Source organism: Streptomyces sp. NPDC056452 (assembly GCF_042796085.1).
GTDB lineage: Bacteria > Actinomycetota > Actinomycetes > Streptomycetales > Streptomycetaceae > Streptomyces.
The window spans coordinates 112,108-157,848 of the sequence record NZ_JBHTRI010000018.1; the positions used below are offsets into that span (position 1 = coordinate 112,108).

A 45,741-nucleotide genomic window follows, 5' to 3' on the forward strand; every position below is an offset into this window, starting at 1 on the left:
GTCGAGGATACGACGGGTCTCCTGGGCGTCGACCATGCGCTGGTTCAGCTCGCGCGGGTTGGCGACGGCTGCCCGGATCGCGTCCTTGGTGATCTCGTGGAAGACCATCCGGTGGACCGGGACCTTGGGCTTGAGCACTTCCTGCAGGTGCCACGCGATGGCTTCGCCCTCGCGGTCCTCATCGGTGGCGAGGAAGAGTTCGTCGGATTCGGCGAGGAGCTGCTTGAGCTTCCTGACCTGGGCTTTCTTGTCAGCATTGACGACGTAGATCGGCTGGAAGTCGTTGTCGACGTCCACGCCGAGGCGGCGGACCTCACCGGTGTACTCGTCAGGCACCTCGGCGGCGCCGTTCGGCAGGTCGCGGATGTGCCCGACGCTCGCCTCGACGACGTATCCGGGGCCGAGGTAGCCCTTGATCGTCTTCGCCTTGGCAGGCGACTCGACAATGACGAGTCGGCGGCCTGCGGTCTCGCTGGTCGGGGACAACTTCGCTCTTCTCTCCGGTCGGCACTCGTGGGGCATCCGGGCAGCGCAATGACGCTGCCCGCGGTGCTGTCGCTGCGGAGTGTGACGGTACAACCCGCCCCCGTGTCAAACGGCAAAAGCCCGCAACGGCCACTCGAACGGTAACCCGACTTCCGCCATTCCTGCCGCCCGGACTGCCCGGTCCGCGCTTCGCAGCACTGTCGCCTGCGGGTTTCGGGGTGCCGTCGGGGTGCCTGCGGGGCGGTGGCAGGACCGGTGAGTCGGCCCTGCCGGCGGTCTGGATCAGATGCGGGTGAAGCACCACACGCCGAGGACGAGGAAGAGTACGCCGAAGAGCGTGGCGAGAGCGGTGGAGGCGACGGGGCTCACACCGTGTGCCACCGGCGCACGGTGGATGGTGCGCGCCCCTGTCCAGACCAGGAGAGCGGCGCCGAACAGTGCGAATGCCGATCCGGCGAAGACCGCGGTGACGCTCTCCATGTCCATACCCCTCAAACTCGTCGCATCGACTTTCGCGCGGGTATTGAGTGCCGGGATCCGCGCTGAGGGGACGGTGCCACGCCGGGGCGTCTCCGATGCGAACCCCGGGTGAACAGCACGCTCCGAAGGCGATTCACATCACGTCGAGAGTCGCGCGGCGCCGGCTCCCGCGCTCGAATGCGGCGAGCAGAGCGACCGCGAGCAGCGCATACCCCGCCCCGACCGCGGCCTCCGCCCCGAGGAGCCCGCGGTCCAGCCCGCCGCCTGCGGACAACTGTCGGGCGGCATCCGCGGCATGGGTGAGCGGAAGCACCTCCCCGGCCGCCCGCATCCACCCCGGCAGGGTGTCGCGCGGCACGTTCGCACCGGTCAGCAGGAGCAGTACGGATCCGGCCACATTCGACACGAGGAAGACATCCCGGAACCGGAGCCCGAGCGCCCCCAGCGCCAGTCCGAACGCGGAGCAGCCCGCGGACGCGGCGAGCAGGACGGCGGCCAGGCCGGGCGCCGCCCCGAGCGGAATCCGCAGACCGAGCAGGATCGAGGCGGCCGTGAGCGTGAAGACGCTGATCAGAAGGCCGTTGAGTACATACGGCAGGGCGCGGCCGAACCAGAGCGGAGCGCGGTGGCGGGGGCTGAGGAGGACCGCGCCGAGGGTGCCGTACCGGCGCTCGTTGGCAATGGCCATGGTGCCGCCGTAGACGCATGCGGTGGAGGAGGCGATCACGGCGTTGCCGAGCAGATAGAACCGGTCGTCGGCGACCCCGAGCTGCCGCCCGAGGAAGACGAAGAACAGCAGTTGCAACAGCGGCCCGACGAGCAGTGTGCCGATGAACATGGGGGGCGTCGTCCAGTTGAAGAGCGCACGGTACGAGATGCCGCCGCCCACGAAGACAAGTCGGGCCGTGCGGACGGCTCCTGAAGCGGCGCGGGACGTGAGGGAGGGCATGCGAGGGCTCCTGAAGAGGTCCGGGGGCCCGCCTGGTCGTCAGGCGAGCGAGAGAGTGGCGGCGGCCCGGGCGCGGTGTTCGACCCGGCCGAGGACCAGCACCGCGAGCAGTGCGTAGAGCGCGCCGAGGGCGAGAGCCGCACCCATCGGGATCAGCACGCCGGAGACGGCGGGACCGCCCGAGACCGCCGCGTGCACGGCCCGCGAACCCCAGGTGGTGGGCAGGACCCAGGAGACCGGCAGCGTCCAGTCCGGCAGCACGGTGATCGGCACGAGCATTCCGGACAGCAGCCACACGGGCGCGTCCAGCGGGTTGGCGAGCGCGTTGGCGTTGCGCAGCAGAACAAAGGTCGCCGCGAGCAGCAGCCCCATCATCCCGAGCGCCAGGACGCAGACGGGCACGGCAACCAGGAAGAGCACCGGGTGGGCGAAGTCGAGCGGCACGTCGAACAGCACGGCTCCCCAGAGCACGGTCGCGCCCATCGCGTACGTACCGATGACGGCGGTGGCGAGCGTGATCGGCAGCAGCACGAGCGACAGCGGGGTCGGCGAGCTGACGAGTGTTTCCAGGGTGCCGAGCCAGCGCTGGTTCTGGACGGCGCCGCCGGAGCCGAACAGCACCGAGGACCAGATGCCCATCAGCCCCGCTCCGACGGCTGCGGTGAGGAGCCGGTCGGGGTCGTCCGCGGCACGGAAGAGGTAGACGGCGAGAGTCGCGTGGACCAGTGGAACGAGGACGGCGAAGGTGATTTCGAGCGGGGAACGGCTCATGTACGAGACATGGGTGCGCACGCCCACGACGATCAGCCGCAGGACCCGGACCGGCGTCGTTCCCGTCGTGCCGGTCGGCCCCGCCCTCCCGGTCTGCCCCGTCATGGCGCGACCCGTGCCGGTCGGCCCCGTCGTTCCGGTCTGCCCCGTCGTTCCGGTCGGCCCCGTCGTTCCGGTCTGCCCCGTCGTTCCGGTCTGCCCCGTCGTTCCGGTCTGCCCCGTCACAGCGCGGCCTTCTCCCGGCCGGCGGTCTCCGCATCCTCGACGATCGCGATGTACGCGTCCTCCAGGGTGGGTTCCCGGGTGACGACCCGCCCGATCCGGATCCCTTCCAGCGCCGCAAGCACCTGCGCGTGCGGCTCCGTCCCCCGGTCGGTCTGCACCGTGACCGTCTGCCCGCTGCCCCGCTCCTCGGCGGCCACGCCCCGGACACCGGGCAGGGCCCGGATGCGGTCGAGGTGTTCGACGCCTGCCCCGTACGCCTCGATCTCCAGGATGTCGCGTTCCTGGACGCGCGACTTGAGGCGGCCGGGGGTGTCGAGTGCCCTGATCGTGCCGCCCGCGATCACGGCTATCCGGTCGCACAACTCGTCGGCCTCGGCCATGTAGTGGGTCGTCAGCAGCACGGTGGTGCCACCGGTGCGCAGGTCCGCGACGGTACGCCGCAGGTCGCGTGCCGCGACCGGGTCGACGCCGATGGACGGCTCGTCGAGGAACAGGACCTCGGGCTTGTGCAGCAGACCGCGGGCGATGTGGAGCCGTTGGCGCATGCCCCGTGAGTAGCTCTCGACGCGCTCCCTCTCCCGGCCCGCGAGGCCGACGAGGTCGAGCAGTTCGGCGATGCGGCGTTTCCGGTCGCGGGGCTCGACGCCGTACAACTCGGCGAAGTAGCGCAGGTTGTCGAGCGCGGAGAGGCGGTCGTAGAGACCTCGGTCGCCGCCGAAGACGTATCCGATGCGGCGGCGCACGGCGACCGGCTCGGACGCCACGTCGTAGCCGAGCACCCGGGCCGTACCCGAGGTCGGCAGGAGAAGGGTGTTGAGCATCTTGATCGTGGTGGTCTTGCCCGCGCCGTTGGGACCGAGCAGCCCGAAGAGTTCGCCCCGTGCCACCTGGAAGCTGACGCCGCGGACGGCCTCGGTCCGGGTGCGGCGGGGGCGCAGAAAGCCCGTGCGGGCGGTGTAGGTGCGGCGGAGATCTCTCGCCTCGATGGCTGGCATGGCGGTGAGGCTAGGGCCGGCACAGCCGCCGCGGACATCGATTCGGGGGCGGCCGAATCGTGGGCGGGGCGAGGCGGTGCCGGGTGGTCCCGGGCCGTACGGTCCGAGGCCTCAGGACACCGCGCGCAGGACGTCCTCCCCCGACAGCAGTGCGAGCAGGGCTCGTCCGGTGTCGGTGAGTTGGTAGTACACACTGCGCCCGACGCGGTGCCTGGTCACCACGTCCGCGTCGGCGAGGACCGACAGATGCTCGGAGACCGTGCTCTGCGCAAGCCCCAGCCGGTCGGCTATCCCCGCTGTCGTGAGGGGCCCGCCGAGCTGGCGCAGGACCGATGCCCGGCCGCGGCCGAGCAGCAGCCCCAGCCGGTCGGCGGACTCGGCCCCCGGCTGCTCCGCGGGGCGTTCGCGCAACGCGGCGGCGCCCCGGGCCTGGAAGGACACGGCCATGACGTCGGGGTGGTCCGTGGAGTAGAGCCGGCAGCCTTCCGCAAAGACCAGCGGGACCAACAGCAGCCGCCGCTCGCCCGCCCGGTACTCGGCGTCGATGTGCTTCGTCAGTTCGAGGACGGGCGGCGTCCACCTCGCCCGCGCCTCCAGGCCGGCGAAGAGTGCGTCGATGCCTTCGGTCGCGAAGGTCCGGGCCCGGATGAGCACCTCGTCCTCGACGAGGCGGCGCATGGTCGGCCAGTGCTGTGCCAGCGCCCCGTCCCAGTAGGCCGCGTAGGCATCCGCGAGCGAACCGCAGGCAGCCTCCGGATCGTCCAGATACGGCCGAACGTACGGATGGTCTTCGAGCCCCGCGTAGTGCTCCGCGATCCCCGCCCGCACCACAGCGGCCGGCGTGGCCCGGATGAGGTCCAGCTCCGCGTCGACCGACGAGGCACCGATCGGTTTCGGCAACAGGAAGTCTGGGAAGCCGGTCGGGCCCTCACTCAACAGCCGCAACGGGCGTGTCCCGGTCGTCCTCCTTCAGGACCTCACGGGCCCGCACCACCCATGCCTCGTACGGCCAGGAGGGAACCCGGTGCGCCCGTGCGAGGTGCAGGCTGCAGAAGGCGTCCCACAACGGGCTGATGGCGATCCGGGTCGCACCGAGTGCGGCCTCGTCCAGCTCGATACGGATCACGGGGCCTCCACCCCGTCCAGCTCGACGTGGATCACGGGGCCTCCGTCACCGCGCTCACGCGCCGCCCCTCACCGGCTCCAGGAAGCCCTCCTCCACCAGCAGCCGGATCGCCTGCGGGGTGCGGTCGCGCAGCAGCACCGGGTCCTCGGCCATGAGCTGGGCGATGGCGTCCAGAATCCTGCCCGCGGGCAGCGAGCCGTCGCACACGCCCGCGAACCCGGCCCCGACCGCATCGACCTTGGTGGCCCGTCGCATCCCGCGGTTCTGACGCAGCACCACATGCTCGGGGTCCTCGGCGCCGGGCAGGCCGACCTGCTCCTGGACCACCTCGTCGGAGAGGGTGAAATGCGCTGCCAGCAACGCGGCGTCGTCATGCTCACGCAGATAGTCCTGGCGGACGAAATGAGCCTCGACGGCCGGTCCGAGGGGCTGCTCCACGGAATGCGGCCACTCCTCGATCACGACCGACGGGTCGCCCGCACCTGCGGCAGCGGACTTCCTGAGGGTGATCCATCCGAAGCCGACGGCCTTGGTGCTGCGGGCCTCGAACTCGTCCAGCCAGGCCTCGTACCGCTCGGCGTAGGCGGCAGGGTCCGTGCGGTGGTCGCCGCTGTCGCGCAGCCAGAGCTCGGCGTACTGCGTGATGTCCTGCACCTCGCGCTGCACGATCCAGGCGTCACAGCCCTGCGGCACCCAGGAGCGCAGCCGGTCCTGCCACTCCTCGCCCTCCACGTGCTGCCAGTTGGCGAGAAACTGGGCGTAGCCCCCCTCGTTCAACCGGTCGCCGGCCTGCTGCACCAGCGTCCGGCACAGGTCGTCGCCGCCCATGCCGCCGTCGCGGTACGTCAGCCGGGCGCCGGGCGAGATGACGAAGGGCGGGTTCGAGACGATCAGGTCGTACGTGCTCGTGCCGACCGGCTCGTACAGGGAGCCCACACGCAGATCGGCAGGAGCGGCGCCGGACAGGGCGAGCGTGAGGCGCGTGAATTCCAGGGCGCGCGGATTGAGGTCCGTGGCCGTGACCTGGGTGGCGTGCTGGGCGGCGTGGAGCGCCTGGATGCCGGAACCCGCACCGAGATCGAGGGCGGAGGCGACGGGCCTGCGCACGGTGATCCCGGCGAGCGTGGTGGACGCCCCGCCGACTCCGAGGACGACGGCCTCCTCGTGCGAGCCGATCCCGCCCGCACCGCCGACAGCACATCCCAGGTCGGAGACGATGAACCAGTCCTCGCCCTCGGGCCCGCCGTACGGCCGGACGTCGACGGTAGCCCTGACGAGGTCTCCCTCGCTGACCACCCAGCCGTCCTCCACGCACTCCTCCAGCGGGAGCGCCGCGGCGGCCCGGGCGGCCGGGACGGGGCTCTGCAGAAGGAACAGCCGCACCAGCGTGTCGAGCGGCGAATCCCCGCGGGTGGCCCGGAGCGCCGGGACGGTCTCGCTGCGGGCGAGCGCGGCGTAGGCGGGCGCGCCGAGCCGCTCCAGGAGGCCGTCGGCGGTGAAGGCCGCGCCGATCAGGGCTTCGCGGAGTCGGGGGGTGCGGGCGGATGCGGGAAGGCTGGTCGTACTCACCCGCCCATTGTGTCCGCTCCCACCGACAACGGCAGCGGTCCGGCACCCACGAGGGGCGACCGGACCGCTTCGAACGGGGTCCCGCGGCGGCTTCTCATCCGCCGCAGGCCCTCGCTCGTAGCCGGCTTCTGGCTCGGCTACGAGTTCTTCCGTGCTTCTCGCTCTGCTTCCCGCTCCGCTAAGCCTTCTTGCTCGGCGAGGCTGAAGGGGAGGCCGGCTTCGATGCCGGGGCGGACGGAGCGGCCGCGGGCGGTGCCGAGGCCGTCGGCTTCTGGCAGCCCTTCTGCTTCGCCATCGCGGAACCGACCTCGCCGGACTGGAGCTTCTTCAGAGCCTGGTCACCGTTGGTGCTGATCTTGTTCAGCTCGTCGGCGATGCCCTTGAGCCCGTCGGCGAACTTCGACTGGTCCTCCGTGTCGAGCGCGTCGACCTTAGTCTTCAGGCTCGCGTAGGCCACGGAGGAGGCGTTGAGCTCCTTCACGGCCTCCTGCTGCGTGGTCTCGCCGTCGTCCACGGGCGGCGGGCCCGCGGACTCCACGGCTGTGCCCAGCGCCTTGTACGCCTGCGAGATCTGCTGGAAGGCGGCCGAGTCGGTCTTCTGGACGTCGGCGGGCTTGCTGTTGTCGGCCGTCTGCTGCTGGATCGCGGCATTGGCGTTCGCGATCTTCTGCAGCTGCGGCTGGACCTGGTCGCAGACCTTCTTCGCCCAGTCGTTCACCTTGTCGTCGCCGTCATCGCTGCAGCCCGACAGCGTCAGTACGAGTACCGCACCGCCGGACAGTGCGGCTGCAAGCTTCTTGTTCACCGGATTGGGTCCCTTCCAAGGCTCTCGGCCCCGGAACTTACACGCCAAGTGGGCGACATTCTGGCGCCGGGCATCCGATGTGCGTGCTTTTGCAGCCATTTGCACCAAGGAGAATGAGGGAGATACAACTCACCTGAACGCTCGGGCACTCGTGCGGACACTCCCTCGCACGAGTGGAGTCTCCGGGCCCGCAAAGAGGCGGACGGCGCATCAGAATGCGCCGTCCGCCCATGCGCTGACCAGGTGCTGCCTACGCGGTCACCCGCCCCGACCCGGCGCCGCTCACGAAACAGCGGCAGGATCAGTGGACTTGGCGGGACGGCCACCGTCTCCGCCGTCGCCGTCCGATCCGTCGTCGCCCATGGCGATCCCGCGCCGCTTGGAGATGTAGACCGCTCCGATGATGACAACGATGGCGAACACGGCCACCACCGTTCGTACTCCCGCACTCGCGTCATCGCCGTAGCTGAACTGCACCACCGCAGGGGCGATGAGCAGCGCCACCAGGTTCATCACCTTGAGGAGCGGGTTGATCGCCGGGCCGGCCGTGTCCTTGAACGGGTCACCGACCGTGTCGCCGATGACCGTCGCGGCATGGGCCTCACTGCCCTTTCCGCCGTGGTTGCCGTCCTCGACGAGCTTCTTGGCGTTGTCCCACGCCCCGCCGGAGTTGGCCAGGAAGACGGCCATCAGGGTTCCCGTGGCGATCGCTCCCGCGAGATACGAGCCGAGCGCGCCGACCCCCAGGGTGAACCCGACCGCGATCGGTGCCAGGACCGCGAGCAGCCCGGGGGTGGCCAGCTCGCGCAGCGCGTCCTTGGTGCAGATGTCGACGACGCGCCCGTACTCCGGCTTCTCCGTGTAGTCCATGATCCCGGGATGCTCACGGAACTGGCGCCGCACCTCGTAGACCACGGCCCCCGCGGAACGGGAGACCGCGTTGATGGCCAGCCCCGAGAACAGGAACACGACGGCGGCACCGAGGATCAGACCGACCAGGTTGTTGGGCTGCGAGATGTCCAGACTCAGCCCCAACTCCCCCGCCTGGGCCCCGACGTCGTCGACCGCCGTCGCGATCGCGTCCCGGTACGAGCCGAAGAGCGCCGAAGCCGCCAGCACCGCGGTGGCGATCGCGATGCCCTTGGTGATGGCCTTGGTGGTGTTGCCGACGGCGTCCAGGTCGGTGAGGACCTGGGCCCCGGCGCCGGTGACGTCGCCCGACATCTCGGCGATGCCCTGAGCGTTGTCGGAGACCGGGCCGAAGGTGTCCATCGCCACGATGACACCCACGGTGGTGAGGAGGCCGGTTCCGGCGAGAGCCACGGCGAAGAGCGCCAGCATGATCGATGTCCCACCGAGCAGGAACGCCCCGTAGACACCGAGACCGATCAACAGCGCGGTGTAGACGGCCGACTCCAGGCCGATGGAGATGCCGGCGAGGATCACGGTCGCCGGGCCGGTCAGGGAGGACTTCCCGATGTCCCGGACGGGCCGGCGGTTGGTCTCCGTGAAGTAGCCCGTGAGCTGCTGGATCAGTGCGGCGAGCACGATGCCGATGGCGACCGCGACCAGAGCGAAGACCCGCGGGTCGCCGCCGTGCGAGGTGATCGCACTGTCGGTGACCCCGTCCAGGTCCGCGTACGAGGACGGCAGGTAGACGAAGACCGCCACCGCGACCAGGACCAGTGAGATCACCGCGGAGATGAAGAATCCGCGATTGATGGCCGTCATCCCGCTGCGGTCGGCCCGCCGCGGGGCGACCGCGAAGATCCCGATCATCGCGGTGACCACGCCGATCGCCGGAACGATCAGCGGAAAGGCCAGCCCTGCATCGCCGAAGGCCGCCTTGCCGAGGATGAGTGCGGCGACGAGCGTCACCGCGTACGACTCGAAGAGGTCCGCTGCCATCCCTGCGCAGTCACCGACGTTGTCGCCCACGTTGTCGGCGATGGTGGCGGCGTTGCGCGGATCGTCCTCGGGAATGCCCTGCTCCACCTTGCCCACGAGGTCGGCACCCACGTCGGCGGCCTTGGTGAAGATCCCACCGCCGACCCTCATGAACATGGCGATCAACGCCGCGCCGAGGCCGAATCCCTCCAGCACCTTGGGCGCGTCCGCGGCGTAGACGAGGACGACACAGGAGGCACCGAGCAGACCGAGGCCCACCGTGATCATGCCGACCACACCGCCCGTACGGAAAGCGATCTTCATCGCTTTGTGCGAGACAACGGTGAGATCCTTTTCCGGTTCGCCCTCCGCCGGAGTCGCCTCACGCGCTGCAGCGGCGACGCGCACATTGCTGCGCACAGCGAGCCGCATGCCGATGTATCCGGTGGCCGCCGAGAAAAGCGCCCCCACCAGGAAGAACAACGAGCGGCCCGCACGCTGTGACCAGTTGTCGGCCGGCAGCAGCAGAAGCAGGAAGAACACGACGACGGCAAAGATGCCGACGGTACGCAGTTGCCGGGCCAGATAGGCGTTCGCGCCCTCCTGGACGGCCGCCGCGATCTCCTTCATCCGGTCGGTGCCCTCACCGGCCGCCAGGACCTGGCGGACCAGCAGCTGGGCCACGACCAGCGCGGCGAGGGCGACGGCCGCGATGACGACGACGATCAGCCGGTTGTCATCGGTGAGTACCGCGGCTGCGAGTGAGGTGGGCCGGCCGGAAGGTACGGAAACGTGCGTCAGTTCTGCGAGTGGGGTGTTGAAGAACTCCGCCATACGTCCTCCTTGACGCTCAGCGCTCAAGACGTGGACGGATTGTAGGGAGCAGAAGCGGATCAAAACAGTGGGTGGTCAATGAAATCGGCTACCGCCCACCCAATGACAAATGATCTCTTCCGGGATTCCACCCGAATGCAGTAATGGGACAGTCGCATGGCACCCGTCGGAAATTCATAGATCATCGATCAAGCGCCCATGAAAAAGGCCCTGCTCAGCAGGGCCAGGAAATCCTGATCACACGTCTCACCCAAGGACGCGGCACACCTCAGGGCAGCACTACCGCCGACGCCGTCGGCCAGGTCATACGGATCACTCCGCCGTCCGTGCCCGAACGGACTTCCACGTCGTCGACCAACCCGCTGATGACGGCGAGACCCATCTCGTCCTCGACATCGGCATCCGGCTCGTCGAGCCCTCCGGCTCCGCCGCCGTTCGCTCCCGCCAGTGAGGTGTCACTGCCGGGGCCGGGCACTCCGTCGCCAACCTCGATGGAGAACGCCTTCTCCTCCTCGGTCAGCACGACCGTGACCGGAGCGGTGATGTCATGACTGCGGTGCAGCCCGACAGCGCGACTGCACGCCTCGCCGACGGCGAGTCTGACCTCGTCGAGCACCGCCTCGTCGACGCCGGCCCTGCGTGCCACGGCGGCTGCCACGAGGCGAGCCGTCCTGACGTGTTCGGGCTGAGCGCTGAAGCGGAGTTCAACGGTTGGCATGCCATCCCCCTCAAACGTACGGGCGTGCGTCTCAGGGGCCCGGGCGTGGCGCCCGGTACCCCTGCTCTCGATTCTCCACCGGAACCGACGAAGCCGGCAGTCGACCAAAAGGGTCGACCGCCTGCTCCTGGCGGCCTGTCTGCTGCCGCCTGTCGGCCTGTCACAACCTGCCGGCCGGCCGATGAACGGCCGGCCTGCGCCGACGTCAGTCGGTGGCCGCTACAGCCTCGTCGACCGTGGTGTGAATGGGAAACACCTTGGTCAGGCCCGTGATCCGGAAGATCTTGAGAATGCGCTCCTGGTTGCACACCAGTCGCAGCGAGCCCTCATGGGCCCGGACACGCTTCAAGCCGCCAACGAGCACGCCGAGACCGGTGGAGTCGAGGAAATCGACACCTTCCATGTCGACAACCAGGTGGTAGCTGCCGTCATTCACCAACTCGACCAACTGCTCGCGCAGCTTGGGCGCGGTATACACATCAATCTCGCCACCGACCTCGACGACCGTACGGTCGCCACCAGGGCCGGACACATTGCGAGTCGACAGGGACAGGTCCACGGATCCTCCAGCACCTTGCTATCGAGCGGTCGCCCCTCAGTCTCCCCGACGGAGGCCAGGGGACGGATCGCCAGCCGCGATGGCATTCAATCACTTACCAGCAGCCATGCACGACGCCTTGGGACCATTGTCCGTCACGCCAGTGACACACTCGATGCCGATGGCCAAGAATCACCGCCCCAGTCGACCGCCCGAGAGCGGGGGTTCCCGCCCCTCTCCGGACATGGTCCTCGACCGGCTCGCCGCAGGGGCGGGCCGGGCTGCGCGCATCACTCATACGGAGCACTTGCCCCCGCGCACGGGAACCCATGCCATCTGGCCGGATCGCATCCGGCCAGAAGTGATCGCGGCAATTGCCCGGGCCGGAATCGACCATCCGTGGACGCACCAGGCCGCCGCCGCCGAGTACGCCCTCGACGGCGAATCCGTCGTGATCGCCACCGGAACCGCGTCCGGCAAGTCCCTCGCCTACCTCGCCCCCGTCCTGAGCACCCTCCTCGACGGCTCACAGGCCCCGAACGGCCGAGGCACCACCGCCCTGTACCTCGCGCCCACCAAGGCCCTCGCCGCCGACCAGCGGCGCTCGGTGAAGGCGCTCGCAGCACCGCTCGGCACCGCGGTCCGCCCGGCCGTCTACGACGGAGACACGCCGGTCGAAGAACGCGAATGGGTGCGCCAGTACGCCAACTACGTCCTGACGAACCCCGACATGCTGCACCGGGGAATACTGCCCTCCCACCCCCGTTGGGCCTCCTTCCTGCGCGCCCTGCGCTTCGTCGTCATCGACGAATGCCACACCTACCGGGGCGTGTTCGGGTCCCACGTCGCCCAGGTACTACGCCGTCTGCGCCGCCTGTGCGCCCGCTACGGCTCCGATCCGGTCTTCCTCCTCGCCTCCGCCACCGCGGCCCAGCCCTCGGTCGCAGCGGGCCGCCTCACGGGCCTGCCCGTCAAGGAGGTCGCCGACGACGCCTCGCCCCGTGGCGAGACGGTCTTCGCCCTCTGGGAGCCGCCCCTGACGGAGCTGCACGGCGAGAAGGGGGCCCCGGTGCGCCGTACCGCCACGGCCGAGACCGCCGAGATCCTGACCGATCTGACTCTCCAGGGAGTTCGCTCGGTTGCCTTCGTACGGTCCCGGCGCGGCGCCGAGCTCATCTCCGTCATCGCCAAGGAACGCCTGGCCGAGGTGGACCGCTCCCTGCCGAAGCGGATCGCCGCCTACCGCGGCGGCTACCTGCCCGAGGAGCGCCGCGCCCTGGAGCGCGCCCTGCACTCCGGGGAACTGCTCGGACTGGCCGCCACCACGGCCCTGGAGCTCGGCATCGACGTCTCGGGCCTGGATGCCGTCGTCATCGCCGGATACCCGGGCACCAGGGCGTCCCTGTGGCAACAGGCCGGCCGTGCCGGACGCTCCGGCCAGGGCGCTCTGGCCATCCTCGTCGCCCGGGACGACCCGCTGGACACCTTCCTCGTCCATCACCCCGAGGCACTGTTCCAGCAGCCTGTGGAGTCGACGGTCCTCGACCCGGACAACCCGTACGTCCTTGCCCCGCACCTGTGCGCCGCGGCCTCGGAGCTCCCGCTCACCGAAGCCGACATCGCCCTCTTCGGCCCCGCGGTGCCCGAGCTGCTGCCGCAACTGGAGGCGGCGAAGCTGCTGCGCAGACGGGCGGCGGGCTGGCACTGGACCCGCCGCGAACGGGCCGCCGACCTCACGGACATCCGCGGCGGGGGCGGCCGCCCTGTCCAGATCGTCGAGGAAGGAACCGGCCGGCTGCTGGGCACCGTCGACGAATCGGCCGCGCACACTGCCGTGCACGAAGGTGCCGTCCACCTCCACCAGGGCCGCACGTACCTGGTCCGGAAACTGGATCTGGAGGACTCGGTGGCCCTGGTCGAGGAAGCCGTCCCGCCGTACTCGACCACCGCCCGCGACACCACCGCCATCGCCGTGCTGGAGACCGACACCGAGATCCCGTGGGGCGACGGGCGGCTCTGCTTCGGCTCGGTGGAGGTCACCAACCAGGTCGTCTCCTTCCTGCGTCGCCGAGTGATCACAGGGGAGGTTCTCGGCGAGACGAAGCTCGATCTGCCGCCCCGCACCCTGCGCACCCGTGCCGTGTGGTGGACGGTCACCGAGGATCAGCTCGATGCTGCCCGGATCAATCCCGAGATCCTCGGTGGCGCCCTGCACGCCGCCGAACACGCTTCGATCGGGATGCTGCCGCTCTTCGCCACCTGTGACCGCTGGGACATCGGCGGTGTCTCCGTGCCGCTCCACCCGGACACGCTGCTCCCGACCGTCTTCGTGTACGACGGCCACCCGGGCGGCGCCGGATTCGCCGAGCGGGCCTTCCACACCGCCCGCACATGGCTGACGGCGACCCGTCAGGCCATCGCTTCCTGCGAGTGCGAGGCGGGCTGCCCCTCCTGCATCCAGTCCCCCAAGTGCGGCAACGGCAACGAACCGCTGCACAAACGGGGAGCCGTTCGCCTGCTCACCGAACTCCTCAGAACCGCGCCCCCGGACCCTGGAGAGGACCGTCCCGCAACGAAACCGGCAGAAGGCTAGACACCCGTACGGCTGTCCGGGCCGGTGGCGCGGGGCTGAGCCGCTGGCACCCTGCAGAACAGGTCCGCAGGGCTGGGCCGGGGTCAGTGTCCTGGGCCGGTGGCGGTGTCCCGCGGTGCGGCGGGAGCCTGGCCGGTGCGGCGGGAGCCTGGCCGGTGCGGCTGTCCCCGACCGGTGCGGCGGGCCGAGCCGCGCCGCAGAACTCGGCCGGTGACGCAGTCCCAGCCGGTTTCATTACCCCGGCCTCGTCGGCGTGGCGCAGCGGCGGGGCTGAGCGCCTGCCCGGCCGGCCTATGGCGGTGATAGCGATGGCGTGGCGGACTGCGGCGGCGGGCTGGACGGCCCGGTCGCCGGTGGCCCGGCTCGGGACCTGACCTGGGGCGCATAGGGACCGAAGCGCGCGCGGGCCGTCACATCGGCGATCTCGCCCTGGATCGCGCACCGCACCACCTCCGCCCCCTGGGCGCCCGCCACACGCCTCGCCGCCCCGCACGCCTCCGATGCGCCACGCAGCGCGCTGTCCGCCGCAGCGAGGGCTGCCAGGTCCGCCGCACCGGCCGCCTTGTGGCGGGCACCCACGGCCTGCCCCAGGGCAAGCACCACCGCGAACACGGCGCACAGCGTCGCTGTCGTCATGGCCACCCACACCGTCGCCAGCCCCTGGTCCCCCGTCGTGGCCCGCTTCCCCGGCCCGATCACTTCCCGACCCCCCTCACTCCGCCGCCCCTTTCACGACCCGGCCTCATTCACGACTTGGCCCCTTTCACGACTCCGCTCCCACCCGCTCGGCTCCCACCGGCTCGGCTCCCACCGTGTCCTCGGCCGACGCAACCGCCTCTGCGCTCAACGTCAGGGCAAGCGGCCCCGGTCCTGGGGTCGGGGCCTCCACCCGGACCCGCCACAGCTCCCCGGCCCTCCGCACAGCGACGCGTGCCCTGCCCGGCGCCGCCTCCCGCGCCGCGGAGAGCACCTCCGCCTCCGGCTCCGAACGTGCAGCCGCACGCGCCCCGGCCCGTGCGGCGTCCACACAGCGGATCTGGTCCGCCGCCGCAACCAGCGCCCACACCAGGGCCAGGGCGAACGCCACCAGCACGGGGATGGCCATGGCGGCCTCCGCCGTCACCGCGCCCCGATCCCGATTCCGACTCCGGTCCTGGTTCCGGCCCCGGTCCTGGTTCCGGCCCCGGTCCTGGTTCCGGCCCCGGCTTAGATTCCGGCCCCGGCCTTGATTCCGGCCTCGGTCCAGGTCCCGGTCCCTGGGTCGGTCCTGCCGCCCGGACCGGACGAACCTCTCGACCCACACGCGGCGCACCGCGCTCAGTACTCGTCCCATGACCTTCTTGCCCATCTCGACCCCCGTTGATCTTCGAATGTGGTTCGGGGCAGGCGCCCGAAGCGGGCACCTGCAACATCTGTCAGTTGCCGTGCAACAGGCCCGTCGCAAGCCCGATCACCACCGGCGCCACCCCCACCGCCAGAAAGGCGGGCAGGAAGCAGAGCCCGACGGGCGCGGTGATCAGCACGCCCGCACGCTGGGCACGTGCCACGGCGGCACTCGCGCGCTCGGCGCGCATCTCGTCGGCCAGCCGTGAGACCGATTCCGCTGCCGGAGCCCCCGTTGCCCCGGCCCGTTCCAGACAGCGGGCCAGTGCACCGGCGCCCGGTATTTCTCCGAACCGCCCCCACGCATCGGCTGTTTCGCCACCCAGCCGGATCTCAGCCGCCGTACGGGCCAGCCGGTCGCCGACCGGACCGCCCATGGATTGCCCAACAGCCTCGGCCGCCTCCTGAGGCCCGGCACCCGCCGAGATGCAGGCCGCCAACAAATCTGCGGCCAGGGGCAATTGCCGGGTCACCACCGTGGCCTCTGCGGCCTCCCGCGCACCGGCCTCCCGACTCTGCCCGGATCGCTGCCACCGCCACATCCCGTACGCCGCAGCCAGACCAGTCCCCCAGCCGGCCGGCCCACCCACGAGGATCCAGCCGGTCGCCCATACGCCCAGGAGCACCGCCCACCGCTGGGCACGGCCCCTGTCCTTCACCCCCCGGAACCGCCACACCCGCCGCGGACTTCCGGAACGGACGGCCAGCAACAGCGCGCCCCGTCCGCGTATTGCCCGCTCCTGCCGCCGTCCGGCTAGAGCCAGCGCCACGTACACAGCCGCACCCAGAACTGCTCCGGCCACACCGAGCGGTTGCACCTCTTCGGGCAGCCCGTTCACGGGGCCTCCCCGGCCCGGACGATCCGCCCCGCCCAGAACAGCCCCGCCGCTTCCAGCAGGCCGCCCGTCACCAGACAGACCAGGCCCCCAGGGCTGTGCAGCAGCACCCTCAGCGGGTCCGCACCGAGCGCCGCCCCCAGGCCCAGACCCACCACCGGCAGCAAGGCCAGCACCACGACCGTGGACCACGCGCCCGCCAACTGCGCCCGTAACTCCTCCCGTCGACGCCGCTCGGCCCTCAGTGCCCCTTCCAGGCGGTCCAGACCGGAGGCGAGGCCGGCCCCGCCGTCGACCGCCACCTGCCAGCAGGCCGCCACCCCCGCGAGCCCGTCCAGCCCCGGTCCGGCCGACGCCTGCCGCAATGCGCCAGGCACATCGCCGCCGAACCGCGCGGCCGCCAGCACCGCGGCCTCGGCCGTGCCCAGAGCCCCCGCGTTCCGCCCGGCGGCAAGCAACGCCTGCCCTGGCTCGCGCCCTGCCCGCAGCTCACCCACCACAGCCCCGCAGAGCGCCGCCACCGCTTCGGCCGCCCGCTCCCGCTCGCCCCGCAACGCCCGCCGCCGCAGCCATCGCCGCACCAGAGGCACCGCCACGACCCCCGCGAGCAGGGGCAGCACCGACTCGCCAAGCACCGCGAGAAACACCGCGACAGGGGCACACAGCCATTCCCGTCGCGTGTCGAGGTGCGTCCGGACCATGGTCCACACGGCCCCCGGCCCTTGCCGCCGCGCCCCTCCCGCTCCGAAGAACGCCCGCGCCCGCCGCACGCCCGGGTCCCGCAACACCGTCAACCCGCCTGCCAGGCCGGCGCAGACCGCCATCACCAGTGCCAGCACCTGCATCAGGGAACCCGGGCCGGCGACTGTCACGGCGCACCCCCGACCAGCGACCCCAGCTGCTCCCACCCGCGGTCCCGGACGAATCCGTCAGCGCCCCAGCGCAGAGCGGGCACCGTGACCACCAGCCCCGCCGGATCCCGCTCCAACACGTGCACTTCGGCGAGCTTCCGCTGCCCCGCACGGTCCCGGGCAAGATGGAGCACCACGGACAGCGCGGCGGCCAACTGGCTGTGCAGCGCTGCCCGGTCGAGCCCCGCAGCAGTTCCCAGGGCCTCCAATCGGGCCGGAACGTGCTCCGCGGCGTTGGCGTGCACCGTGCCGCATCCGCCTTCGTGTCCGGTGTTCAGCGCGGCCAGCAACTCCGTCACCTCGGCGCCTCGCACCTCTCCCACCACCAGCCGGTCGGGGCGCATGCGCAACGCCTGGCGAACCAGGTCCCGAAGCGTCACCCGCCCCGCCCCTTCCTGATTGGCGGGGCGCGACTCAAGGCGCACCACGTGTGGGTGATCCGGACGCAGTTCCGCCGAGTCCTCGGCGAGCACGATGCGTTCCCGCTCCCCGACCGCGCCCAGCAGGCTCGACAGCAAGGTCGTCTTGCCCGCACCGGTTCCTCCGCTGATCAAGTACGAGACCCTCGCCTCGACCAGCGCTCTCAGGAACCGGTCACCGCCGGGCGGGACCGTGCCGGCCCCGACAAGTTCCGCCAGAGCGAAGGCCCGGGGCCGAACCACCCGCAGTGACAGGCATGTCGAGCCGACGGAAACCGGCGGCAGCACCGCATGCATCCGGGTCCCGTCGGGCAGCCTCGCGTCCACCCACGGCCGGGCGTCATCCAGTCGGCGCCCGGCCACTGCGGCGAGCCTCTGCGCCAGTCTCCGGACGGCTGCCGCATCCGGGAACGTGACTCCGGTCAGCTCGAGTCCGCCTCCCCGATCCACCCACACCCGGTCCGGCGCGGACACCAGTACGTCGGTCACCGCCGGATCTGCCAGCAGCCTTTCCAGCACGCCCGTACCGACCAGCTCGCCACGCAACTCCTCTGCTGCACCCAGCACTTCCGCATCGCCGAGCAGGCGGCCCTGTGCCCTGAGGGCGGCCGCCACCCCTGCCGGGGTCGGCGCCTCGCCGCTGCGGGCGAGGCGTTGGCGAACCGCGTCGAGCAGAGCTTCCGTCATGACACGCCTCCCCCGGAATGCCCTGCGACAAGGCCGCCCCCGCTGCCCGGGGCGTCCGCCAGATCCCAGAACGCCGTACAGAACCGGGCCAGTGGACCGCGGGGATCGGACCCCGGTGGCCTGCCACCGTCCTGGGACGCCGACAGCCCGGTTTCCCGGGGCAGATCTCCGACGAGTGGGAGGCCCAGCGCGTGCGCCACCCACTGCTCGTCGAGCCCTGCCGCATAGGGGCCCCGCGCGACGACCCGCAGATCCTCAAGCACCATTCCGGCCGCAGACGCGACGCGTTTGGCTGCCGCAACCGCCCTGAGCTCTCCAGGCACCACCAGAAGCCCGAGGTCCAACTGCGCAAGCGCCTCGGCGACACTTTCGTCGACTCTGCGCGGCAGGTCCACGACGACCACCCCGCCGAGCCGGCGTGCGGCCGCGAGCACCGCATGCATGGCCTGCGGCGGGATGACCACCTCGTCGTCCCGCCCCCAACTGAGCACGCGCAGGCCGTGCAGCGCGGGCAAGGACTCCTCAAGTGCGCCGCTGCCGAGCCTGCCTTTGGAACGGGCGAAATCCGGCCACCGCATTCCGTCGTTTCCTTCTCCCCCGAGCAGTACGTCGATGCCTCCGCCCATGGGATCCCCGTCGATCAGCATCGTTCGCCTGCCCGACCTGGCTGCGGTCACCGCGAGCGCACAGGCCAGCGTGGATGCGCCGGAGCCTCCCCGTCCCCCCATCACTCCGACAGTGAGCGCGGGACGGCCCACGCCTTCGGCCGCATTGGCGATCTGATCGACGAGCCAGCCCTCGGAATCAGGAAGCCGCAGCACATATTCGGCCCCGATCTCCACCGCCCGGCGCCACACACCCGGGTCGTCCTGGTCCCGCCCGACGAGCATCACCCCTCGCCTGCGGGAGGCCCCGCGACACCGAAGGACCGCGTCATCACCCACCAGAACCATCGGGGCCTGTTCCCAGCCGCCCCTCCGTCCGAGGGGGCCCTGATGAACTTCCGGCACCGCCCCGGCAGCCGCGCACAGTCTCAGCAGATCGTCCAGCAACTCCACGTCCTCAGTCACGATCAACGGTCCGCCCCGCCGCTCTTCGTCGATCGGCAGACCTACTTGTGCGAGGGATCCAGCCACGATCTCCGCCCCCTTCTCACTGCCCCTTCAGTACGGTTCGCGGCGATCTCGGACCGATCCGAGAAGCGCGATTCCGGAACCCACGGACTTCGCGGGTGGAATCAACATGCAGCGCCTCGGAAAAACATGTGGATCTTGCTCGAAAACTGTGGACAACTTCGGCATTGTGAATATCTCGGTAGCTCATACCGGGGACTTTCGGAGCGCAGCCCTTCCGCTACACAGCGTGACGAGGCATGCTCGAGTGAGCCCGCGACAGAGTCCGGGCCACACAGGCACGAAGGGAGGGGAAGGCTCGATTCCGGGCGGTGAAAACGCGTCCGGACATGCGACGACCCCCGCCGGGGGGGAGAGCGGGGGTCGTCCCCACGGCCGACTCGGGGGGGGGAGGAGCCGGACCGGGTTAGCACGGTCGCGAACGATCCGTGACTTCCATGGTGTACCCGAGAGCCTTCTCAGGCAAACCCACCCGCCGGATTTTACGCCGAATGGTGGGCCCCTATGCTCACCTTTGTGGAAAACTGCTTCTCGCCGCGCACAGCAGCCTTCTTTGACCTGGACAAGACGGTCATTGCGAAGTCATCGACGCTGACCTTCAGCAAGTCCTTCTACCAAGGCGGACTGATCAACCGCCGTGCCGTACTGCGCACCGCGTACGCACAGTTCGTGTTCCTCGCCGGGGGCGCCGATCACGACCAGATGGAGCGGATGCGCGAATATCTCTCAGCGCTCTGCAAGGGATGGAACGTCCAGCAGGTCAAGGAGATCGTTGCCGAGACCCTTCACGATCTGATCGACCCGATCATCTACGACGAGGCGGCAACCCTCATCGAGGAACACCACACCGCCGGACGGGACGTGGTCATCGTGTCGACCTCGGGCGCCGAAGTCGTCGAGCCGATCGGCGAGCTGCTCGGCGCCGACCGCGTCGTCGCGACCCGGATGGTCGTCGGCGACGACGGCTGCTTCACCGGCGAGGTCGAGTACTACGCCTATGGACCGACGAAGGCCGAGGCCATCAAGGAACTCGCCGCATCGGAGGGATACGACCTTTCGCGCTGCTACGCCTACAGCGACTCCGCCACCGACGTACCGATGCTGGAGTCCGTCGGCCACCCGCACGCGGTCAACCCAGACCGGGCACTGAGGCGCGAGGCCGCCCTCCGGGAATGGCCGATTCTCGTCTTCGACCGACCGGTCCGCCTCAAGCAACGGCTGCCCGCTTTCTCGATGCCGCCGCGCCCTGCGCTCGTTGCCGCCGCAGCGGTCGGAGCAGCCGCCCTCACAGCGGGACTGGTCTGGTACACCAACCGCCGCCGCGCCGCCTCACTCAGCACCTGACGGCGGCCGCCCCGACCCGGGCCCCTGCCGGGGCCGCACGATGGCTCAGTAGTCACCACCGAACAGTGTCCGACTCACCCTTATTTGAACCTAAAAGTAAAGAAGTGCAGCCAGGGCTTCCGCTACTCCCGGTCCTGGAGTACAAAGGACTCAACGGCCCGCGAGACCAAGGACATCCGAGAGGATGACCTTCGAACGCAGAGTTGGCCCCACGGACCGCGCATGAAAGCCGAGCACCCACGCGACGTCGACCCGTCGATTACGGGCCAGCCGCACCAGGTGACGGGCAAAGTACCCGACCTGATGGGCATACATCGAGGACGCTTGGTAACTGGGCGGACATGCCAGCGGCGGTACCGGAACCGGTACCGCCGCAACCCTTTCCGGTCACCGCACCGAGTGCGTCCGCCGGTCCACCGGCGCCCTACGCGGCACCTCGCTGCAGTGCTTCGCACACCGCCGTCGACTCCCTGGTGCCGAGCTCCACCGAGCGTCCACAGTGCGCGATCCAGGCAGCCATTCCCTCCGGCTTCCCGGAGAGATACCCCTCGAAGCCCGCGACGTACGCCGCTCGCCCCTGCTCCGCATGGCCGACTTCGGCAGGGCAGATCGACTTCGGGTCGAGTCCGCTCCCGATCAGCACGATCCGTTCAGCGGTCCGGGCCACCAAGCCGTTGTGCGAGCCGAAGGGACGCAGCGCCAGCAGTTCACCGTGCACGATCGAGGCCGTCACCAGCGCAGGCGCCTCACTTCCGGCGATGATCAGCTGGGACAGCCCCTCCAGACGCCCGGCGACTTCATCGGCGTCCGGGACAGGCGCCTCGATGAGCGGCTCGTCCACCGGCTCACCCGACAACCGCGGGCGCCCGACAGCGTCGTCAGGAGTTGCCCCGCCGGCCGCCACCAGATGCAGCCGCGCCAGGACCCGCAGGGGTGACTGCCGCCAGATGGAGAGCAACTGCCCCGCTTCTGCGGTCAGCCTCAGAGCCGCCCCGATCGTGCGCGCCTCGTCCTCGCCACTGAAGTCGGTACGCCGGCGCACCTCCTCCAGATTCCAGTCGGCGCCCGAGAGCGCCGCCGAACCACGCGCACCACGCAAGGCCGCCTCGGCGGTGACCTCATTGCTGCGGCGCCGCATGACACGGTGGCCGTACACCCTGTCCACGGCCTTGCGTACGGAGTCCACCGCATCGGCGACGCCCGGCAGGGCGCCCAGGGCAGCGAGCGGGTCTGAGGCAGTCGTACTCATAAGTAGGGAGGCTACGCGCCCCCCCGCACGGATCCCTCCCCGGAGTGGCCTTCTTCACGAACTTTGACAGCAGGGAGCGACAACACCGCTACCCTAGGTGAACATGAAGATCGCTTTCGTGGGGAAGGGCGGCAGCGGAAAGACCACGCTGTCCTCGCTCTTCATCCGCCACCTCGCTGCCAATGAAGCTCACATCGTCGCGGTGGACGCCGACATCAACCAGCATCTCGGGGCCGCTCTCGGCCTGGACGAGGCGGAAGCCGCCGCGCTGCCCGCCATGGGGGCACAGCTGCCCCTCATCAAGGACTACCTGCGCGGCAGCAACCCCCGCATCGCGTCAGCGGAGACGATGATCAAGACGACGCCCCCGGGCGAGGGCTCACGGCTGCTGCGGGTACGCGAGGACAACCCTGTCTACGAAGCCTGCGCACGGACGGTCAGGCTCGACGACGGGGACATCCGGCTGATGGCCACCGGCCCGTTCACCGAGTCCGACCTCGGCGTGGCTTGCTACCACTCCAAGGTCGGAGCGGTCGAGCTGTGCCTCAACCATCTGGTCGACGGTCCGGACGAATACGTAGTGGTCGATATGACGGCGGGATCGGACTCGTTCGCGTCCGGGATGTTCACGCGCTTCGACATGACGTTCCTGGTGGCCGAGCCGACCCGGAAGGGGGTCTCGGTCTACCGCCAGTACAAGGAGTACGCACGGGACTTCGGCGTCGCCCTGAAGGTCGTCGGCAACAAGGTGCAGGGCGAGGACGATCTCGAATTCCTGCGCGCGGAGGTCGGCGACGACCTGTTGGTCGGCATCGGCCAGTCCAACTGGGTGCGGACCATGGAGAAAGGCAGGCCGGCCCCGTTCGATCTGCTGGAGGCCGACAACCGGATGGCTCTGCAGGCGCTGCAGAACGCCGCGGAGGACTCGTACGAACAGCGCGACTGGGAGCGGTACACGCGCCAGATGGTGCACTTCCACCTGAAGAACGCGGAGAGCTGGGGCAACGAGAAGACGGGTGCCGACCTGGCTGCCCAGGTCGACCCCGCCTTTGTACTGAAGGAACGCTTCACGGACGTGGGCGCCGCCCAGCCGGCCTGACCCTCACCCAGCCGGCCTGACCCTCACCCAGCCAGACTGCCCACCGGCGGACCGCTGACCGGCGAACCACTGACCGGCCGACGAACCCCTGACCGTCGGCGGGCCCGAGACCGGTCGGCGGCCAACGGCCCGCCGACGGCTCGGTCGACCGGCCGGGCATGCTCCGGACGAGAGGCCCTACTCCGCGCTCCTGTCGGCGCCCGGGCCTGCCGACCGGCCGTCAGGCCCGGCCGGTACGGGGCTGCCGGCGGGCTTCCTCGGAGCGGTCCCTCCGAGGAAGGACGTCCAGCCCTGCTTGGGCTCCTGACCGACCTGCAACGTTCCGAGCTTGGACAGCGTCGCCGGGTCCTGTGCATCCAGCCAGTCGGCAAGCTGACGGAAGGAGACACACCGCACGTCCTGCTGGGTGCAGACGGTCTTGATCGTCTCCTCGATGGCACGCATGTAGGTGCCGCCGTTCCAGGACTCGAAGTGGTTGCCGATGATCAGTGGTGCCCGGTTGCCGTTGTACGAGCGAGCGAAGGCCTGAAGCAGACCGTCCCGCATCTGGTTGCCCCAGTACGCGTGCTGGTTCGGGTCCCCCTGCGTCGTGCCGGACTGGTTGAACATGAAGTTGTAGTCCATCGAGAGGGTCTCGAAGGCGCGGCCGGGAACCGGGACGAGCTGGAGGGGGAGGTCCCAGACGCCGTCCTTCTTCGCGGGCCAGACCTGGTTGCCGATGCCGCTCGAGTCATAGCGGAATCCCATCGTCCGAGCCGCTGCGACCATGTTCTTCTGCCCTTCGAGGCAGGGCGTGCGCGCGCCGACAAGTTCCTTGTCGTAGTCGAAGGGCAACGGCGCTTCGGTCTTGAGCAGCGGGGCGTTGGTCTTCCAGTTCTTCACGAAGGACTTCGCCTGGCTGATCTCGCTCTTCCACTCCTCGACGGACCAGGTGCCCACACCACCGTCCGGACCGCAGAAGTGTCCGTTGAAGTGGGTGCCGATCTCGTTGCCGTCGAGCCAGGCGGCACGGAGTTCGTCCAGCGTGTCGCGGATGCCCTCCGTGTCGTTGAAGCCGATGTCGGAGCGGCCGGCCGAGTGCTGCGGCGGGTTGTAGAGGGCCTTCTTCTCCTCCGGCAGCAGATACACACCGCTGAGGAAGTACGTCATCGTCGCGTCGTACTTCTTCGCGACACTGCGGAAGTGCGAGAAGAGCTTCTGGCTGTCCTCCCCCGCACCGTCCCAGGAGAACACCACGAACTGCGGTGGCTTCTGGCCTGCCTTCAGGCGCTTCGCCACGGGGAGTTTCGGCTGAGCTCCGGTGTAGGCCGTCGAGCCGTCACCGATGACTTTGACCGCGCCCTTGGGCGCTGCCGCCGGGGAGTGCTCCCCCGCGTCGGCGGCTGACTTCTTCCCGGTGCCGGAACCGGCACCACCTGCTCCCGTACCCGAGCAGCCCGCCAGGCCGGCAATCAGTGCAGTGGTTACGGCGCCCAGGGCGATCCTCTTCGTGGCGGCCATCATTCCGTCCACCCTCTTCCTTGCAGAAGTCGTGCGTTGAAGTGCCACACGGCGCCGTCAACGTCGCACGCAGTTCCGGGTGAATCAGTACGACAAGCCGGATGAAAAGCTGCTTATTCACTTGAATGAGTGACTCAATGGGCTATGTGATCGAAAACGTGGACACAGTTCTTTACTCTCCATTACGATCCGTTTACTGAGAGTTGAGAAATCCCGCCGCTGCACGCCGTGACCCACGGCCGCGTCATCACTTTCCGCGACCGCGCTGCCCCGGAGGAGACGGGAACATGTCTGCCTGCGTCCCTACCCGCAACGACCACACGTCCCGCAGTTCGCGCCCGCCCCGAGCCTCGGGGATCAAGCGACCGCACAGCCCCCCACCGCCCCGAGGCCGTCGTTTCCGCATCTCGGGCGCCAATCTGTCCGCATCGATCACTGTCTTTCTCATCGCCGTCCCCATGTCGCTCGGCCTCGCCGTCGCCATGGATGCCCCGCTCGAGGCCGGACTGGTCTCAGCGGCCATCGGCGGCATCGTCGCCGGACTGCTCGGCGGCGCTCCCCTCCAGGTCAGCGGCCCGTCCGCCGGACTGACCGTGGTCACAGCCGAGCTGATCCAGATCTACGGCTGGCGAACCACCTGCGCGATCACCATCGGCGCGGGGCTCCTGCAGATCCTGCTCGGCTCGTTGAGAGCCGCCCGCAGTGCACTGGCTGTCAGTCCTGCCATCGTCCACGGCACTCTCGCCGGCATCGGCGTGGCCATCGCGCTCGCCCAGCTGCACATCGTGCTCGGCAGCACACCGCAGAGTTCCGTCCTCGACAACGCCCTTTCACTTCCTGCCCAGTTGACACAGCTCAGCCCGGCCGCACCTTTCATCGGCGGACTGACCATCGCCCTGCTCGTCCTGTGGCCACGACTGCCTGGACGCCTCGGGCTCATGGTGGGCAGGATTCCGGCAGCACTCGCCGCCGTGGCGATCGCGACGGCCGTGGCCGCCGTGGCCACACCCGGAATCGCCCGGGTCGATCTGCCGTCCTGGCGCTCGCACGCACTGCCCGAACTGCCGCAAGGGCCTGCTGCCGCCCTGGCCACCGCAGTACTCACGGTCATGCTGGTTGCCAGCCTGGAATCTCTGCTCTCCGCGGTTGCGGTGGACAAACTGGCAGCCGACCGGGCAGCCGCCCCGCCCAAGGACGGCACGACACCGGCCACACCCGTAAAACGCTCCGATCTCGACCGCGAGCTGCGCGCCCAGGGCATCGCCAACGCGCTGGCGGGAATGTTCGGAGGTCTCCCCGTGTCCGGGGGCGCGGTGCGCAGTTCGGCGAATGTACGCGCGGGGGCGACAGGCCGATCCGCCACGGTGCTGCACGGCTTCTGGGTCCTGCTCGCCGCCCTGCTGCTGGTCGCAGCTCTCGAGTGGATCCCGCTGGCTGCGCTCGCCGCCCTGGTGATGGTGGTCGGCATCCAGATGGTCAGCTTCGCTCACATCCGCAACGTCCATAAGCACCGCGAATTCCCGGTGTACGGAGCCACGATCACCGGGGTGATCCTGGCCGGCGTCCTCAAGGGTGTGGCGATCGGAATCGCGGTGGCCGTGGTCATCGCGCTGCACCGGCTGGCCCGCACCAGGATCACGGTGGCGGAGCAGGAGGGCAGATATGTGGTCACCGTCCGGGGGCAGCTGACCTTCCTGGCTGTTCCCAGGCTCAGCCGGACGCTCGGGCGGCTCCCCCAAGGGGCTGACGCGATCGTCGAGTTGGACGGCTTCTTCATAGACCATGCGGCGTACGAGACGATCCAGGAGTGGCGTACCAGCCAGATCGCCCTGGGCGGCCGGATCGTCTTCACAGGGCGTTCCGGGGGCCGGATCGGGGAGCCTGCGTCGGCGGCCCATTCCTGCTGCCGACCATGGACCCCGTGGCGCAACCACCACTGCCACGACCGGTCCGAGCACGCCATCGAGAGCGCGGCCTCCACGGCGTCGGCCTCCCCGACGACGGCCTCCGCGGCGACCCCCGCCTCGACTGCCGCCGCAGGCGACCGGCGCGGTGCGCACTGGCTGCTCAGGGGCCTGAGCTCCTTTCAGCGCACCACGGCCCCGTTGGTTCGCGAAGAGCTGGCCCGGCTGGCCGCCGAGGGCCAGCGGCCCTCCCAGCTGTTCCTCACCTGCGCCGATTCCCGCCTGGTGACAAGCATGATCACCTCAAGCGGCCCGGGGGACCTCTTCACCGTGAGGAACGTCGGCAATCTTGTTCCGCTGCCGGACACCGAGGGCGAGGAGAGCAGCGACGACTCCGTGGCTGCCGCGATCGAGTACGCGGTCGATGTGCTGAAGGTCGAGTCGATCACGATCTGCGGTCACTCCGGATGCGGCGCCATGCAGGCCCTGCTGGGGGGCGCACCGGATGCTCCCAGAACCCCCCTGTGGCGTTGGCTGCGGCACGGTCTGCCGAGCCTGGAGCGCATGAAGTCCCGCCACCACACCTGGGCACGTATCTCCGGCCGGATGCCCACCGATGCGGTGGAGCAGCTCTGTCTGACCAACGTGGTCCAGCAGTTGGATCATCTGCGGGCCCATGAGTCGGTCGCACGGCGGCTCGCCGCGGGCACCTTGCAGCTCCACGGCATGTACTTCCACGTCGGCGAGGCGCAGGCGTACCTGCTGACCGAGGGAGAGAGCTCCGGTACCGGCCCGGACGAGGTCTTCGCCCGGGTCGCACCCGGCCCTGAGCCCGGCACGGAGCCCAGTTGGGACCCCAGCCGGGGCCCCGGCCCCGAGCTCACGGCTGAACTCGCCCCTGAGGCCAGCCCTCAACCCTGCGGTCCCCCTGTTCGAGCTGCCCACGCAGTACCCGGCACAGCGGTCGACGCCTGAACCGCATGTGTCCCAGGTCCGTGAGACCTTGTGGTCCCGCTTCCACAGTGCGCAAAAGCCACTTGTGGAAGCGGGGTGCGTGCCCCCATACACGAGACACAGGTCTAAACCAATTCGCGGCAGACACTTGTCACCTGGCCTGCGGCCTGATGAGCTGTCCTCCGGGACACAACGGACACCCTGGGAATGGGAGATGTCGTGAGCAACGAAAGCCTGGCCAATCTGCTCAAGGAGGAGCGGCGGTTCGAACCGCCTGCCGATCTGGCCGCGAACGCCAACGTGACAGTGGAGGCGTACGAGCAGGCCGATGCGGACCGGCTGGGCTTCTGGGCCGAGCAGGCCCGCCGCCTGACCTGGGCCACTGAGCCGACCGAGACGCTCGACTGGAGCAACCCGCCCTTCGCGAAGTGGTTCGCGGACGGCAAGCTCAACGTCGCGTACAACTGCGTGGACCGCCACGTCGAAGCAGGAAACGGCGACCGGGTCGCCATCCACTTCGAGGGCGAGCCCGGAGACAGCCGTGCGATCACCTACGCGGAACTGAAGGACGAGGTCTCCCGCGCCGCCAACGCGCTCACCGAGCTCGGTGTCGGCAAGGGCGACCGGGTCGCCGTCTATCTGCCGATGATCCCCGAGGCAGCCGTCGCGATGCTGGCCTGCGCCCGCATCGGCGCCGCCCACTCGGTCGTCTTCGGAGGCTTCTCCGCCGACGCCATCGCCGCCCGCATCCAGGACGCGGACGCCAAGGTCGTCATCACCGCCGACGGCGGCTACCGCCGCGGGAAGCCGACCGCGCTCAAGCCCGCCGTGGACGACGCCGTCTCCCGCTTCGACAGCGTCGAGCACGTCCTCGTGGTCCGCCGCACCGGGCAGGACACCGCCTGGACCGAGGGCCGGGACGTCTGGTGGCACGAGATCACCGGCCGGCAGTCCACCGAGCACACCCCCGAGGCCTTCGAGGCGGAGCACCCGCTCTTCATCCTCTACACCTCGGGCACGACCGGTAAGCCCAAGGGCATCCTGCACACCTCGGGCGGATACCTCACGCAGGCCGCGTACACGCACCACGCGGTCTTCGACCTCAAGCCCGAGACGGACGTGTACTGGTGCACCGCCGACATCGGCTGGGTCACCGGACACTCGTACATCGTCTACGGCCCGCTCGCCAACGGCGCGACCCAGGTCATGTACGAGGGCACGCCCGACACCCCCCACCAGGGGCGCTTCTGGGAGATCGTCCAGAAGTACGGCGTCACGATCCTCTACACCGCGCCGACCGCGATCCGTACCTTCATGAAGTGGGGAGACGACATCCCCGCCAAGTTCGACCTGTCGTCGCTGCGTGTCCTGGGTTCGGTCGGTGAGCCGATCAACCCCGAGGCATGGATGTGGTACCGCAAGCACATCGGCGCCGACGCCTGTCCGATCGTGGACACCTGGTGGCAGACGGAGACCGGCGCGATGATGATCTCGCCGCTCCCCGGAGTCACGGCGACCAAGCCCGGCTCCGCCCAGCGCGCGCTGCCCGGCATCTCGGCCACCGTCGTCGACGACGAGGCCCGCGAGGTACCGGACGGCGGGGGCGGCTACCTCGTCCTCACCGAGCCCTGGCCGTCGATGCTCCGCACCATCTGGGGCGACGACCAGCGCTTCATCGACACCTACTGGTCACGCTTCGAGGGCAAGTACTTCGCCGGCGACGGTGCCAAGAAGGACGACGACGGAGACATCTGGCTGCTCGGCCGGGTCGACGACGTGATGCTCGTGTCCGGGCACAACATCTCGACCACCGAGGTCGAGTCGGCTCTCGTGTCGCACCCCTCGGTCGCCGAGGCGGCCGTGGTCGGCGCCAACGACGAGACGACCGGTCAGGCCATCGTCGCGTTCGTCATCCTGCGCGGCACGGCCACCGCTTCCGAAGAACTCGTCGCCGAGCTGCGCAACCACGTCGGCACCACCCTCGGCCCGATCGCCAAGCCCAAGCGGGTCCTGCCGGTCGCCGAACTGCCCAAGACCCGCTCCGGCAAGATCATGCGACGCCTGCTCCGCGACGTCGCCGAGAACCGCGAACTGGGCGACGTCACCACACTCACCGACTCCTCGGTGATGGACCTCATCCAGACGCAGCTGCCGTCGGCGTCCGCGGAGGACTGAGCCGAACCAGTTCCTTCCGTACGGCTCCGAGGGGCATCCGGCAACGCGCCGGGTGCCCCTTCGCGCGTCCGGGGGCGAAGATGAGCTTCGATGGACGTCGATGGGCGACGAGCACTGGATACGTCCATCGGCGCCCCGGGTACAGTGACGACGGCGACCTCTTCGCCAAGGGAACAGGTCGACAACCTCATATCAAATCTTCACAGGGGCGCCGGGAAGTCTGGTCGGCACGTGCATCTGCCATGCCATCGCTGCCGTACCCGACCCGGAGGTCTTCCCTCGTGGCCGCGCCTGTACCCCCGTCCCCCCGCCGTGCGCTGCTCGGCCGCCTCTCCCTGCCCGAGCGGAACTACGTCGCCGAGGCGCTGCGTGCCGAGACGGTCGGCGGCGTCATCCTGCTGGTCGCCGCCGTCACCGCGCTGATCTGGGCGAACACCCTCGGGTCCAGCTACGCAGCCGTCAGCGACTTCCACTTCGGCCCCGAATCGCTGGGGCTCGATCTCTCCGTGTCCCACTGGGCGGCCGACGGACTCCTCGCGATCTTCTTCTTCGTCGCAGGCGTCGAACTCAAGCGCGAACTGGTCGCGGGCGAACTGCGCGACCCCCGGGCCGCGGCCCTGCCCGTGGCCGCCGCGCTGTGCGGCATGGCCGTTCCCGCCGTCATCTACACCCTGGCCGCCGTGTTCGGGAGAGGCTCTACAGCCGGCTGGGCGGTACCCACGGCCACCGACATCGCGTTCGCGCTGGCGGTTCTCGCGGTCATCGGCACCTCACTCCCGGCGGCGCTGCGCGCGTTCCTGCTGACGCTCGCCGTGGTCGACGACCTGTTCGCGATCCTGATCATCGCGATCTTCTTCACCGAGAGCATCAACTTCCTCGCCCTCGCAGGGGCCTTCGCCGGTCTGGCCGTCTTCTACGTCCTCCTGCGCATGGAAGTCCGGGGCTGGTACGTCTACCTGCCGCTCGCCCTGGTGATCTGGGGGCTGATGTACAACAGCGGCGTCCACGCCACGATCGCCGGTGTCGCGATGGGCCTCATGCTCCGTTGCACCAAGCGCGAAGGCGAGTCGCAATCCCCCGGCGAACACATCGAGCACCTGGTGCGCCCCCTTTCCGCCGGGTTCGCGGTGCCGGTGTTCGCACTCTTCTCGGCCGGCGTCATCCTCAAGGGCGATGCCCTCGCAGGCGTTTTCACCCGGCCCGAAACGCTCGGCGTGGTCCTCGGCCTGGTCGTCGGCAAGACGATCGGCATCTTCGGCGGCACCTGGCTCGTCGCCCGCTTCACCAAGGCGGAGCTGAACAAGGACCTGGCCTGGGCGGATGTGCTGGCCCTCGCGGCGCTCGCCGGTATCGGCTTCACCGTTTCGCTGCTCATCGGGGAGCTCGCCTTCGCGGGCGACGAGGACATGATCAACGAGGTCAAGGCCGCGGTCCTGCTCGGTTCCCTCATTGCCGCCGTACTCTCCGGTGTACTGCTGAAAGTCCGGGTACGCAGATACAGGGCCCTGTACGAGGCGGAGGAGCGCGACGAGGACGAATCGGGAGTGCCCGACATCTACGAGCAGGACGATCCGGAGTACCACCTGCGGATGGCCGCGATCCACGAGAGGAAGGCTGCCGAGCACCGCCGCCTTGCCGAACAGGCGGGGGCAGCGAGCAGCAAGCCGGACAGTCCGGCATGATCTGACATCGGATGTACTGAAGAGGAGAGGGAGTCAGGGATGAGCGACCCCGGCAACTACGCGGGCAGCGCCGACCGTAGTCTCGGACAGCTGTTCGCTTCTGCGACGGCTGAGATGTCCGCGCTGGTGCACGACGAGATCGCCCTGGCCAAGGCCGAGGTACGCCAGGACGTCAAGCGCGGCGTGATCGGCAGCGTGGCTTTCATCGTCACGGGCGTGCTGATCCTGTTCGCGATCCCCGTGCTCAGCTTCGCGGCGGCCTACGGGATCCACAATCTGGGGCTGGGGCTGGCCTGGTCGTTCCTGATCGTGGGTGGCGCGTTCATCCTGCTGGGGATCCTTCTCGCCCTCTTCGGCCTGGCCAAGTTCAAGAAGGTCAAGCCGCCGGAGAAGTCCATCGCTTCGGCCAAGCAGACCGCGGCGGTCCTGCAGGGCGTCAAGCCGCACCCCCGTCCCGCCGAACCCGTAGGTGCGCTCGGCCGGGCGCAGGGCAGCACGCTCGCGGACAGGGCCATCGAGAGCCGCCCGGTCCAGGACAAGGCGGCCGCTGTGGCACGCTCGTCGACATGACCGACCCAGATTTCAGCGCATCCGGCCCGTACGGCCCAGTGGGACCGTTGGGACCGGCTGCCGGTTCCGGCGGTCCCGTACGTCTCGACGGTCCCTGGACCCACCGCGATGTGGCGGCCAACGGTGCGCGCTTCCACATCGCCGAGCTCGGCGACGGACCGCTCGTACTCCTGCTGCACGGCTTCCCGCAGTTCTGGTGGACCTGGCGCCATCAGCTGACCGCGCTCGCCGATGCCGGTTTCCGAGCGGTCGCGATGGACCTGCGCGGGGTGGGCGGCAGCGACCGAACGCCCCGGGGCTACGACCCGGCCAATCTGGCGCTCGACGTCACCGGTGTGATCCGCTCGCTCGGCGAGCCGGACGCGGCGCTGGTCGGACATGACATGGGCGGCTATCTCGCCTGGACGGCCGCGGTGATGCGTCCCAAGCTCGTACGACGTCTCGTGGTGTCGTCGATGCCGCACCCGCGACGGTGGCGGTCCTCGATGCTCTCCGACCTCGCACAGTCCAGGGCCGGTTCGCACGTCTGGGGGTTCCAGCGCCCGTGGGTGCCGGAGCGTCAGCTCGTCGCGGACGAGGCGGCGTTGGTGGCACGGCTGATCCGGGACTGGTCCGGTCCGCGTACCTCGGACTTCCCCGACGACAAGACGGTGGACGTCTACCGCCGCGCCATGTGCATCCCTTCGACGGCTCACTGCTCGATCGAGCCGTACCGCTGGATGGTGCGTTCGCTGGCCCGTCCGGACGGTGTCCAGTTCAACCGGCGGATGAAGCGACCGGTGCGCGTACCGACGCTGCACCTGCACGGTTCACTCGATCCGGCGATCCGTACACGTAGTTCGGCGGGATCCGGGGAGTACGTCGAAGCGCCGTACCGTTGGCGACTTTTCGACGGTCTGGGGCACTTCCCCCACGAGGAGGATCCGGTCGCGTTCTCGACCGAACTCATCAACTGGCTCAAGGATCCCGAGCCCGACCGGTAGCCGACAGGCACAGGTGTCCGACGAACAGCCAATTGCCTGCCGCATAAGCCAATTGGCTGACTCCCACGCGATTACCGACCTTGGGTCACGGGCAGACGTCGGGGTATGGGCTGGACGCGCGACTTCAGTGACGCAGCACGCAACCGCCGCTCGACCGCTCCTGCTGGTCCGAGCACTCATGAGGGGGGCGGCTCTCGGAGCCGGGTGCATGATGTGAGTGATTTCCATGATCTCCGGCTGGGCATTCCGCGCATTCTGCATCGCCGTGCCCGCTGGGTCTCGGCGCGGCTGCGGCATCCCCGTGGATGACACAGCGGTCGTCCGGGACACCAGGGCGTAGACGCAGGGCGGACTGTGGCTGACGACGTACCCGGCGCACCTGCCTCGCGGACGCGCCGGGTGTCGCGTCACTTCCCGGTCAGAGCGCGCAGCCCTGACTGTCGACCTGCTGGTTGGCCGCCTTGCCGAGCTCGATGTCCTCGCGGATCTCGTCGGCCGTCAGGGCGTAGCCCGTGTCCGGGTCGTCGAGCGACTTGGCGAACACCACTCCGTAGACCTTGCCGTCCGGAGTGAGCAGCGGGCCGCCGGAGTTGCCCTGACGAACGGTCGCGAACAGGGAGTACACATCGCGCCGCACGGTGCCCCGGTGGTAGATGTCCGGGCCGTCGGCGTCGATGCGGCCCCGGATACGGGCGGAGCGTACGTCGTAGGCGCCGTTCTCCGGGAAACCGGCGACGATGGCGCCGTCGCCGCTCTCCGCGTCGCTCCGGGTGTCGGTGAACCGCAGCGGCTGCGCGTCGAGGTCCGGGACGTCCAGTACGGCGATGTCGCGCTGCCAGTCGTAGAGAACGACCTTCGCGTCGTACAGCCGGCCTTCGCCGCCGATCTGCACGGTCGGCTCGTCCACGCCTCCGACCACATGGGCGTTGGTCATCACGCGGCGGTTCGAGAAGACGAAGCCGGTGCCCTCCAGGACCTTGCCGCAGCCCGGCGCCGTGCCGACGACCTTGACGATGGACTTCTTGGCGCGGGCGGCGACGGGGCTGCCCGCAAGCGCCGGGTCCGGAGGCTTGACCTCGGTGATCGGCTCATTGGCGAAGGGACTGAAGACCTGCGGGAAGCCGTTCTGGGCCAGGACCGAGGAGAAGTCCGTGAACCAGGTGGAGGCCTCGTCGGGCATCACCCGGGAGACTCCGAGCAGGACCGAGGAACTACGGACCTCCTTGCCCAGGGTCGGCAGCGACGTGCCCGCGAGCGCGGAGCCGATCAGCCAGGCGACCAGCAGCATGGCCACCACGTTGACCAAAGAGCCGCCCGTGGCATCCAGGGCGCGCGCGGGCGACCACGTGATGTACCGGCGGAGTTTGTTGCCGAGGTGGGTGGTGAACGCCTGCCCGACGGAGGCGCACACGATCACGATCACGACCGCGACGATGGCAGCTGTGGAAGAGACTTCCGACCCGTCGGTCACCTGGTCCCAGATGACCGGCAGCAGGTAGACGGCGACGAGACCGCCGCCCAGAAAGCCGATCACGGACAGAATGCCGACGACGAAACCCTGGCGGTATCCGATGACCGCGAACCACACGGCGCCGACCAGCAGCAGGATGTCCAGCACATTCACCGTCTATAGCCTCGCAGATTCGTCACCTGGCCCGTCCGGTTCGACGGGGTCCGGGCCAGGCCCGGAACAGCGCAGCACGGGAGTCAGCCTGTCATGCGCGCCAGTCGAGCGGCACCTGCTTGGCCCTGTCCCAGCGGCGTTCCCACCCTGCGTAGTGCAGAATCCGGTCGATCACACCGGCGGTGAATCCCCAGACCAGGGCGGATTCGACCAGAAATGCCGGACCTCGGTGGCCGCTCGGGTGGACGGCCGTGGCCCTGTTGGCCGGATCCGTGAGATCCGCCACGGGGACGGTGAAGACGCGGGCGGTCTCTGCCGGGTCGACCACGCCGACGGGGCTCGGCGTCCGCCACCAGCCGAGGACGGGCGTGACCACGAAGCTGCTCACCGGGATGTAGAGGCGGGGCAGGACACCGAAGATCTGGACACCGCTCGGATCGAGGCCTGTCTCCTCCTCGGCCTCCCGCAGCGCCGCCCTGAGCGGGCCTGTGGTCGCCTGGTCGCCGTCCTCCGGGTCGAGGGAGCCCCCGGGGAAGGACGGCTGGCCGGCATGGGAGCGCAGGGATCCGGAGCGCTCCATCAGGAGCAGCTCGGGGCCGCGCTCTCCCTCCCCGAAGAGGATCAGGACGGCCGACTGGCGGCCGGCTCCGCTCTCGGGCGGCAGGAACCGGCTGAGCTGCTGTGCCTGGACGCTCCGCGCCGCGCTCGCGACGGGGTCGAGCCAGCCGGGCAGCCCTTCGATGGTGACGGTGACCGCGCTGTCGTGGGGCGCACCTGTCTGCGACGCGTCCGTCCGCGTCGTGGCCGCCTGTGTCGTGGCCGCGTTCCGTGCGGCCCGTGTGCTCTGTGCGTGCGTCATGGGCACCCCCGTCGTTGCAACGCCTGTCGTCGGCCATTTCGTTCCGCGTGCGGGCGGGGCACCCCTGTGGGGACGGTGGCCGTCACCCGGCTCCCAGGGGTGGTGCGGGCATGCCCGGGTAGTCCGGGGGCGGGCTGAGGCGCTGGCCGGGATATCCGCCCATCTCGTACTTGAGGAGCTTCCTGGCCTTCTCCGGGTCGGTCTCGCCCTCGCCGTACGAGGGACAGAGCGGGGCGATCGGACAGGCGCCGCAGGCGGGCTTGCGGGAGTGGCAGATGCGGCGGCCGTGGAAGACGACGCGGTGCGAGAGCATCGTCCACTCGCTCTTCGGGAAGATCGCCGCGATCTCCGCCTCGACCTTCTCCGGGTCCTCCTGCTCCGTCCATTTCCAGCGGCGGACCAGCCGGCCGAAGTGGGTGTCGACCGTGATGCCAGGGACGCCGAAGGCATTGCCGAGGACGACGTTGGCCGTCTTGCGGCCGACGCCGGGCAGCTTCACGAGATCGGCGAGGCGGCCGGGGACCTCACCGCCGAAGTCGTCCCGGAGGGCCGCCGACAGGCCGATCAGGGACCGCGACTTGGCCCGGAAGAAACCGGTCGGCCGGATGATCTCCTCGAGCTTCTCGGGTACGGCGGCAGCCATGTCCTCGGGGGTCGGATAGGCGGCGAAGAGCGCGGGCGTCGTCTGGTTGACCCTCAGGTCGGTGGTCTGGGCGGAGAGCACCGTGGCGACCAGGAGCTCGAACGGGTTGCGGAAGTCCAGCTCGGGATGGGCGTACGGATAGAGCTCGGCCAGCTCGCGGTTGATCCTGCGGGCACGGCGGACCATCGCGAGGTGCGATTCCGGTTTCGCTGTCCTCTTCGCCGCCGACGCCTCCCCGGTCGGGCGTTTTGCGGCTTTTCCACTACCCCGTACGAGCTGTTCGCCCACAGCGGAATTCTTGTCCTGCGACACCCCATCAGCCCCCTTGGCCTGCGCTCTCACCGGCTTTCCGGACACTCGGCCAGCCTAGAGCCAGGCACCGACATCCGCCCCGGTCACTGCCCATCCACGCCCAATCGGCCCCCTGCCGTAGGGTCCGGCACGCCCGTGCGTCAAACTGGTTTGTGATTGATCGCACTGTTTTACCGTCCGGCATCATGGGGACCACGGTTCCCTGAACAGGCCGACAAGGAGAGAACTCGTGGACGACGTTCTGCGGCGCGCCCCGCTTTTCGCGGCGCTCGATGATGAGCAGGCCGCGGAGCTCCGCGCCTCGATGAGTGAGGTGACCCTCGCGCGCGGTGACGCGCTGTTCCACGAGGGCGACCCGGGCGACCGCCTGTATGTGGTCACCGAGGGCAAGGTGAAGCTCCACCGCACCTCCCCCGACGGCCGCGAGAACATGCTGGCCGTCCTCGGTCCCGGCGAGCTGATCGGAGAGCTGTCGCTCTTCGACCCGGGCCCGCGCACCGCCACGGCGAGCGCGCTCACCGAGGTCAAGCTGCTCGGCCTCGGCCACGGCGACCTCCAGCCCTGGCTGAACGCGCGCCCCGAGGTGGCCACCGCGCTGCTGCGCGCCGTCGCCCGCAGGCTGCGCAAGACCAACGACCAGATGTCCGACCTGGTCTTCTCCGATGTGCCGGGCCGTGTCGCCCGTGCGCTCCTCGACCTGTCGCGCCGCTTCGGCGTCCAGTCGGAGGAGGGCATTCACGTCGTGCACGACCTGACCCAGGAAGAGCTGGCCCAGCTGGTCGGCGCCTCCCGCGAGACGGTCAACAAGGCACTCGCGGACTTCGCGGGCCGCGGTTGGCTGCGCCTCGAGGCACGTGCCGTGATCCTCCTGGACGTGGAGCGGCTGGCGAAGCGTTCGCGCTGATCGCCGACGCTTACCGGGTACGAAACCGCCGAGAGGCCCCACCGGTCGGTGGGGCCTCTCGCGTTTCCGAACACGGCCTGATCACTCGATCAGCCCGTGTTCGGCCAGGTACTCCAGCTGGGCCCGCACCGACAGCTCCGCGGCAGGCCACAGGGAACGGTCCACGTCCGCGTACACAGCCGCCACCACCGCCGCCGGTGTGCGGTGACCGGCTTCCACGGCCGTCTCCACCTGGGCCAGCCGGTGTGCCCGGTGGGCGAGGTAGAACTCGACCGCCCCCTGGGCGTCCTCCAGCACCGGACCGTGCCCCGGGAGCACCGTGTGCACCCCGTCGTCGACCGTGAGCGAGCGCAGTCTCCGCAGCGTGTCGAGGTAGTCGCCGAGCCGGCCGTCCGGGTGTGCGACGACCGTCGTGCCGCGCCCGAGAATCGTGTCGCCCGTCAGCACCGCACGGTCGGCGGGCAGGTGGAAGGAGAGCGAGTCCGCGGTGTGCCCCGGGGTGGGCACGACCCGGAGTTCGAGCCCACCGGTGGTGATCACGTCGCCCGCCGTCAGCCCCTCGTCGCCCAGGCGCAGCGCCACGTCCAGGGCGCGCACCTTCGTACGGGTGAGTTCGGCGAAGCGTGCCGCGCCCTCGGCGTGGTCGGGATGGCCGTGCGTGAGCAGCGTGAGGCCGACGCGCCGCCCGGACTTCTCCGCGGTGTCGACGACGGCCCGCAGGTGTTCCTCGTCGTGCGGCCCCGGGTCGATGACGACCGCGAGATCCGAATCCGGCTCCGCGACGATCCAGGTGTTGGTGCCGTCCAGGGTCATCGCCGACGCGTTGGGCGCGAGGACGTTGACCGTGCGGGTGGTGGCGGGGCCGGAGAGGACGCCGCCGCGGGGCTGCCCGGGCAGCGCTGCCGCGTCGCTCATGCGGAATCGCCTCCGGCGTCGCCGGCCGGGATGTGCTTGGTGAACTCCTCGTGCCCCGGCCAGCTCAGCACCAGCGCGTCGCCCTCCATACGGGCCTGTGCGAGCACAGGAGTCAGGTCCTGGGAATCCGCGGCCTTCAGCGCCTCGGCGGCCGTCCCGTACGGCCTCAGCGCCCGCAGCGTGGCCACGGTCGGCGGCATCATCAGCAGTTCGCCCTTGTCGTAGCCGTCGGCGGCCTCGCCCGGGCGGATCCACACCGTCCGGTCGGCCTCGGTGGACGCGTTCCGGGTCCGCTGGCCCTCCGGGAGCGCGGCCACGAAGAACCAGGTGTCGTACCGGCGCGGTTCGAACTCCGGAGTGATCCAGCGCGCCCATGCGCCCAGCAGGTCGGAGCGAAGGACCAGGCCCCGCCGGTCGAGGAAGGCGGCGAAGGACAGCTCACGGGCCACCAGTGCCTCGCGGTCGGCCTCCCAGTCGGCACCCGTGGTGTCGCTCACGACCGTGTCAGCGGTGGGTCCGGCCAGCAGGACGCCCGCCTCCTCGTACGTCTCACGGACCGCCGCACAGACGACGGCCTGCGCCTCGGTGACCGTCTCCACGCCCAGCCGTTCGGCCCAGCGCTCCAGGGACGGTCCCGCCCACCCCACGAGGTGGTCGTCGTCGCGCGGGTCGACCCCGCCACCCGGATAGGCGTACGCGCCCCCGGCAAAGGCCATGGAGGTGCGCCGGCGCAGCATGTGGACGGCCGGCCCGGTGGTGCCCGTCCCGGACGCGCCGTCCCGCAGCAGCATCACGGTGGCCGCACGCCTGGGGTCCACGGCCGTCAGGTCGCCGCTGGCGAGGGCCCTGATCCGTGCGGGCCATTCCGGTGGGTACCACTGACCATTGGGCATGGCCGGAGGCTATCCGGAACCGCGCCGATGTTCGAGGGCTCCCCGGCTCCGTGACTGCCCCTTACACGCAACATCCCGCCCGGTCACAGGGACCGGGCGGGATGACAAGGACGGTGAGGGTACGGCTCAGGCCTCGACGAGCTCGACCTGGACCTCGATCTCCACCGGGGCGTCCAGGGGCAGTACGGCGACGCCCACGGCGCTCCGCGCATGCACGCCCTTGTCGCCCAGGACCGCGCCCAGCAGCTCGCTCGCGCCGTTGACCACGCCCGGCTGCCCGGTGAAGTCGCTGGCCGAGGCGACGAAGCCCACGACCTTCACGACCCGGGCGATCCGGTCCAGGTCCCCGGCGACGGACTTCACGGCCGCCAGGGCGTTGAGCGCGCAGGTCTTCGCCAGCTCCTTGGCCTCGTCCGGCGTCACCTCGGCGCCGACCTTGCCGGTCACCGCGAGCTTGCCGTCCACCATCGGCAGCTGGCCGGAGGTGTACACGTACACCCCGGACTGCACGGCCGGCTGGTACGAGGCCAGCGGCGGGACGACGCCCGGGAGCGTCAGGCCGAGCTCGGCGAGCTTCGCCTCGACGGCGCCCGCCACTACGGCTTCTCCCGCTTCAGGTAGGCCACGAGCTGCTCGGGGTTGTTCGGGCCGGGAACGACCTGGACCAGCTCCCAGCCGTCCTCGCCCCAGGTGTCCAGAATCTGCTTGGTCGCGTGCACGAGAAGGGGCACGGTCGCGTATTCCCACTTGGTCATGAGCCGACTGTAATGCCTGGCACAGGCGGCCTCGTGCGTAGGCTGCCTGCCGACTGGTTAGGCTCGAAGACGTGAGCAGGTTCCAGGTCGTCAGCGGCAAGGGCGGGACCGGTAAGACCACGGTCGCCGCCGCACTCGCGCTCGCCCTCGCGACCGAGGGCAGGCGCACCCTCCTCGTCGAGGTCGAGGGCAGACAGGGCATCGCCCAGCTCTTCGAGTCCGAAGCCCTTCCGTACGAGGAACGCAAGATCGCCGTGGCGCCCGGTGGCGGGGAGGTCCATGCGCTGGCGATCGACGCCGAACGCGCGCTGCTCGACTACCTCCAGATGTTCTACAAGCTGGGCGGTGCCGGCCGGGCGCTGAAGAAGCTCGGCGCTATCGACTTCGCCACCACCATCGCGCCCGGTGTCCGGGATGTCCTGCTGACCGGCAAGGCCTGTGAGGCCGTGCGCCGCAAGGACAAGCAGGGCCGGTACATCTACGACTACGTGATCATGGACGCGCCGCCCACCGGCCGCATCACCCGCTTCCTCAACGTGAACGACGAAGTGGCCGGGCTGGCGCGGATCGGCCCGATACACAATCAGGCGCAGGCCGTGATGCGGGTCCTGAAGTCTCCTGAGACGGCGGTCCACCTGGTGACGCTCCTCGAGGAGATGCCGGTCCAGGAGACCGCGGACGGCATCGCGGAGCTCCGGGCCGCCGAGCTGCCCGTGGGGCGGGTCGTGGTGAACATGGTGCGGCCCCACCTGCTGGACGAGGAGGCGCTGCGTACGGCGTCGGGGGGCCGCCGCAAGGAGATCGCCAAGACGCTGACCAGGGCGGGCGTGACAGGCTCCGCCGGGCTCGTACGGCCACTGGTCGCACAGGCCGCCGAACACGCCCAGCGCGTGGGCCTGGAGCGCGAACAGCGCGCGGTGCTCGCCGGGCTGGGGCTCCCCACCGCAGAGTTGCCACTGATGGGCGAAGGGGTGAGCCTCTCCGCGCTGTACGAGCTGGCGGCGGAGTTCCGTAAGCAGGGCGTGGGCGACGAGACCGTGGACGCGGCGGGGCAGGGGCCCGCAAGGGGCGCGCGGCGCCCCGGACAAGGGGTGGGTTCATGACGCTTGGCACGGACATCGCACCGGGGCTGGACACCGACGCGCTTCTCGACGACCCGGGCATCCGGATCGTCGTGTGCTGCGGCTCGGGCGGCGTCGGCAAGACGACGACCGCCGCGGCGCTCGGTGTACGGGCGGCCGAACGCGGACGCAAGGTCGTCGTCCTCACCATCGACCCGGCCCGCCGGCTCGCCCAGTCCATGGGCATCGACCAGCTCGACAACATCCCGCGCCGCGTCGAGGACATCGGCGGTGACGGCGAACTGCACGCCATGATGCTCGACATGAAGCGCACCTTCGACGAGACCGTCGAGGCGCACACGGACCCCGAGCGGGCCCGCGCGATCCTGGAGAACCCCTTCTACCAGTCCCTGTCTGCCGGTTTCGCGGGCACGCAGGAGTACATGGCGATGGAGAAGCTCGGGCAGCTGAGGGCACGCGACGAGTGGGACCTGATCGTCGTCGACACCCCTCCGTCCCGCTCCGCACTGGACTTCCTGGACGCGCCGAAACGTCTCGGCTCGTTCCTGGACGGAAAGTTCATCCGGCTCCTGATCGCCCCCGCGAAGATCGGCGGGCGGGCCGGGATGAAGTTCCTCAATGTCGGCATGTCGATGATGACGGGGACGCTCGGCAAGCTGCTCGGCGGACAGTTCCTCCGGGACGTACAGACCTTCGTCGCGGCGATGGACTCCATGTTCGGCGGATTCCGTACCCGCGCCGATGCCACGTACAAGCTCCTCCAGGCCCCCGGCACGGCGTTCCTCGTGGTGGCGACGCCGGAGCGGGACGCGTTGCGCGAGGCCGCGTACTTCGTGGAACGGCTGGCCGCGGAGGAGATGCCGCTGGCCGGTCTGGTGCTCAACCGGGTGCACGGCAGCGAGGCCGCGCGGCTCTCCGCGGAGCGGGCGCTGGCAGCCGCAGAAAATCTTGATGGCGTCGGCATTGTGGATCAGACGGCCGGGAAGGCTGGCCTTTGTGACCCGGCGGACCCGGCGGCTGTCACCTCTCCCGAAGCCTCCGAGTCACCGCTCTCCCCCGAGCAGAACGAGTCGATGTCGCACGACCAAGAGCCGCTCAGCCAAAAGCCGCAGGAGCCGCACGACCGGAAGCCGCACGCCCAGTCCAGGAAGCCCGAGCACACGGAGGAGGACGACGCCTCCCTCGCCGACGCCGTTTCCGTCGAGCAGCTGACCGCGGGTCTGCTGCGGCTGCATGCTGAGCGGATGCAGGTCGTCGCGCGCGAGCAGCACACACGCGACCGCTTCACCGCGCTGCACCCCGAGGTCCCGATGGCCGAGGTGGCCGCGCTGCCCGGTGATGTGCACGACCTCTCAGGCCTTCGGACCATCGGGGAACGGCTCGCGGCCGGTTCCGTTCCCGCTCCGGCCGGAGCTGCGTAGGACCGCCGCCGGGCTCCCCTCACGGGGCCGCCCCGCGTGCGGATCTACCCGACGGCTGCGTACGTCTCGTGCAGTTCGTCGTCCTCCAGGCCGACCGCTGCGGGCAGCAAGCCCGTGGACCGCTCGTATTCGCTGCGTGCGGTCTCCAGCAGACGACGCCAGGACGTGACGGTGGGCCGTCTGCGCAGCAGTGCGCGGCGCTCCCGCTCCGTCATTCCGCCCCATACGCCGAATTCGACGCGATTATCCAGCGCATCAGCCAGGCACTCGGTCCGCACCGGGCAACCGGTGCACACCGCCTTGGCCCTGTTCTGCGCTGCCCCTTGTACGAACAGTTCATCCGGATCGGTAGTGCGGCAGGCTGCCTGCGCACTCCAGTCGGTTACCCAGCCCATGCCGGCGCCGTCCTCTCCCGAATCGAGGCTCCCCCACGGCGGTAGCGGCATATTCACCGCTGCCAGTTGAGGACGTTACGGAAGCAGGCGACAGCACAACACCCCCTTCGGGCCCAATCTTGAATGGCCCGAACGGACTATGCGTACGCGGCAGATCACCCAGGGGAGTGAGGTGAGGACATGCGGGACTATCCCGGCCGAACTGGGACAGTAGGCCCAAGTCGCAACGGACATTCGGTGACACATGAGGCGAATTCGGGAACGCCTCGGCATGTGGCTGAGTTGCGCTGGGCGGTGCACGGGGGTTGCTGCAAAACCGGACTGCTGTGACAGTTGAGAGCAGCTTAGGCCAAGGCCTGTTCCTGTGTCCGGCGAATGAGAACGTAGGCACCACGCGTTGTTGTGCCGTCAGATTCGCGGGGCGAGCCCCCGGACACGGCACGGCCGTGGAGCCGCTGGTGCCACTCGTCGGCGACCAACCCTGGAGCAGTGGTCTGTCGATCTCTACCTCGCTCGCGTCCCGGTCGGGCAGCGGGCCCTCGGCGACGGACGTACGCACTTCGGGCCTCACGGGCGAATGGTCGATTGCTCCCCTCACGGACGGCAGGGCGTCTGCGCTGGCCAGGCGACCGCCACCACCTCCCGTGACGCCGGGACCGGGACACGACGGGCGTCCGTCCGGAACCCACGTGCCCCCCACCGCCCCGGACGCCACCACCGCGCACCCGTCCACGTCGAGGCCTCGGCCTGCGGCCGCGCCCGGATGTCACGGTCTGGTACTCGAACGCTCCGAGGAGCCCCCGCCCCTGCGGAACGTCGCCACCTACGGATTAGGCTGCCCCCATGCCAAAGAAGCGCTCAGGCGGGGGTCTCACCACGACTCAGCAGGCCGCCAAGTTCCTCGGTGTCGCCGCGCTGTCCGGAGCTGTGCTGGCAGGCATCGCGCTGCCGGCCGCCGGAGCGCTGGGCCTCGCAGCCAAGGGGACGGTCGAGGGATTCGACGAGATCCCTTCCAACCTCAAGACTCCGCCGCTGAGCCAGCGGACCACGATCCTGGACAGCGAGGGCGGTCTCATCGCGACCGACTACTCCCGCGACCGGACCGTCGTCCCGCTCAAGGACATCTCCCCGTACATGCAGGACGCGATCATCGCGATCGAGGACTCACGGTTCTACGAGCACGGGGCCGTCGACCTCAAGGGCATCCTGCGTGCGATGAACCGCAACGTGCAGGCCGGCGGTGCCGCGCAGGGCGCCTCGACCCTCACCCAGCAGTACGTGAAGAACGTCTTCGTGGAGGAGGCGGGCGACGACCCGGACAAGGTCGCGCAGGCCACCCAGCAGACCCTGGGCCGCAAGGTCCGTGAGCTGAAGTACGCGATCCAGGTCGAGGAAGAGCTCGGCAAGAAGAAGATCCTGGAGAACTACCTCAACATCACGTTCTTCGGGCAGCAGGCCTACGGCGTCGAGGCCGCCTCCCAGCGGTACTTCTCCAAGCACGCGAAGGACCTGAAGGTGGAGGAGGCCGCGCTCCTCGCCGGCCTCGTCCAGTCGCCGACCCGGTACGACCCGGTCAACGACACGGAGGAAGCGACCAAGCGTCGCAACATCGTGCTGCAGCGCATGGCGGCCGTCGGGGACATCTCGCAGGACGAAGCCGACAAGGCCATCGCCAACCCGATCAAGCTGAAGGTCAGCGAGCCGAAGAACGGCTGCATCACCGCCGTCGCAGGCTCCGGCTTCTTCTGCAACTACGTACGCCAGATCGTCCTCAACGACCCCGCCTTCGGGAAGACCGACGAGGAGCGCGCCAAGCTCTGGAACCTCGGTGGTCTGACGGTCAAGACGACGCTCGACCCGAAGGCGCAGCGGGCCGCCAACGAGGCAGCGACCTCGAAGGTGAACAAGGACGACAAGGTCGCCGCCTCGGTGGTGCAGGTCCAGCCCGGCAGCGGCAAGATCCTCTCGATGGCCCAGTCGCGCCCGTACGGCCTGGACCAGAAGAAGCACCAGACGATGCTGAACCTCGGCGTCAGCAACAAGATGGGCGGCAGCACCTACGGCTTCCAGGTCGGCTCGACCTTCAAGCCGATCACCGCCGCCGCGGCTCTGGAGAAGGGCATCAGCCCCGCTCAGAGCTTCTCCACCGGCTGGAAGCTCTCGCTGCCGCAGGATTCGTACCGCACCTGCTCGGGTGCCCCCGCAGGCGGTGGCAACTGGGACCTGCAGAACGAGATGGAGTCCGAGAAGGGCTCCTGGGACATGACGGGTGCGCTCGGCAAGTCCATCAACACCTACTTCGCCCTGCTGGAGCAGAAGGCCGGTCTGTGCGAGACGGTCGAGATGGCGAAGAAGGTCGGCTACGAGCGGGGCGACGGCAAGGAGATCGAGGAGCACGCCTCGATCACCCTCGGCGGCGAGGTGAGCACCCCGCTGTCGATGGCCTCCGTGTACGCCACGTTCGCCAACCGGGGCACCTACTGCTCGCCGATCGCCATCGAAGCGATCATCGACCCCGACGGCAAGAAGATCGAGGTACCGAAGTCCGAGTGCTCCCGGGCGATGAGTGAGCCGACGGCGGACACCATCAGCCAGATGCTCAAGGGCGTGGTCGAGGACGGCACCGGCACGCTGGCCGGTCTCACCGACCGCGACAACGCCGGCAAGACGGGTACGACCAACGACCGCCTGGACGCCTGGTTCGTCGGCTACACCCCGAACCTCTCGACGGCGGTGTGGGTCGGCGACGACATCGGCGAGAAGACCACCAAGATGTACAACATCACCATCGGTGGCCAGTACTACGACAAGGTCTGCGGCGGCTGTCTTCCCGGTCCCATCTGGAAGATCGCGATGACCGGTGCGCTGAGCGCGTCGGAGACCCCGTCCTTCAACCCGATCTCGGTGCCCCGTGCCAAGCCGAAGGAAGACAAGGACAAGGACAAGGGCAAGCCCCGGGACCGCGAGGACGGCGACGACAAGCCGGGAACCGACGACCCGATCGGCGGCATCACCTTCCCGCCGGGCATCATCGGCGGAAACGACGGTGGCCCGCGCGGCGGAGGCAACGGTCCCTGACCGTGCAGGACGGCCACAGACATGAAGGAGGGCGCTCCCCGGACCGGGGCGCGCC

Annotated in this window: 41 protein-coding genes (1 of these 41 only partly in view); 13 read left to right on the forward strand and 28 right to left on the reverse strand. The window is 69.7% G+C overall.

Annotated elements, in window-relative coordinates:
- The 12 genes from topA to ACFQ6X_RS19335 form a co-directional block, all read right to left on the reverse strand.
- Window positions 1-486, reverse strand: the 5' end (the start) of a protein-coding gene (topA, locus tag ACFQ6X_RS19280; RefSeq protein WP_383182945.1) for a type I DNA topoisomerase. The gene continues 2,364 nt to the left of window position 1, outside the view; the window shows 486 of its 2,850 coding nt (coding positions 1-486); its start codon is at window positions 484-486; its stop codon lies off the left edge, out of view.
- Between the two features lie 282 nt (window positions 487-768).
- The gene (locus tag ACFQ6X_RS19285; RefSeq protein WP_383182947.1) at window positions 769-966 is read right to left on the reverse strand and encodes a hypothetical protein; all 198 of its coding nucleotides are present in this window, start codon (window positions 964-966) and stop codon (window positions 769-771) included.
- A gap of 133 nt (window positions 967-1,099) precedes the next feature.
- Window positions 1,100-1,915: an ABC transporter permease gene (locus ACFQ6X_RS19290; RefSeq protein WP_383182949.1), complete on the reverse strand. Its 816-nt coding sequence runs from the start codon at window positions 1,913-1,915 to the stop codon at window positions 1,100-1,102.
- A gap of 39 nt (window positions 1,916-1,954) precedes the next feature.
- Window positions 1,955-2,791, reverse strand: a complete 837-nt coding sequence (locus tag ACFQ6X_RS19295) for an ABC transporter permease (RefSeq protein WP_383182951.1) — start codon at window positions 2,789-2,791, stop codon at window positions 1,955-1,957.
- A 116-nt stretch (window positions 2,792-2,907) separates the two neighbouring features.
- A complete protein-coding gene (locus ACFQ6X_RS19300; RefSeq protein ID WP_383182953.1) occupies window positions 2,908-3,906 on the reverse strand; it encodes an ATP-binding cassette domain-containing protein in 999 nt (332 codons plus the stop codon).
- Between the two features lie 111 nt (window positions 3,907-4,017).
- Window positions 4,018-4,806, reverse strand: coding sequence for an ArsR/SmtB family transcription factor (locus ACFQ6X_RS19305; protein WP_383182955.1), 789 nt, complete (start codon window positions 4,804-4,806; stop codon window positions 4,018-4,020).
- Window positions 4,807-4,834: 28 nt separating this feature from the next.
- Window positions 4,835-5,032 carry a hypothetical protein gene (locus ACFQ6X_RS19310; protein WP_383182957.1) on the reverse strand — a complete coding sequence of 66 codons (198 nt, stop codon included), beginning with the start codon at window positions 5,030-5,032 and terminating at the stop codon, window positions 4,835-4,837.
- Window positions 5,033-5,086: 54 nt separating this feature from the next.
- Window positions 5,087-6,601 (reverse strand): methyltransferase, encoded by a 1,515-nt coding sequence (locus tag ACFQ6X_RS19315; RefSeq protein WP_383182959.1) that lies wholly within the window; start codon window positions 6,599-6,601, stop codon window positions 5,087-5,089.
- Between the two features lie 178 nt (window positions 6,602-6,779).
- Window positions 6,780-7,406: a small secreted protein gene (locus tag ACFQ6X_RS19320; RefSeq protein WP_383182961.1), complete on the reverse strand. Its 627-nt coding sequence runs from the start codon at window positions 7,404-7,406 to the stop codon at window positions 6,780-6,782.
- Window positions 7,407-7,688: 282 nt separating this feature from the next.
- On the reverse strand, window positions 7,689-10,127 hold the full coding sequence (locus ACFQ6X_RS19325) for a sodium-translocating pyrophosphatase (protein WP_383182963.1): 2,439 nt from the start codon (window positions 10,125-10,127) through the stop codon (window positions 7,689-7,691).
- A gap of 268 nt (window positions 10,128-10,395) precedes the next feature.
- On the reverse strand, window positions 10,396-10,845 hold the full coding sequence (locus ACFQ6X_RS19330) for an ATP-binding protein (RefSeq protein WP_383182964.1): 450 nt from the start codon (window positions 10,843-10,845) through the stop codon (window positions 10,396-10,398).
- Between the two features lie 205 nt (window positions 10,846-11,050).
- Window positions 11,051-11,404: an STAS domain-containing protein gene (locus ACFQ6X_RS19335; RefSeq protein ID WP_003967428.1), complete on the reverse strand. Its 354-nt coding sequence runs from the start codon at window positions 11,402-11,404 to the stop codon at window positions 11,051-11,053.
- Window positions 11,405-11,483: 79 nt separating this feature from the next.
- Here ACFQ6X_RS19335 and ACFQ6X_RS19340 point away from each other — a divergent pair, with 79 nt between their 5' ends.
- Complete coding sequence (locus tag ACFQ6X_RS19340; RefSeq protein ID WP_383182966.1) at window positions 11,484-13,976, forward strand: DEAD/DEAH box helicase; 2,493 nt, start codon at window positions 11,484-11,486, stop codon at window positions 13,974-13,976.
- A gap of 291 nt (window positions 13,977-14,267) precedes the next feature.
- Here ACFQ6X_RS19340 and ACFQ6X_RS19345 read toward each other — a convergent pair whose 3' ends face one another.
- The 6 genes from ACFQ6X_RS19345 to ssd all read right to left on the reverse strand — a co-directional run bounded on the left by ACFQ6X_RS19345 (window position 14,268) and on the right by ssd (window position 19,348).
- The gene (locus ACFQ6X_RS19345; protein ID WP_383182968.1) at window positions 14,268-14,612 is read right to left on the reverse strand and encodes an Rv3654c family TadE-like protein; all 345 of its coding nucleotides are present in this window, start codon (window positions 14,610-14,612) and stop codon (window positions 14,268-14,270) included.
- Between the two features lie 127 nt (window positions 14,613-14,739).
- The gene (locus ACFQ6X_RS19350) at window positions 14,740-15,099 is read right to left on the reverse strand and encodes a TadE family type IV pilus minor pilin (RefSeq protein ID WP_383182970.1); all 360 of its coding nucleotides are present in this window, start codon (window positions 15,097-15,099) and stop codon (window positions 14,740-14,742) included.
- Window positions 15,100-15,391: 292 nt separating this feature from the next.
- Window positions 15,392-16,198, reverse strand: coding sequence for a type II secretion system F family protein (locus ACFQ6X_RS19355; RefSeq protein WP_383182972.1), 807 nt, complete (start codon window positions 16,196-16,198; stop codon window positions 15,392-15,394).
- Window positions 16,195-17,040: a type II secretion system F family protein gene (locus ACFQ6X_RS19360; RefSeq protein WP_383183020.1), complete on the reverse strand. Its 846-nt coding sequence runs from the start codon at window positions 17,038-17,040 to the stop codon at window positions 16,195-16,197. The genes ACFQ6X_RS19355 and ACFQ6X_RS19360 overlap by 4 nt, the downstream gene beginning before the upstream one ends.
- Before the next feature lie 23 nt (window positions 17,041-17,063).
- The gene (locus ACFQ6X_RS19365) at window positions 17,064-18,212 is read right to left on the reverse strand and encodes a TadA family conjugal transfer-associated ATPase (protein WP_383182974.1); all 1,149 of its coding nucleotides are present in this window, start codon (window positions 18,210-18,212) and stop codon (window positions 17,064-17,066) included.
- On the reverse strand, window positions 18,209-19,348 hold the full coding sequence (ssd, locus tag ACFQ6X_RS19370; protein ID WP_383182976.1) for a septum site-determining protein Ssd: 1,140 nt from the start codon (window positions 19,346-19,348) through the stop codon (window positions 18,209-18,211). The genes ACFQ6X_RS19365 and ssd overlap by 4 nt, the downstream gene beginning before the upstream one ends.
- A gap of 501 nt (window positions 19,349-19,849) precedes the next feature.
- Between ssd and ACFQ6X_RS19375 the strand changes: the two genes are divergently transcribed.
- The gene (locus tag ACFQ6X_RS19375) at window positions 19,850-20,689 is read left to right on the forward strand and encodes an HAD family hydrolase (protein WP_383182978.1); all 840 of its coding nucleotides are present in this window, start codon (window positions 19,850-19,852) and stop codon (window positions 20,687-20,689) included.
- A gap of 424 nt (window positions 20,690-21,113) precedes the next feature.
- Here the strand turns inward: ACFQ6X_RS19375 and ACFQ6X_RS19380 are convergent, their stop codons facing one another.
- The gene (locus ACFQ6X_RS19380; protein ID WP_329209649.1) at window positions 21,114-21,938 is read right to left on the reverse strand and encodes an oxidoreductase; all 825 of its coding nucleotides are present in this window, start codon (window positions 21,936-21,938) and stop codon (window positions 21,114-21,116) included.
- Window positions 21,939-22,041: 103 nt separating this feature from the next.
- On the opposite strand from ACFQ6X_RS19380, the gene ACFQ6X_RS19385 reads away from it, so the two are divergent.
- Window positions 22,042-23,037, forward strand: a complete 996-nt coding sequence (locus ACFQ6X_RS19385; RefSeq protein WP_383182981.1) for an ATP-binding protein — start codon at window positions 22,042-22,044, stop codon at window positions 23,035-23,037.
- A 177-nt stretch (window positions 23,038-23,214) separates the two neighbouring features.
- Here ACFQ6X_RS19385 and ACFQ6X_RS19390 read toward each other — a convergent pair whose 3' ends face one another.
- The gene (locus ACFQ6X_RS19390; protein WP_383183022.1) at window positions 23,215-24,540 is read right to left on the reverse strand and encodes a hypothetical protein; all 1,326 of its coding nucleotides are present in this window, start codon (window positions 24,538-24,540) and stop codon (window positions 23,215-23,217) included.
- A 284-nt stretch (window positions 24,541-24,824) separates the two neighbouring features.
- Between ACFQ6X_RS19390 and ACFQ6X_RS19395 the strand changes: the two genes are divergently transcribed.
- The 6 genes from ACFQ6X_RS19395 (at window position 24,825) to ACFQ6X_RS19420 (ending at window position 33,114) form a co-directional block, all read left to right on the forward strand.
- Window positions 24,825-27,416, forward strand: coding sequence for a SulP family inorganic anion transporter (locus ACFQ6X_RS19395; protein ID WP_383182983.1), 2,592 nt, complete (start codon window positions 24,825-24,827; stop codon window positions 27,414-27,416).
- Window positions 27,417-27,602: 186 nt separating this feature from the next.
- Window positions 27,603-29,570, forward strand: a complete 1,968-nt coding sequence (gene acs, locus ACFQ6X_RS19400; RefSeq protein ID WP_383182985.1) for an acetate--CoA ligase — start codon at window positions 27,603-27,605, stop codon at window positions 29,568-29,570.
- Between the two features lie 242 nt (window positions 29,571-29,812).
- Window positions 29,813-31,252 (forward strand): Na+/H+ antiporter NhaA, encoded by a 1,440-nt coding sequence (nhaA, locus tag ACFQ6X_RS19405; protein WP_383182987.1) that lies wholly within the window; start codon window positions 29,813-29,815, stop codon window positions 31,250-31,252.
- A gap of 39 nt (window positions 31,253-31,291) precedes the next feature.
- Window positions 31,292-31,822 (forward strand): phage holin family protein, encoded by a 531-nt coding sequence (locus tag ACFQ6X_RS19410; RefSeq protein WP_383182989.1) that lies wholly within the window; start codon window positions 31,292-31,294, stop codon window positions 31,820-31,822.
- On the forward strand, window positions 31,819-32,805 hold the full coding sequence (locus ACFQ6X_RS19415; RefSeq protein ID WP_383182991.1) for an alpha/beta fold hydrolase: 987 nt from the start codon (window positions 31,819-31,821) through the stop codon (window positions 32,803-32,805). The genes ACFQ6X_RS19410 and ACFQ6X_RS19415 overlap by 4 nt, the downstream gene beginning before the upstream one ends.
- 105 nt (window positions 32,806-32,910) lie before the next feature.
- Window positions 32,911-33,114, forward strand: a complete 204-nt coding sequence (locus tag ACFQ6X_RS19420; protein ID WP_383182993.1) for a hypothetical protein — start codon at window positions 32,911-32,913, stop codon at window positions 33,112-33,114.
- Between the two features lie 109 nt (window positions 33,115-33,223).
- Here the strand turns inward: ACFQ6X_RS19420 and ACFQ6X_RS19425 are convergent, their stop codons facing one another.
- The 3 genes from ACFQ6X_RS19425 to nth all read right to left on the reverse strand — a co-directional run bounded on the left by ACFQ6X_RS19425 (window position 33,224) and on the right by nth (window position 36,219).
- A complete protein-coding gene (locus ACFQ6X_RS19425) occupies window positions 33,224-34,429 on the reverse strand; it encodes a MarP family serine protease (protein ID WP_383182995.1) in 1,206 nt (401 codons plus the stop codon).
- 91 nt (window positions 34,430-34,520) lie between these two features.
- Window positions 34,521-35,288: an NUDIX hydrolase gene (locus tag ACFQ6X_RS19430; RefSeq protein ID WP_383182997.1), complete on the reverse strand. Its 768-nt coding sequence runs from the start codon at window positions 35,286-35,288 to the stop codon at window positions 34,521-34,523.
- 82 nt (window positions 35,289-35,370) lie between these two features.
- Entirely contained in the window at window positions 35,371-36,219 is an 849-nt protein-coding gene (gene nth, locus ACFQ6X_RS19435; protein ID WP_383182999.1) for an endonuclease III, read from the reverse strand.
- A gap of 253 nt (window positions 36,220-36,472) precedes the next feature.
- On the opposite strand from nth, the gene ACFQ6X_RS19440 reads away from it, so the two are divergent.
- Entirely contained in the window at window positions 36,473-37,147 is a 675-nt protein-coding gene (locus ACFQ6X_RS19440; protein WP_031090867.1) for a Crp/Fnr family transcriptional regulator, read from the forward strand.
- A gap of 81 nt (window positions 37,148-37,228) precedes the next feature.
- On the opposite strand, the gene ACFQ6X_RS19445 is transcribed toward ACFQ6X_RS19440, so the two are convergent.
- The 4 genes from ACFQ6X_RS19445 to ACFQ6X_RS19460 all read right to left on the reverse strand — a co-directional run bounded on the left by ACFQ6X_RS19445 (window position 37,229) and on the right by ACFQ6X_RS19460 (window position 39,710).
- A complete protein-coding gene (locus ACFQ6X_RS19445; RefSeq protein WP_383183001.1) occupies window positions 37,229-38,062 on the reverse strand; it encodes an MBL fold metallo-hydrolase in 834 nt (277 codons plus the stop codon).
- Window positions 38,059-38,955 carry an NUDIX hydrolase gene (locus ACFQ6X_RS19450; protein WP_383183003.1) on the reverse strand — a complete coding sequence of 299 codons (897 nt, stop codon included), beginning with the start codon at window positions 38,953-38,955 and terminating at the stop codon, window positions 38,059-38,061. Before ACFQ6X_RS19450 ends, ACFQ6X_RS19445 begins: the two co-directional genes overlap by 4 nt.
- A gap of 126 nt (window positions 38,956-39,081) precedes the next feature.
- Window positions 39,082-39,552 (reverse strand): RidA family protein, encoded by a 471-nt coding sequence (locus tag ACFQ6X_RS19455; protein WP_329209624.1) that lies wholly within the window; start codon window positions 39,550-39,552, stop codon window positions 39,082-39,084.
- Window positions 39,552-39,710 carry a DUF4177 domain-containing protein gene (locus tag ACFQ6X_RS19460; RefSeq protein WP_019992579.1) on the reverse strand — a complete coding sequence of 53 codons (159 nt, stop codon included), beginning with the start codon at window positions 39,708-39,710 and terminating at the stop codon, window positions 39,552-39,554. Before ACFQ6X_RS19460 ends, ACFQ6X_RS19455 begins: the two co-directional genes overlap by 1 nt.
- 71 nt (window positions 39,711-39,781) lie before the next feature.
- Here ACFQ6X_RS19460 and ACFQ6X_RS19465 point away from each other — a divergent pair, with 71 nt between their 5' ends.
- Window positions 39,782-40,813 (forward strand): ArsA family ATPase, encoded by a 1,032-nt coding sequence (locus ACFQ6X_RS19465; protein WP_383183006.1) that lies wholly within the window; start codon window positions 39,782-39,784, stop codon window positions 40,811-40,813.
- Window positions 40,810-42,213 carry an ArsA family ATPase gene (locus tag ACFQ6X_RS19470; protein ID WP_383183008.1) on the forward strand — a complete coding sequence of 468 codons (1,404 nt, stop codon included), beginning with the start codon at window positions 40,810-40,812 and terminating at the stop codon, window positions 42,211-42,213. Before ACFQ6X_RS19465 ends, ACFQ6X_RS19470 begins: the two co-directional genes overlap by 4 nt.
- A gap of 44 nt (window positions 42,214-42,257) precedes the next feature.
- Here the strand turns inward: ACFQ6X_RS19470 and ACFQ6X_RS19475 are convergent, their stop codons facing one another.
- A complete protein-coding gene (locus ACFQ6X_RS19475; protein WP_329209618.1) occupies window positions 42,258-42,608 on the reverse strand; it encodes a WhiB family transcriptional regulator in 351 nt (116 codons plus the stop codon).
- Window positions 42,609-43,451: 843 nt separating this feature from the next.
- On the opposite strand from ACFQ6X_RS19475, the gene ACFQ6X_RS19480 reads away from it, so the two are divergent.
- Window positions 43,452-45,686: a transglycosylase domain-containing protein gene (locus ACFQ6X_RS19480; RefSeq protein WP_383183010.1), complete on the forward strand. Its 2,235-nt coding sequence runs from the start codon at window positions 43,452-43,454 to the stop codon at window positions 45,684-45,686.
- Window positions 45,687-45,741 lie beyond the last annotated feature (55 nt).

Coding starts and splice junctions, on each gene's coding strand:
- ACFQ6X_RS19330 (WP_383182964.1), bottom strand. CDS start 10,845: ATGCCAACCGTTGAACTCCGCTTCAGCGCTCAGCCCGAACACGTCAGG.
- ACFQ6X_RS19430 (WP_383182997.1), bottom strand. CDS start 35,288: ATGACGCACGCACAGAGCACACGGGCCGCACGGAACGCGGCCACGACA.
- ACFQ6X_RS19285 (WP_383182947.1), bottom strand. CDS start 966: ATGGAGAGCGTCACCGCGGTCTTCGCCGGATCGGCATTCGCACTGTTC.
- ACFQ6X_RS19445 (WP_383183001.1), bottom strand. CDS start 38,062: ATGAGCGACGCGGCAGCGCTGCCCGGGCAGCCCCGCGGCGGCGTCCTC.
- ACFQ6X_RS19410 (WP_383182989.1), top strand. CDS start 31,292: ATGAGCGACCCCGGCAACTACGCGGGCAGCGCCGACCGTAGTCTCGGA.
- ACFQ6X_RS19345 (WP_383182968.1), bottom strand. CDS start 14,612: ATGACGACAGCGACGCTGTGCGCCGTGTTCGCGGTGGTGCTTGCCCTG.
- acs (WP_383182985.1), top strand. CDS start 27,603: ATGGGAGATGTCGTGAGCAACGAAAGCCTGGCCAATCTGCTCAAGGAG.
- ACFQ6X_RS19290 (WP_383182949.1), bottom strand. CDS start 1,915: ATGCCCTCCCTCACGTCCCGCGCCGCTTCAGGAGCCGTCCGCACGGCC.
- ACFQ6X_RS19450 (WP_383183003.1), bottom strand. CDS start 38,955: ATGCCCAATGGTCAGTGGTACCCACCGGAATGGCCCGCACGGATCAGG.
- ACFQ6X_RS19360 (WP_383183020.1), bottom strand. CDS start 17,040: ATGCAGGTGCTGGCACTGGTGATGGCGGTCTGCGCCGGCCTGGCAGGC.
- ACFQ6X_RS19325 (WP_383182963.1), bottom strand. CDS start 10,127: ATGGCGGAGTTCTTCAACACCCCACTCGCAGAACTGACGCACGTTTCC.
- ACFQ6X_RS19475 (WP_329209618.1), bottom strand. CDS start 42,608: ATGGGCTGGGTAACCGACTGGAGTGCGCAGGCAGCCTGCCGCACTACC.
- ACFQ6X_RS19480 (WP_383183010.1), top strand. CDS start 43,452: ATGCCAAAGAAGCGCTCAGGCGGGGGTCTCACCACGACTCAGCAGGCC.
- ACFQ6X_RS19365 (WP_383182974.1), bottom strand. CDS start 18,212: ATGACGGAAGCTCTGCTCGACGCGGTTCGCCAACGCCTCGCCCGCAGC.
- ACFQ6X_RS19385 (WP_383182981.1), top strand. CDS start 22,042: ATGAAGATCGCTTTCGTGGGGAAGGGCGGCAGCGGAAAGACCACGCTG.
- ACFQ6X_RS19420 (WP_383182993.1), top strand. CDS start 32,911: ATGGGCTGGACGCGCGACTTCAGTGACGCAGCACGCAACCGCCGCTCG.
- ACFQ6X_RS19470 (WP_383183008.1), top strand. CDS start 40,810: ATGACGCTTGGCACGGACATCGCACCGGGGCTGGACACCGACGCGCTT.
- nhaA (WP_383182987.1), top strand. CDS start 29,813: ATGCCATCGCTGCCGTACCCGACCCGGAGGTCTTCCCTCGTGGCCGCG.
- ACFQ6X_RS19460 (WP_019992579.1), bottom strand. CDS start 39,710: ATGACCAAGTGGGAATACGCGACCGTGCCCCTTCTCGTGCACGCGACC.
- ACFQ6X_RS19380 (WP_329209649.1), bottom strand. CDS start 21,938: ATGAGTACGACTGCCTCAGACCCGCTCGCTGCCCTGGGCGCCCTGCCG.
- ACFQ6X_RS19340 (WP_383182966.1), top strand. CDS start 11,484: ATGGCATTCAATCACTTACCAGCAGCCATGCACGACGCCTTGGGACCA.
- ACFQ6X_RS19295 (WP_383182951.1), bottom strand. CDS start 2,791: ATGACGGGGCAGACCGGGAGGGCGGGGCCGACCGGCACGACGGGAACG.
- ACFQ6X_RS19415 (WP_383182991.1), top strand. CDS start 31,819: ATGACCGACCCAGATTTCAGCGCATCCGGCCCGTACGGCCCAGTGGGA.
- ACFQ6X_RS19300 (WP_383182953.1), bottom strand. CDS start 3,906: ATGCCAGCCATCGAGGCGAGAGATCTCCGCCGCACCTACACCGCCCGC.
- ACFQ6X_RS19390 (WP_383183022.1), bottom strand. CDS start 24,540: ATGATGGCCGCCACGAAGAGGATCGCCCTGGGCGCCGTAACCACTGCA.
- ACFQ6X_RS19395 (WP_383182983.1), top strand. CDS start 24,825: ATGTCTGCCTGCGTCCCTACCCGCAACGACCACACGTCCCGCAGTTCG.
- ACFQ6X_RS19375 (WP_383182978.1), top strand. CDS start 19,850: ATGCTCACCTTTGTGGAAAACTGCTTCTCGCCGCGCACAGCAGCCTTC.